Genomic DNA, 47,902 nt, shown 5'->3' on the forward strand with positions numbered 1-47,902 from the left:
AAACCGTCGCGCTACCAGGCTGCGCTACGCCCCGACTGAGGCCGACTGATACCCTGCTCTTTCCGACGAGGAAAGCCCAAATTTCACCGCTGATGAGATTTCTTTGAGGGTTATTGGTCGACGGCCGTATCACAGGGCCAGGCGGCTACGCGCTGCTTCACAAAAGGCGAGCGAAGTTCGGACCCTGGGGTAATTCCGATCTGTCGCGCCAGCCCTCCGTTGATCTCCAGAACATAGCGAACAGTCTTGCCGCCGCTCCTTGGCGTCAGGTCCCCGGGCTGGGCATTTTCATGAATATGGGTCACGCGTCCATCCGTTGACAGAAAGATGATATCAAGCGGGATCAGGGTGTTCTTCATCCAGAACGCGGGCTGGTGGGCAAACGGATAGACAAACAACATCCCATGCCCCAACGGCAGATTTGTCCGGTGCATCAACCCCTTGGCCCGCTCCCGGTTGGTCACAGCAACCTCAACGGTGAACCCCGCCTGCCCCCAGGGACCACGCAGATCAACACGATCTTCCTGGCACTGAGCAAACAGATTGCCCGGGCCAGACACGGCCAGAGCAATCAACAGTCCTAGAAAAATCAATACCCGTGCACGGCGCATCTGTTCGATCCAAAGGCTGTTTTCCCGATTCCATACCGGCCCGATTCCATAACGGCCCAATTCCATAACGGACTGAGGAAAAGATCAATCGGTTCCGTGCACGGCCGCATCCCAGGCCGAAACAACAAGCGCCAGCTTGCCCCGCTTGCCCTGGACAGTGCGCAGACATATCGCCTCGCCAGGCTGCAGGTCGGCAAGGCCCGAGCGGCGCAGCACTTCGACATGAATGAAGACGTCTTCATCAGACCCAAAGATGTTGGCAAAGCCAAACCCTTTGCCCTTGTCAAACCACTTCACGCGCGCGGGCACAATTGGACCGGCGTTTTCAAGGTCGACATCACTGACCTGTTCCTCGGTCAGACCCGCGGCCAGCGGAGTATCTGGTGGTGTGATAGACCGCACTTCGACCGCCTGCCGGCCGCGCTGTGTGTCTTGCACCTCGATCTCGATCCCCGCCCCATCGGCAACCGAGCTCTGGCCAAAATTTCGAAGCACATTGGCATGCAGCAGAATGTCCGCGCCGCCTTCCTCGGAAATCACGAAACCAAATCCTTTGGCAGGATCAAACCATTTTACATGTCCGCGCAGCACAACAGTACCCTGCGCCTCAGACTCTTGCGTCATCTGGTCACCCTAAAAGTTCACATCCCCGTTTATAGTTGTGAAACATCTGGAATGCCCCCGCAAGCCAAAACTACCTGTCCTTTTAGACAGGTTTTGAACGGTAAACCCACGCAAACAAGGGTTAAATTCCATTAATCTTATGGATTGAGTCGCGTGACTTCCCAGCCATTTTTACCCGCTTTGCGAATCCAGCGAAACCGGTCGTGCAACCGGAAGGGTCCATCGGCCCAGAACTCGATTTCCGTAGGGGTTATTCTGTACCCCCCCCAAAACGGCGGGCGTTTGGGCATGGGACCGTGACTGGCGGTCACTTTTGCCACTTCGGCCATCAGGGCCGCACGCGAGGCCAGGGGTTGGCTTTGATGAGAGGCCCAGGCGCCGAGGCGGCTTTTTAAAGAGCGGGAATTGTAATAGGCATCGGCCTGCGGCCCCTCTTCGCGGGTCACCGTGCCGCGCACCCGGATCTGCCGGCGAAGGGATTTCCAGTGCATCACGAAAGACGCCTTGCCGGTGGCGTCGATTTCCTGCGCTTTGACGGATCCGTAATTGGTGTAAAAGACGAACCCGTCTTCTTCGATCTCTTTAAGCAAAACCATGCGCGTGTTGGGCATGCCATCGGCATCCACCGTCGAGAGGGCAATGGCATTGGGATCGTTGGGTTCTGCGGCTTCTGCTTCGGCCAACCAGGTCCGCGCCAGGTCAAAAGGGTTTTCACCGGCAAAAATCCCGCTGCGTTCGGACATATGCTGTACCTTCCCTGTCTCATCTCCCGGATCCACCGGATATAAAGTGCATTTGCTTGCCTATTGCATCTGGCATTTCAGCTCAGGCTTGCAGTAATATGGGCAATCGCCTAAACGGGCTTAAACCAGAATTGTGGGACGGGGAACAGAGAATGTCGACCGGTTTGATGAATGGCAAACGCGGCCTGATTATGGGGCTTGCAAATGACAAATCCATTGCATGGGGGATTGCCAAAGCCTGTGCCGACCAAGGGGCAGAACTCGCCTTTTCCTATCAGGGGGATGCGCTGAAGAAACGCGTGGCACCCTTGGCAGAACAGTTGGGGTCCGACATTGTTGAACCCTGTGACGTGTCTGACCAGGCGTCGATTGACGCATTGTTTTCAACCCTTGAAGCGAAATGGGGCAAGCTTGATTTCATCGTGCATGCCATTGGTTTTTCAGACAAAACCGAGCTGCGCGGCCGCTATATCGACACCAGCCCGGAAAACTTCCGCCTGACCATGGACATCTCGGTCTACAGCTTTACCGCCGTGGCCAAGCGCGCCGCTGCGATGATGCCCGACGGGGGATCGATGCTGACGCTGACTTATTATGGCGCCGAACAGGTGATGCCGCATTATAATGTGATGGGCGTGGCCAAGGCAGCGCTGGAAGCATCGGTGCGCTACATGGCCGAAGACCTGGGCAAGGACAATATCCGCGTGAACTCCATCTCCGCCGGTCCGATCAAAACCCTGGCTGCATCCGGCATCGGCGATTTCCGTTACATCCTGAAATGGAATGAACTGAACTCGCCCCTGCGCCGCAATGTGACCATTCAGGACGTGGGCAATTCCGCGCTTTACCTGCTGTCGGATCTTGGCAGCGGTGTCACCGGCGAAACCCACCATGTGGATGCCGGCTATCACGTTGTTGGTATGAAAGCCGTGGATGCGCCGGATATCGACGTCTCCACCGGTCGCAAGTAAGCGAGGTCGGGAACATGAGCGATCATCGTCTGCCCCACGAAAAAGGCTTTCACATCAGCTGGGATCAGATCCACCGCGACAGCCGGGCCCTGGCCTGGCGTCTTGACGGGCAAGGCCCGGATGATGGGGCCTGGCGCGCTGTTGTCGCCATCACCCGTGGTGGCATGGCCCCTGCGATGATTGTCAGCCGCGAGCTGGATATTCGCACCGTGGATACGATCAGCGTGAAATCGTATCATTCCGGGGGCGGCAAGGCCGACCAACGACGCGAGGCCGAGGTGCTCAAATCGCCCAACCAGGACCTGATGGGCGATGGGACCGGTGTCCTGATCATCGACGATCTGGTGGACAGCGGAAAAACCCTGGAACTGGTGCGCGAACTGTATCCGAATGCGCATTTTGCCACGGTTTATGCCAAGCCGAAAGGCCGCCCGCAGGTGGACACGTTTATCACCGAAGTCAGCCAGGACACCTGGATTTTCTTCCCTTGGGATATGGCGCTGCAATATGTTCAGCCCTATCGCGGCACCGACTGAGCCCTTCCCATAAATGCACACCCGACAACCCGGCCCCCGCGCCGGGTTTTCTTTTGCATTATGCAATGGCAATGGCTTGCCGTTCATCCGGGCACGGAATGAAGCGCATACAAAAAACGCCCAACCATGCGGTGGGCGTTTTCAATCAATTCACGATGGCAAACAGGAACAGCCGGTTGATCACTCGGCCGCTTCGGGCGCATCCGGTGCCTCGGGGGGGGGCTGGTCTTCTGCCCCATCCTGTTTGGCATCCGCTTTCGGTTTGGCCGGTTTGCGCGGGCGGCGCGGTTTGGCTGGCGCTTTCTTCGGCTTGCTTTCCGGCGTTTCCACCAGTCCGCTATCCGCCGAACTATCGATCAGATCGGGCTGCTCAGCCCCTTCCATCGCCACATCCGCAGGCACATCCGCCTCGGTGGCTTCGGCCTTGCGCTCGCGCACTTCCTTTTCACGCTGCTGGCGATCCCGGTTTTGCTGATCCGCCTGCTGGCGACGGTTTTCCACTTCGCGCTGTGCCTCGGCCAACAGGCGCGTGTAATGCTCGGCATGCTGCTGAAAATTTTCCCCCGCCACCCGGTCATTGGACAGGAAAGCATCGCGCGCCAGCTGGCTGTATTTGTCGATGATCTGTTGCGGCGTTCCACGCACTTTGCCCTCAGGCCCCGAGCTGTCAAAGACACGGTTAATAATATTGCCCGGATTGTTCCGGTTGCGGTTCGACTTATTGCGCGAACGGGACTTAGAAGATCTCATAAGCTTTTATTTCCAGCCTTGGCATATGCTATCGGCCAATCTGGCCTGATGTGTGCCCTGATGTTTGTTCGGTCGATACGCTGGCGCGCCACTCGGATCCGATTTTGGGGCTTAGGTGCGGCGGCGTCCCAACGGACTGCGCTACCGACCTCTCTTTCGTAACCATCGCGAGCAGGGTAAACAAGCCTAAACTGCCCGTTTGGCATGGAATTTCGCGATTTTTTGCCGCTTTTCATCTGCCTTGGCAGCTTTCAGCGTGCCAAATTTTTCGCAAGCCGACCGCTCCGGTCAAGGCAGACTTGCACAGACCACCCGGTCCCGCCCATCAAAATCGCGGCGGATTTCGATCTGCTGCAGCCCGGCTTGTGCAAATATCTCGGAAACGGTCTGCCCTTGTGTGGGTCCGATTTCCACCATCACACGCCCGCCCGGGGTCAGATGTGCAGGGGATCTGGCCGCAATCTCTCGGTACGCAGCAAGCCCATCCCCCCCGGGTGTGAGCGCCATGTGCGGCTCCCAGTCCAACACGTCTGGCGACAGCCCCGGCATTTCATCCGCCGTAATATAGGGCGGGTTGGACACGATCAGATCAAACCGTCCCGCAATCGGTTCAAACCAACTGCCCTCATGAAACGTGGCGCGGTCTGCCACATTCAGGGCCTGAGCGTTCTGATTCGCAATCCCCAATGCGCCTTGGGAAAGGTCCACCCCCTGCCCCGTCGCGCGGGTGCGTTCGGCAAGCAGCGTCAACAGGATGCAGCCCGATCCCGTGCCCAGATCCAACACGGTTTCAAACGGGGCCGAAAGCGCCGCGGCCACTAGGTCTTCCGTTTCCGGGCGCGGATCCAGCACGTCGCCGGTCACAATGAAGTCCCGCCCGTAAAACAGGCGCTTGCCGATGATTTGCGCGACGGGCTGGCGGGTGATCCGGGCCTCGATGGCCCGGTCAAACGCCCTGTTCTGGTCAGGCGTCACCGGGTCAGGCAGGATCAGCGTCAGCCGCCCACGGTCCACCCCCAGCACATGGGCCAGCAAGGCGCGCGCATCCTTTCCGGCGCCTTCAATCCCCGCCTCGCTCAAACGCCGCGTGGCCTGACCCAACAGGATCTGCGCCGTAACAATTGGCGGGATCATGTGTCCATCTCGGCCAGCTGCGCGGCCTGTGCCTCGGCAATCAACGCATCAATCACCTCGTCCAGATCGCCGTTCACGATCTGATCCAGCTTGTAAAGCGTCAGGTTGATCCGGTGATCCGTCATGCGCCCTTGCGGGAAATTATAGGTGCGGATGCGTTCCGACCGGTCCCCCGACCCGACCTGCGATTTCCGATCGGCAGAGCGTTCACTGTCGATCCGCTGCCGTTCCAGATCATACAATCGCGTTTTCAGCACCTGCATCGCGATCTCGCGGTTGCGGTGTTGGGATTTCTCGGAACTGGTCACCACGATGCCCGAAGGGATGTGCGTGATCCGCACGGCGGAATCGGTGGTGTTCACGTGCTGCCCCCCCGCGCCCGAGGATCGCATCGTGTCGATCCGCAGGTCGTTGGCGTCAATCTGGATGTCCACGTCTTCCGCTTCGGGCAGCACGGCCACAGTGGCCGCCGAGGTGTGAATGCGCCCACCGCTTTCGGTTTCCGGCACGCGTTGCACCCGATGCACGCCGCTTTCATATTTCAGCCGCGCAAACACCCCGTCCCCCTTCACATGGGCGGTCACCTCTTTGACGCCCCCCAGTTCCGACAGGGTCTGCTCCATAATCTCGAATTTCCAGCCCTTCGCCTCGGCGTATCGCTGATACATCCGTAACAGATCCCCAGCAAACAGCGCGGCCTCGTCCCCACCGGTGCCGGGGCGGATTTCGATCATCGCGGGGCGGCTGTCGGCGGCATCCTTGGGCAAAAGCGCCAGCCGCATACCCTGTTCCGCCTCGGGCAGACGGGCCTTCAGCGTCGGAAGCTCCTCTTCCGCCAATGCCCGCATATCCGGGTCATCCATCATCAGCTCAGCCTCTTCGATATCGGCCAGAAGCTGTTGATAGGCTGCGATTTCGTCCACCACCGGTTTCAGCTCGGCATATTCCCTGCCCACCGCGGCGATTTCATCACCCGACAGGCCTTGGGACATCCGTGCTTCGAGATACTCGAACCGCTCGGTGATCGCGATAAGTTTTTCCATAGGAACCATGCGCTTCGGTCTGTCCTATTGCGCGGATTTGGTCAAGAGGTGGATCCGTGTTAGTCTTTTTCCATGCACAAGACTTCAGCAATTCTGGCATTGGTTGCGGCGCTTGTGACCGCTCCGGTGGCCCCGGCGGATGTGATATCGCCGGGTGGCAAGGTGATTGACTGCTATTGCACGGATACGCAGGGCAGCCGGGTGGATCTGGGGCAAGAGATCTGTCTGTTCGTCAACGGGCGCGCCTTCATGGCCCTATGCGACATGAGCCTGAATGTCCCGATCTGGCGCGACACGGGCCGCGCCTGCGTGACCTCCGGTCTCGTCGAACAGTTGTTTGATCCAGCCTTCGATCCGGGCGCCGTTGACCCCAAGATCTGATCGCCCAATCACCAGATGGGAATGGATATGCAGGTGGCCATCCGCCTGCCAGATGCGGATGATATCAGGAAAGCCGAAGAGCTTTGACCGCGTGACGAACGTGTATCCCGACGACGTCGGAATTTCGGTGGTCCGGGGGGTGCTGCGCGCGATCTCCAGCAATCGCTCCACGCCATTTTCCGGCAATTGTCCAAGCGGGAGCACGTATTTCACCCCACCTTCCATCATGTGCGTGCCACGCTCTTGCGGGCCGGGGTGATCGTGCAAACGATCCGTGGGCAGGGGCTTCACCCGCGCATAGACCGCAAGCGTGCTTGCCAGCACAAGCACCAATGCCAAAAGGGCGCCAACCGCCCAAATCAGAGTGTTCATACCGAAAGATCCTTGCCTAGGCCTGCTTGCGCCTCATTTCTGTCGCGCAGCCCCTAACATGATGTTTCATCAAAGACGAGGCTTCCCGGACGGCAAGCACCAGAACGTGAAGACCACCCCATAGAATGGCCCTCAGGCTATATGATCATATTCTCTTATCGGCGCGTGTAAGCCCACAGGTTCAGGATCTCCATCGCCACATGGGCACCGGCAATGGCGGTGGCGCCGGTGGTGTCAAACGGGGGCGAGACTTCGACGATATCGCCGCCGACCAGATTGACACCAGCAATGTCACGCAGAATGATCGCCGCCTGCGCCGAGGTCAGCCCGCCCCAGACCGGCGTACCGGTGCCCGGCGCAAAGGCCGGGTCCAGCGCGTCAATGTCGAAGGTCAGATAGGTCTGGTGGTCGCCAAGGATCGTTTTGATCTTCTGCGCCACCGCCTGCGGCCCACTTTCATGCACCTCACGCGCATCAATGATATTGACGCCCAGCGTGTCGTCATTGGTGGTGCGAATGCCCACCTGAACCGAGCGCGCCGGGTCGACAATCCCCTCCTTCACCGCCTTGTAGAACATGGTGCCATGATCCACGCGGGTCAGGTCATCATCGGGCCAGGTGTCGGTGTGGGCGTCAAACTGCAACAGGCTGAGCGGCCCGTATTTCTTGGCATAAGCGCGCAGGATCGGGAAGGTGATATAGTGGTCGCCCCCCAGGGTCAGGCTGGCACAATCCTGATCGAGAATGCCCGCGATATGCGCCTCTAACGTGGCGGGGAACTGATCAATATGGGCGTAGTCAAACGCCAGATCGCCGTAATCCGCCACAGCAAACTCGCTGAGCACATCAAAGCCCCAGCCATAGGCGGGATCAGGCGATTGCAGCGCCGATGCCTCGCGGATCGCACGGGGGCCAAGGCGGGTGCCGGGGCGGTTGGTGACCGCCTGATCAAAGGGCACACCGGTCACGGCGATATCCACATTGCGCAGGTCTTTGCTATAGGTGCGGCGCAGAAACGACGTCACCCCGCCGAAGGTGTTTTCAAAGGACAACCCCTTGAACCCGTCACGCGTGATCGCGGTATCGACCTGTTTGCTGGCGTCTTCCAATGCCATGACATTCTCCCATCACGTCCTGTGTGTGAACGTGGCTATCACGTTCTGTGGACCCACGCCAGTAATTTGATCATATTTAGGCGCAGACGCGTCAGACCGCCGGGTTCAGCCGCTCCACCAGCTTGGCAAAGAAGCTCGCCCCATATGGCGCGGCCTCGTCGTTGAAATCATATTCCGGGTGATGCACATAGGGGCCCTTCCCCTGCCCCAGAAACAAATACGCCCCGGGCCGTTCTTCGAGCATATAGGCGAAATCCTCGGCCCCCATCGACACGCCACCCTTGCCATTTACCCGCGCCTCACCGGACAGGTCGCGCGCAACCTCAAGCGCGATTTCGGTCTGGTCCGGATGGTTCACCGTGGCCGGGTAACCGCGATCATAAATCACCTCGGCCGAGACATCGAAAGCCGCAGCCAGCCCCGCGACCACCTCGCGCACGCGCTTTTCGGCCATGTCGCGCACCTCTGGTGTGAAGGACCGGATGGTGGCCTCCAGCCAAGCGGTTTCCGGGATCACATTGTCGACCGTGCCGCCATGCACCTGCGTGACCGAAATCACCAGCTGTTCCATTGGCGGCAGGTTGCGGCTGACAATGCTTTGCAGCGCCTGCGCCATGGAAACCAGCGCCATGATCGGATCCTTGCATTCATCGGGATGCGCGCCGTGCCCGCCAACGCCGGTGACATTGACCCGAAGCGTATCGACGGCGGCCATCAACGGCCCGGGCGAGGTGATGAAACTGCCCAGCTCTTCCCCCGGCAGATTGTGCAACCCGTAAACTTCGCGGATCTCAAACCGGTCCATCATGCCGTCGTCGCACATATACTTGGCCCCGCCGAAATTCTCTTCGGCGGGCTGAAAGATCAACGCCACGCGACCGGTGAAGTTGCGAGTTTCGGCGAGGTAGCGTGCGGCACCCAGCAGCATCGTGGTGTGCCCGTCATGCCCGCAGGCATGCATCAGCCCCGGATGTTCCGACGCATAGTCCAGCCCGGTCATTTCCTGCATCGGCAGCGCATCCATATCGGCGCGCAACCCGATGGTTGGCCCCGGCCCCTGCCCGTTGATGACCGCCACCACACCGGACACCCCGATTTGCTCGTGAATCTCGTCCACGCCAAATTCCCGCAACCGCTCCACCACAAAGGCGGCGGTCCCATGACACTCCAACCCGAACTCCGGGCGCTGGTGGATCCAGCGCCGCCAGGTCTTCATATCTTCGGCAAAATCGGCGATACGGTTGAGAACGGGCATGGAAACCTCCTGATTGCTGCAGGCAGGCTTTCCCGAAATGAAGGGCAATTGCAATGACGAAAACATCCGACCAGATTGTGCATGATCCGCATGGTGGCATGGATCGGTTGCGCGAGATCATGCGACGGCTGCGCGATCCGCAATCAGGTTGCCCTTGGGACATCGAGCAGGATTTCAGCACCATTGCCCCCTACACGATCGAAGAAGCTTATGAGGTGGCCGACGCGATCGAGCGGGAAGCCTGGGACGAGCTGAAGGGCGAATTGGGGGATTTGCTGTTTCAATCTGTCTTTCACGCCCAGATGGCCGAAGAAAAAGGCCTGTTCAGTTTTGATGACGTGGCCGATGGCATGTCGGACAAGATGGTGGCGCGTCATCCGCATGTGTTTGGCGACGAAAACCGTGACAAATCGGCCGAACAACAGACCCGCGATTGGGAAACCATCAAAGCCGCCGAACGCGCCGCCAAGGCGGAACATGGCGTGTTGGATGGCGTGGCCATCGGCTTGCCCGCTCTGTTGCGCGCCGTAAAGCTGCAGAAACGCGCCGCGCGGGTTGGGTTTGACTGGCCGGAAACAACACAGGTTCTGGACAAGATCCAAGAAGAAGCGCGGGAACTGGTCGAGGCAAAAGACACGCTCTCCCAAGACGAAATCCGCGATGAAATGGGCGACCTTCTGTTTGTCATCGCCAACCTGGCACGTCACCTGGATGTGGAACCGGAAGAGGCCCTGCGCAAAGCCAACGCCAAATTTGAACGCCGCTTTTCCTATATCGAACAACGCCTTGCAGAACAGGACCGCAAACCGGAAGACGCGTCGCTTGAGGAAATGGACGGGTACTGGAATGAAATCCGGGCGCAGGACAAGCTGAACAAGTAAAGGAAATAGTTACCCGATTTTTTTAATCGAGTATTGACCTTATTATTTTAGTCGGGTTTAAGGCGAGCAACGAAATTGATGCTCCAAGGAGTCGCCACATGAAACTCACCCGCACCCTGACCGCAGCCCTTGCGCTGACCACCGCCCTGCCCGTGATGGCGTCGGCCGATGAGGTGAATGTCTATTCCTACCGTCAACCCGAGCTGATCCAGCCGCTGATGGATGCCTTCACCAAGGAAACCGGCGTTGATGTCAACGTGGCCTTCCTGAAAAAGGGCATGATCGAACGCCTGGAAGCCGAAGGCGCGCGCAGCCCGGCCGACCTGGTGTTCACCGTGGACATTTCGCGCCTGAACGGTGTGGTGGAAGCTGGCCTGACACAACCGGTGCAATCCGACACACTGGAAGCCAACATCCCCGCCGAATATCGTGATCCGGACGATCAGTGGTTTGGCCTGACCTCGCGGGCGCGTATTATTTACGCCTCGAAAGATCGCGTGGCAGAAGGCGAAGTGACCACCTATGAAGATCTGGCGGATCCGAAATGGAAGGGCCGCATCTGTACCCGTTCGGGCACCCACGCCTATACACTGGCGCTGGTCGCCGCCCACCTGAAACACCACGGCCCCGAGGCCACCAAAACCTGGCTGGAAGGCGTGAAAGCGAACCTTGCCCGCAAACCGCAAGGCAACGACCGAGCGCAGGTCAAGGCGATCTGGGCCGGCGAATGCGATATCTCGATTGGCAACACCTATTACATGGGCAAGATGTTGTCAGATGAAGAGCAAAAAGCCTGGGCAAACAGCGTGAACGTCGTGTTCCCGGTCTTTGAAGGCCACGGCACCCATGTGAATCTGTCGGGCATGGCGCTGACCAAACACGCGCCAAACAAGGACAACGCGGTCAAGCTGATGGAATTCCTGTCCTCGCCGAAAGCGCAGGAAATCTATGCAGCCCAAAACTTTGAATACCCGATTGCACCGGGCACCGAAGCGGATGATCTGGTGAAAAGCTGGGGCAGCTTTGAGGCCGACAGCCTGAACCTGATGGAAGTGGCCAAAGAACGTCCCGCCGCGCTGAAACTGGTCGAAGAGGTGGATTTCGACGGCTAACTCGCCACCCGAAATCTGATCATACAGGCGGAACCCGCCCAGAGATATCTGGGCGGGTTTCCTTTTATTTCAAAGCCTTGCAAAGCAACTCTCCCACGCGGTCGCACAGGGGAAGGTCTGCGTCAAATACGGTATCAAAGGGCACAAAACGCGCGTCCAGCGCATCATCATCGGCCACCGGCTCCCCTGCTTCATAGATGCATTGGATCCCTGCGAGCACATAGTGAAACGCAGGCTGGTCCTGTCCCGGCAAAGGCGGCTTGATCACCTCTTGCAGGTCAAGAAACCGATGGGCCTTGGCGGAAACCCCGGTCTCTTCCAACAGCTCGCGGCAAGCGCCTTCCTGTAGCGTTTCGCCATATTCCAGCCGCCCGCCGGGAAAGCCCCACAGCCCCGCATCCGGTTCATTCTTGCGCCGAACCAACAGCACCTCACCGCCGCGGATCACAATCGCCAGGACAGCCAGAACCGGTTGTGCCATCACAACATGTCCTTCAGGTAACGTCCGGTATGGCTCTCGGCCACTTTGGCCACCTGTTCCGGGGTGCCCTTGGCGACAATCATCCCACCGCCATCGCCGCCTTCTGGGCCAATATCAATGATGTGGTCGGCCGTTTTCACCACGTCCAGATTGTGTTCAATCACCACAACCGAATTGCCCTGATCGACCAATTCATGCAGCACTTCCAACAACTTACGCACATCCTCGAAATGCAGCCCAGTGGTGGGTTCATCCAGAATATAAAGCGTGCGACCGGTGGAGCGTTTGCTGAGTTCCTTCGACAGTTTCACCCGCTGCGCCTCGCCGCCCGACAGGGTCGTCGCCTGCTGACCGACCTTGATATAGCCAAGACCAACCCGCATCAGAGCATCCATTTTCTCGCGAATGCTCGGCACCGCCTGGAAAAATTCCTGCGCGTCCTCGACCGTCATATCCAGCACATCCGCGATGGATTTGCCCTTGAAGGTTACTTCCAGCGTTTCGCGATTATACCGCGCGCCTTTACAGGTTTCGCATTGCACATAGACATCCGGCAGGAAGTGCATTTCGATCTTGATCACCCCGTCGCCCTGACAGGCCTCGCACCGCCCGCCCTTGACGTTAAAGCTGAACCGCCCGGGCTTGTAGCCGCGGGTTTTGGATTCCGGCAGGCCCGCGAACCACTCACGGATCGGCGTGAACGCGCCGGTATAGGTGGCGGGGTTTGACCGTGGTGTGCGCCCAATTGGGCGTTGGTCGATATCGATCACCTTGTCCAGATGCTCCAGCCCCTTGATGGTCTCACAAGGCGCCGGTGTCTGGCGCGCGCCGTTCAGGCGCATCGAGGCGGTTTTGAACAGGGTCTCGATGGTCAGGGTGGATTTCCCCCCGCCCGACACGCCGGTCACACAGACAAACTGGCCCAGCGGGAAGTCCGCCGTCACTTTTTTCAGATTGTTCCCCGTGGCCTTTTTCACGGTGATTTTCTTGCCATTCCCCTTGCGTCGCTCGCTGGGCACCGAAATCTCCCGCACACCGGTAAGATATTGACCGGTAATGGAGTTTTCATTTTCGGCAATGTCCTTGGGCGTGCCACGCGCAATAATCTCGCCGCCATGCACCCCGGCCCCCGGCCCGATATCCAGCACGTAATCCGCCTCGCGGATCGCCTCTTCATCATGTTCGACCACGATCACGGTGTTGCCCTGATCGCGCAGATTTTTGAGCGTCTCCAAAAGCCGCCCATTGTCGCGCTGATGCAGCCCAATCGACGGTTCATCCAGCACGTAAAGCACCCCGGTCAGGCCCGATCCGATCTGGCTGGCCAGCCGGATCCGCTGGCTTTCGCCCCCCGACAGCGTGCCGGAATTGCGCGACAAGGACAGGTATTCCAGGCCCACATTGTTGAGGAACCCCAGCCGCTCGCGGATCTCTTTCACAATCGCGCGGGCGATCTCGTTCTTTTGCGCACTCAGATGGTTGGGCACATCTTCGATCCAGGCCAGCGCCTCGCGGATCGATTTTTCGACCACCTGCCCCACGTGATGCAGATCCTCCTGCGGGCCGATCTTTACCGCCAGTGCTTCGTCGCGCAAACGATAGCCGCCACACGCCCCGCAGGGACGGTTGTTTTGGTAGCGTTCAAATTCTTCACGCACCCAGTTCGAATCCGTCTCGCGATAGCGACGCTCCATATTGGGGATCACGCCCTCGAACGGCCGCGTCACCTCATAGACCCGCCCGCCTTCATCAAACCGGAATTTGATCTCGTCCTCGCCTGAACCATAAAGGAACACCTGCTGCACATGTTTGGGCAGATCTTTCCACGGGGTGCTTTTGTCAAATTCGTAATGTTTGGCAATGCTCTCAATGGTTTGCAGGAAGTAGGGAGATTTCCCTTTGCGCCAGGGGGCCAGAGCGCCGTCATAGACCTGCAGCGTCACATCCGGCACCACAAGGCGTTCGTCAAAGAATAGCTCTTTGCCCAGCCCGTCACATACCGGACAGGCGCCAAAGGGCGCGTTGAATGAAAACAGCCGCGGTTCGATTTCCGGAATGGTGAAGCCGCTTTCCGGGCAGGCAAAGTTTTCCGAAAACGTAAAGCTCTCGGGCTCCCCCTCGCGCGGCGCGGTTTCCAGAACAGCAATCCCGTCAGCCAGATCGAGCGCGGTGCGGAAACTGTCGGCGAGCCGCTGCTCCATCCCCTCGCGCACCACAACCCGGTCCACCACCACATCGATATTGTGGCGAAACTTCTTGTCGAGCGTGGGCGGGGCGTCCAGCTCGTACATCTCGCCATTCACTTTGACGCGCTGGAACCCCTTCTTCTGAAGCTCTTGAAATTCCTTGCGATATTCGCCTTTCCGGTCGCGCACAATTGGGGCCAGAAGATAGGCGCGCGTGCCCTCCTCCATCGCCATCACCCGATCCACCATATCCTGCACCTGCTGCGCCTCAATCGGCAGGCCGGTGGCGGGGGAATAAGGCGTGCCCGCGCGGGCAAAAAGCAGGCGTAGATAGTCGTAAATCTCGGTCACGGTGCCCACGGTCGAGCGCGGGTTCTTCGAGGTGGTCTTTTGCTCAATCGAAATCGCGGGACTAAGCCCCGCAATGTGATCCACGTCAGGTTTTTCCATCATATCAAGGAATTGGCGCGCATAGGCCGACAGGCTTTCGACATAGCGCCGCTGCCCTTCCGCATAGATCGTATCAAAGGCCAGAGACGATTTCCCCGACCCGGACAGGCCGGTGATCACCACCAGTTCATCACGCGGAATATCGACGTCAATCGACTTGAGGTTATGCTCGCGCGCCCCGCGCACCTGGATTTCCTTGAGCTCGGCCATATTGCCCCCTAATGCGGCGGCCCTTACCACACGGGCGCGCCGACCTGTTCACCTTGCCTTAACCGATAGGGCAAACATCGCAGCGGGACAATCGAAAAATGAGAACATAGTCGGAACATCCTGACAGTCAGCAAGAAATCCCCACAACATATTCCATTTATCGAATATTTATTGAGGGAAGATATTGACCCTCCCCCGGCCCGCTCTATATGCCACACACAGACATCGAAAGAGGCAAGACATGTTCGGGTTCATGATGGGCGGTGCAAAGATGGCACCACAAGAGGCGGTCAGCAAAGCCAAAGCGGGCGAGATCACGGTGATTGACGTGCGCGATCACGGCGAAGTGCAGATGACCGGCAAGGCCAAAGGGGCCGTGGTAGTGCCGCTGTCGGTGATGCCGTTTCAATGCGACCCGAAGGGGCCGGATTTCAATAAGGAAATCGACCCATCTAAACCCGTGGCGCTTTATTGTGCCTCCGGTGCGCGGTCTGCGATGGGGATCCGGATCCTGAAAAAACTGGGTTATGGCGAGGTTTATAACATCGGCGGCCTTGGGCATTGGCACCAGGCGGGCGGCGAAGTTATTCGCTAAACGCCCAGGACGCGCCCTAGAGATACAAAAAACCCGCGCCGGATCAGCGCGGGTTTTTCTTTCTCATCAGGAGCTTGTCTCAGATGTGGATCGCCCGGTCATAGGCGTCAAGCACGGCCTCGTGCATGGATTCACTGATCGTCGGGTGCGGGAAGACCGTGTGCATCAGCTCTTCTTCCGTGGTCTCAAGCGTCTTGCCCACCACATAGCCCTGGATCATTTCCGTCACTTCCGGACCAACCATATGAGCGCCCAGCAGCTCGCCGGTTTTGGCATCGAACACGGTTTTGATCATGCCCTCGGCGTCGCCCATGGCGATGGCTTTGCCGTTCCCGATGAAGGGGAAGCGACCCACTTTGATCTCATAGCCCTGCTCTTTGGCCTTGGCTTCCGACAGGCCAACTGACGCCACCTGCGGGTGGCAATAGGTGCAGCCCGGGATGCTTTCGGGTTTGACCGGATGGGCGTGCAGACCGTTGATTAGCTCGGCCACCATTACCCCTTCATGGCTGGCTTTGTGGGCAAGCCACGGCGCACCGGCGATGTCGCCAATGGCATAAAGCCCGTCCACACCGGTGCGGCAATGGGCGTCCGTCACCACATGGGTGCGGTCGATTTTCACGCCAAGCTCTTCCAGGCCCAGCCCTTCGACATTGCCGACAATGCCGACCGCCGAAATCACCGTGTCAAATTCCTGTTTCTCAACCTTGCCACCCACTTCGATATGCGCGGTGACCTTGCCTTTGGCGCGATCAAGCTGCTTGACCATGGCCTTTTCCATGATCTTCAGCCCCTGCTTGACGAACGACTTCTTGGCGAAAGCCGAGATTTCGGCGTCTTCCACTGGAAGCACGCGATCCATCACTTCAACCACCGTGGTGTCTGCACCCAAAGTGTTGAAGAAGCTGGCAAATTCGATCCCGATGGCGCCGGATCCGATGACCAGCAGTTTTTTCGGCATCCGCGGCGGGTTCAGCGCGTGCTTATAGGTCCAGACCAGATCCCCATCGGCCTCCAGCCCCGGCAATTCGCGGGCGCGGGCGCCTGTGGCGAGGATGATATTCGGCGCGCTCAGCTCTTCGACGCCCTTGTCGGTTTTCACCGACACCTTGCCCTTGGCGGGGATCGTCGCCTCGCCCATCACCACGGTGACCTTGTTCTTTTTCATCAGGTGGCCAATGCCCGAGGACAGCTGTTTCGCCACCCCACGCGAGCGTTTCACGATGGCCGGCAGATCGTAATCGACCTTGCCTGCGGACAGGCCAAATTCCTTGGCGCGGTGCATCAGGTGAAACACTTCGGCAGAGCGCAACAGCGCCTTGGTGGGAATGCAGCCCCAGTTCAGGCAGATCCCGCCCAGATGTTCTCGTTCGACGATCGCCACGTTCTGCCCCAACTGGGCAGCGCGAATGGCGGCCACATAGCCCCCGGGGCCGGCGCCGACAACGATGGTATCAAAGGCTTTTGCAGACATGGGATCCCTCCTGGAATTCTAAGATAGTTTGGCATTAAACTATTTTGTTCAATGGATCAATGATATTGAAGACCGCTCGTATTTCAGGCCGGTTTCCCACCAAAAGCGTCCCGAGATACAGTTGAGACACATGTGGTCCGAAACGCCCACCACATTGATATCTCTTACGACGTTTCGCCTGCCCCCCCCGTGTCAGGTTAAAATCGAGACGCATTATACCATTGATTTATGACCGGCCTTTTCAGGAAAGACTGGCGAAATTTCCCAAGATCGGCAAATAAAAAAGGCCGCGCAACCGGGCGCGGCCTTGATAAATCTGGTGTTTTTTGGTTCAGGGGGTCAGCTGGTCCAGAACGGCCCCATATCCCCCCGCAGCCACAAAGGCCATTTCCGGATCGGTTGAAGGGCGCTCCAGCGCGTCATTGCGATAAGGAAAACGACCAAAGCGGCGGATCACCTCGCGATGAACACGGGCATGAAGCAGGTTGCTGTCGCGGGCGTCTTTTTCCATCCGGGTCAGCATCAGGCGCACGCACCGGTCCTGATCGGGCAGGTTTTCGCTGTGCATCAGGGGCAGATAAAAGAACTGGCGCTGCGGTTCGGCAATGCGCTTGTCCCACCCCTTGTCGATGGCCCGCTTGGCGGCAGAGCGCGCCAGATGGTCCGTTGCAAAGGCTTTGGCGGTGCCACGAAACATATTGCGGGGGAACTGGTCCATCAGGATGATATAGGCCAGCGCACATTCCGCGTCCTTCATCCAGCTTTCATAGGCGCCCAGCTGTGCGGCTTCCCACTCTTTCTCGAACCGGTCACGAATGGTCTGATCAAGCTCTTCCGAACCCTGATACCACCCGGCTGGTCCCACCTCGTTCACCCAGAAGTCGACGATCTCACTCGGCGTACACATAGCGTCCTCCTCCACGCGTGTTCCCGTAAGAAAATCGTTACAAAATCTTTACCTTAGCGCAATATCTTTTCGCCGACCGGTAACATCATGAAACGTTATTGCGGTGAGACTGCAACAAACCGTCCGATTACGTGATCAAGCCGCCTGTCAAACCTTGTGATCAGGGGGCACCCGCACAACTCCCCCGGATGATTAGAGCGATATGCAGAACATCCGGGCCAAAGGTATGGCGCGCCCGCTCCTGCCCCCCATACAGGTGATGAACAGTCCAAAACGGCCCCCTGGCTTGCGGTCTGATCGAAACGTCCGGGGAGTTTGGGGGGATGCCCGCGATCAGGTCTGAGACGCCTCCTCCTCGTTGGCTTCGTCTGCCCAGACCTCTTGCGCCATATCCATTGCCACCGGCGAACCGGTCGGGAACATGGTCATATAGGTGCTGGTCTCGTCGGTCATCGGCGCCGCGCGACGGGTGGATCGCCACAGACCATAGGCCAGCAAGGCCAAAAGCAGGATGCCCATATAGGCAAAGAAGCCCAGCGGACCCAGCACGTTCATAAGCCAACCTGTCACAACCGGGCCCATAATCGCGCCAATGCCGTTGATGAACATCAGGCCGGCCGAGGCCGCCGCCATGTCATCGACGTCAAGAAAGTCGTTCACATAGGCCAAGAGCAGCGCGTAAAGCGGGTTGGTCATGCCACCCACAATGAAGGCCGCAACCAGATAGGCCTGATAATTCGCCCCGGTGAAGATCGGCAAAAAGGCCGCACATCCGGCAAAGCCGGACACGATCAGGATCAGCACCCGTCGATCCAGACGGTCCGAAATCCAGCCGATCGGGAATTGCAGCACCAGCCCGCCGATATAGAACATGGAGACAAATACCGAGATTTCGCCCACCGACAATCCCGCCTCGCTGCCGAACACCGCTGCCATGCCGAACATGGCCGAGAACACGCCGCCCACCACCATGATGCCGACAAACCCAAGCGGCGACAGCACAAACAGTTCCCGCAGGCTCATCCCCTTGGTGTTTTCAAAGGCGGGGGTGGGGCTGATCGACAGAAGGATCGGCGCAAAGGCAATCGACACGAGGACCGAGGGCAGGATAAACAGCATGAACCCGCTGGGGTCGCCCAGCACCAGAAGATACTGCGCGGCGATAATGCCAAGCATCTGCACAATCAGGTAAAGCGACAGGGCCTTGCCGCGGTTTTCATTGTCAGCCGCATTGTTCAACCAGCTCTCCGCGGTGATATACACCCCCGAGAAACAAAACCCGATCACCACCCGCAGCACGGTCCAGGCCACCGGATGGGTCATTGCGGGATACAGGATCAGCACCGCAGACACAAAGGACCCAAGGGCGGCAAAGACCCGCACATGGCCGACCCGACGGATCATGGTGGGGGTCAGGCGCGACCCAAACAGGAACCCCGCAAAATAGCCCGACATGACAATCGACATGTGAAAGGTGGAAAACCCTTCGATCCCGCCCCGGATCCCCAACAACGTGCCCTGCACGCCATTGCCCACCATCAACAGCATCATCCCCAGAAGCAGGGCCCACGAGCTTGACAGAACCTGAAGCATGGCCGACTCCTATGTCACGGCTTTTCAAACAAAGACCCTGCACATAGCACAGCCCCTTGGTGTGTATCCCACAATTGCGACGCGTCCGTGTCGCGTTTCGTCACTTGACCCGGTTTGGCAACAAAAGCGAGCTGTCCCCGTAGGAAAAGAACCGATAGCGGGTTTCGATGGCGTGGTCATAGACCGCGCGCATCCGGTCCTGTCCCATCAGGGCAGAGACCAGCATCATCAAGGTGGATTTCGGCAGGTGGAAGTTGGTCATCAACCCATCGGTCAGGTTGAAGGTGAACCCGGGCGTGATGAAAATGTCGGTTTCCCCCACCCAGGGGGCGATCTGCCCCGGACCGCGTGCCGCACTCTCAATCAGGCGCAGCGCGGTGGTGCCGACGGGAATGATCCGCCCGCCAGAAGCCTTGGTGGCATTGATCTCGGCCGCGGCCGCGGCGCTGACCTGCCCCCATTCCGCGTGCATCTTGTGATCGCGCACATCATCGACCTTGACCGGCAGAAAGGTGCCCGCCCCCACATGCAGGGTCACCTCGGTCAGGCCCACCCCCATCGCGGTGATGTCAGCCAGCAGCGCCTCGTCAAAATGCAACGATGCTGTGGGTGCGGCCACGGCCCCGGTTTCCTTGGCAAACACCGTCTGGTAATCTTCAGCGTCTTGCGCATCGGCGGCCCGTTTGGCGGCAATATAGGGGGGCAGCGGCATTTGCCCGGCCTCTTGCAAGGCGGCATCAAACGCCTCTCCGGTCATGTTAAAGGCCAGCTCCGCCTGCCCGTCTTCTTTTCCCAAAAGCGTGGCGGTCAACCCGGCGGCAAAGGCGATCACCTCGCCTTCGTGCACCTTGCGCAGGGGTTTTACCATCGCGCGCCAATGCCCGCCCGCAGTCGGGGACAACAGCGTGACCTCGATTTTCGCCTGCCCTTCGCCGGGGGCCTGACCAGAGCGCGTGCGGGTGCCGAACAGACGCCCAGGGATGACCTTGGTGTTGTTCAGGACCAGGCGGTCACCGGGCCGCAGCCAGTTGCAAAGATCATGCACATGGGCATCCACCATCTGATCCGGCGTGGCCACCAACAGGCGGCTGGCCGGACGCGGGCGCACGGGCCGTGTGGCAATCAACTCTTCCGGCAGATCAAAATCGAAATCACTGAGTTTCATCCGGGTTCAGTTCCCTTGAGATGGCGATGGGGCTGGTTTGGGCGGCGGGGCGCGCCGGAAAATGTCTCTAAAGAAGCCCGGCGTAAAAAGCGAGAGCGGATTGACCCGCACATCCGGGTTTTCCGCAGTCCCACCGAGCGTGTAGTTGAAGCCCACTAACCCTTCTCCTTTGCGTGCCAGCGCACGGCCCGCAGAATTCACGATATAGAAAGGAGAAATCACCCCCTGCATTTCCATGACGCCGCTCCCGAGGTGATAGTAGCCATCCATGGAGATCCCCATGGAATGCCCGACGGCAGAACTGCGATAGACGGTGACCTTCTTTGGATCCAGCCGGAACCGGGCTTCGACCTCGCCAAAACGGATCCCCTGCCCGCCCAGCTGCTGCAAAAGCCCAACCACCGACACAGCGGACAAAAGTTCCGCCATGGCCGGGGCGTTCTGGATCGACACATCTTCTACATTCAACTCGCCCTCATAGGTGCCCGCCCCGCCGCCCGGCGCCAAAACCAGCTCCAACTTTCCGCCATAGGCCGTTTTGAACACACCCGCCGCCCGCATAACCCCACCGGCATCGGTTGAGTTGATGCGAAAGGCGGTGCCTTTGGCCTGAGGTGCAGCCGCCCCGGTGATTTGCGGCCCCCCGCCCACACGGGCGCGAAACGTGCCCGTGGTGCCATTGTTTTGCTCAAACTTGCCTTCAAACTGGGTCAATGTGATGCCGCTGGAGATCACCAGTCGATCCAGAATCAGATCAATTGGCACAGCCCCCGTCACGCTGCCCCCTTTGCCTGATCCCAAGGTCGCCCTGCGCATATCAACCGAGCCCCCCGTAACCGACACCGCAACCGGCAGCCCCGGGCCACGCCCGGTCAGCGTCACCGGCGCATCCAGCCAACCGCCCAGCTTGACCCGATCAAACTGAGCCGCCTCCAACCCGCCATCTGGCTTCAGGCGGATCTTGCCCTGCGCCGACAGGCCGGGGGCCGTAAGATTGAGCCGGGTCACCTGTGCGGGTTTGCTCAGCACCGCCTCGATCTGCAAGCCCCCCTTGGCGGATTTGGGTTTTGACCAGCCAAGCGCACCAATTCCCAAGCCAACACCAACCAGATCCGATTGCGCGCTCAGTCGCGCCGGTTGATCTTTTTCCAATGCGAGGTCGAACGTGACCCGGCCCCGTCCGGTGACGCTTCCTTTTGGCAAGGCGATTTTCAGCTCGTCCAGAAGCCGCTGATCCAAGGTCATCTGCCCGCTGAGCGACGACCGGCCCTTGCGCGCAGGATCTCGCAATGGAAGGTCCCATTTGGCGGTCAGGGGCACCTGCCCCAATTGCGCCTTCCCGGTCAGCGTCACACCATCATGACGCGCCAGCAGTTGCCCTGTTTTCACAACAAGGTCATGGCCCGGCACCAAGGTGCTGCTGGACGCATTGCGCAGCGTTGCCGCCAGATCAAACTGAATTTCTTCTTTGCTCGGTTTGCGTTTCAACACCACGTCCACTGTGCCAGCAAGCCTGAAACTGCCCCGGTCGATGATCTCGGGGCCCAGCTTCTCATTGTCACGGAAGATGCGATATGGCGGGGCGGCCAACAGGGTCAGGGCCGAGGGCACATCCCCGCGGACCGCCAGTCGCACCTGCGCCGGGGCCGGTTTGATCCGCAGATCGGGCACAATGAAACTGGTGCCCGACAGATCCAGCGCAGCTTTCCCTTCTGGGCGGGCGAACCCGATATCGGCCGTGACCACCAAACGGTTTTCTGCAATGGAAAACCGGCCCGAGACGTTTTCAACCGGAACCATATCGCGCACGACCTGGGCTGTGACGTCCTGCATTTCGGCGGTCAGCGCCAATTGTGGCTTGCCCCCCGGGACCATGCGCAGCGTGGCATTGACATTGGCAAATGTCCCGCTGCGAATTTTCGTGGCCGCCCATTTGCGGGTTTTGGCCCCCTTGTCCAGCGGCCAGAACGCCAAGATCTGTTTCGGGGTCAGACGATCCGCTGCCAATTCCATGGCCAGATCCCAGCCCTCATTTCGGGCACTCGCGCGGCCTCGTCCGGTGACACGCCCCTCGTCCTGTTCGATCGACAAGGCCCCCAATTCCAGGGTGAAAGGATCAAGCCTCAGGCGAAAATCCGCACCGCCCCCGGTCAGGGTCAACGGGGCGTCAAACGTGTCGGGCGGGGTGATCAGGGCGCGCTCCAGATTGAGCTGACCAATCATCTCGGCAGGCCAGCCGCGCTCCCACCCGCGCAGATAGGCATGGCCATCAACCCTCGCTTCGCCCCAATCGGTGGTCACGGACATTTCAGCAAAATCAATGCGTTCGCGTTCGGGATCATAGTCCATATAGACCTTGCCACCATCAAAGCGGATCGGTTCAACCCCACGGCCCGGCTGCACGGCCCCGGCGCCAAACTCCAAGGTTCCGGCCAGGTCTTCGATCGCGCCCGCATCGCTGATCACGGTATGAAGCGCACCGGAAATGGGGGCGTCGATCACGTCAAGAAACGCCATGACCGGCGATTGCGCGGCGATGTCACGCGCCAGGGCATTTTTGAACGTGGCGGTCATGGTTGCGCCGGAGCGCCCTTTGAAGGCGCGAAATCCCAGCACGGTTTCGGCCAGTTCTTCGGTCTGGTTAAACACGTCGAAGGCCACCGTGATGTCCACAGCTTCGCTGTTTTGCGTCACCTTTAATCGCCCATCGGTCACCTGCCACAGCCGCCCTGATCGCGCATCTTCCAGCGTGATGGTCAACCCCTCGGTCGAGATTTCCTGCAGCTCTGCCAGCTTTCCATCCGTAAATTCGGTATCAATCACATCAAGAATGGTGGCCAGATCGCCAGAGGCCCCGCTGCCCTGTCCGAGGCTGAGGTCAAAATCGCCATTTGCGCGCCGCCGCAAGGTTACCTGCGCGCCCTGAAGCTTCAGCCAGGCCGGTTTGAGCTGTCCACGGACGGCATCGCGCAGACGCAACCCGCCTTCAACGGTGTTCAGACGCGCCACTTCGAGCCCCGTCTGATCCTTCACCCCCACATCCACCAGTCGCAGGCGCGGGATGCCCGCTTTGCTAAAGCCAAATTCGACCTTGTGCAGCGAAAGATCTACCCGATCCGTCTGAGCATTGATCCCGGCCTCGACCCGCGTGGTGATCCAGTTCGGCAAGTCCACCACCCGCCCCGTCAACGACATGGACAGCATGATGGCAAATAGCACGCCGAGCAGGATCAGCAGGACCGACCAGATGCTGAGATGCCATTTCAGCCGCCGCCTGCGCCGCGCCTTGCGGGCCGCAATTGGGCAAAACGGGCCGTCGGGGCCATCCACCACAGGGGGGGGCGCGGCCGGTTTTCCAGCGGGGTCTGCGGCCCCTTTTTCGTCAGGAGCGGCTTGAGGATTGGCTTGGGAACCGGTCACAGCATCGCCCACGTCGCCCGAATCTGAGCGCGCGTCCGCCTGCTGCTCATGCTGCCGGTTCTCGGTCATGTTGCGCGCAACGCCTTTCCTTGCCCAATGCCCTCACCCGCCGATGTCTTGATTTTTTGAACAAGTCTTTTCCTTGCACCGGTCGGGTGCTTTCATCTTGCGCTTTTTGGCCGTAAAACGAAAGCCTGAGTTTTCTAAACCCCACCGGTAAGGATGCCAAGAGATGCAGATAACCCCCTTGGAAACAGGCACAAAAGCGCCAGACTTCACCTTGCCTCAGGATGGAGGCGACCCGGTGTCGCTGTCCAAACTGAAAGGCGGCCCCGTCGTTTTGTATTTTTATCCAAAAGACAGCACCCCTGGCTGCACCACCGAGGCACATGATTTTTCGGCCCTGCTGCCGGAATTTCAAACCCTCAGCGCACAGGTTTTCGGCCTGTCGAAGGACAGCTTGAAGCGCCATGAAAACTTTCGCGCCAAGCAGGGTTTTACCGTGCCTCTATTGTCGGATGCAGACACGCAGATCTGCGAAGCCTATGGCGTCTGGGGCGAGAAGAAGAATTATGGCCGCACCTATCTGGGCATCCAACGCAGCACCTTTCTGATTGATGCGGATGGGGTCATTGCCCAGGTCTGGAGCCCGGTGAAGGTCAAGGGCCATGCCGAAGCGGTGCTGGAAGCAACCCGCGCCCTGGTGGCAAAATGAGCGCAGCCGACAACGAGCTTTCGAAGCCATTGGCACAGATGGCCGAAGAGGTGTTGCGCACCGCAGATGGGCGCGAAAAATGCGCGCTTTCAAGACGTTACGCGGCGAATTGGTTTGCCGCCCGCGATGCTGGCACGTTTGATAATCTGCCCGCGGCCATTGGCACAGCCTCGCCCCCTGACTTTCCGGCCCGCCCGGATAAGCCCGAATTGAAAGACCCGCGAGATGTGCCCAAACGCCGCCCCGGCAGCCCCGAAGGGCGCATTGCCCTTTTGCACGCCGTGGCGCATATCGAGCTCAATGCCGTGGATCTGCACTGGGATATCATTGCGCGCTTCTGCCATGTGAAAATGCCGGTTGGGTTCTATGATGACTGGGTCAGGGCGGCGGATGAAGAATCAAACCATTTCAACCTTGTATGCGATCGGCTTGAAGCGCTTGGCAGCCATTATGGCGCGCTTGCGGCCCATGCCGGTATGTGGCGCGCTGCTGAAGACACGAAAGATGACATCATGGGACGGCTCGCCGTGGTGCCGATGGTGCTGGAGGCGCGCGGTCTGGATGTGACGCCCGGCATGATCAATATTTTCCGGTCCGCCAAAGACCGCGACACCGTGGCGGCGCTGGACGTGATCTATGCCGAAGAGGTGGGTCATGTGGCCTATGGATCGAAGTGGTTTCACTTCCTTTGTGGGCGCCATGAGCTTGATCCGAAAGACGAATTTCACCGTCTGGTCCGCACCTATTTTCACGGTGCCCTGAAACCACCCTTCAACGAGGAAAAGCGCGCCGAGGCCGGATTGCCGCCCGATTTCTATTGGCCCCTGGCCGAAGAGACACCGGAACGCAACCGGGGCACGCCGCGCTAGATCACGGGTGTCCCCCTTCCGATCACGCGCAACCTTCGCCCGTCTGGCGCGCGCCCTTTAGCGCCAGATCGGCAGCATCCCGCGTGTTTTGCGACATAAACACCCGAAACACCAAATTTTCTTGCGCCAAGCCGGGTCTCACGCTAATCACTTCGCGTGCGCCAGAGAGGGTGGATCAACAGCCCCGCCCGGCATGTGGGACATGACACGGGACTGGACGCCGGGGAACGGGAAAGCCCTGAAGGGTGGCAAACGAGGTCTGGATTGAAAACACGTCTGATAGACAAGCTGAACCACGCGATGGAACGGTTCTTTCCGGAACAGCGCCTGTTCTTGCGATCGGAAGATGGCACGCGGTTCATCCGCCTGTCCCCGGTCACGCAGGCCGTGGGCTGGACCGTATCGGCCGCCTTTATCGCCTGGTCGATCATTGCCACGGCCGTTTTGCTGATGGACAGCATCGGGTCGGGCAACCTGCGCGAACAGGCGCAGCGCGACAAGATCCTTTATGAACAACGCCTGCAATCCCTGTCACATGAACGCGATACCCGCGCCAAGGAAGCAGCGTCAGCCCAGGAACGCTTTGCACTTGCACTGGATGAAATTTCCGACATGCAGAGCACATTGCTTGCCTCGGAAGAACGGCTGCGTGAATTGGAAAAAGGCATTGGTGTCATTCAGGGCACCCTGCGCCGCACGCTGAGCGAACGCGACGAGGCCCGCACCAGCCTGGAGGCCATGATTGCCGAGCAAAGCGGCTCTGAACGGCAGGCCGCGCCCCTGCCCGCCGAGGCGCGTGACACGGTTGGCTTCCTGACCGCTGCGTTGGAAAACACCGCAGCCGAACGCGATATGCTGGCAGAGAAGTCGGCCGAGGCCGAGCAATACGTCCAGGAAATGTTCTATGAACGCCGCCTGCGCGATGAGCGCAATGACCAGATCTTCCGTCAGTTGGAAGACGCTGTGTCGGTGTCGATGGAACCGATGGACAAGATGTTCCGCAAATCAGGCATGTCGGTCGATCACATCCTTGGTCAGATCAAACGTGGCTATTCCGGGCAAGGTGGCCCGATGACGCCGCTGATCCTATCGACCCGTGGGGGCGAACCGGATGCGGATGCGGCCCGCGCCAATGAGATCCTGAACAAGCTGGATCGCATGAACCTGTATCGCATCGCCGCCCAGAAGATGCCGTTTGATATGCCGGTGAAGTCGGGCTTCCGCTTCACATCAGGATTTGGCAGCCGCTGGGGCCGCATGCACAACGGCACTGATTTCGCCGCCCCGATTGGCACGCCGATCTATGCCCCCGCCGATGGGGTGGTCACATTTGCGGGCTGGAGTTCGGGATATGGGCGTTTGGTCAAGATCCAGCACGAGTTTGGGATCGAGACCCGCTATGCGCACCAATCTGCCATTCGTGTTAAAAAGGGGCAAAGGGTATCGCGCGGCGACAGAATCGGTGATATTGGAAATTCCGGGCGTTCGACCGGTCCGCATTTGCACTATGAGGTGCGTGTGGGCGGCAAGCCCATCAACCCGATGATTTACATCAAGGCAGGACGAGATGTTTTCTAAATCCAGGATCAATGAACCGGGCCCGAAAGCCGGTGAAACCGAAGTGAAACCGGCCGCTGCCGAAAAACCCGCGATCCCGACCCCGTCGGCACCGCCGGCCTCGGCCCCCAAGGCGAAACCGCCCGCATCGACCCTGTCGTCCGACCTGGTGATCAAGGGCGACGTTCGGTCGACCGGTGACATCATCGTGGAAGGCACCGTCGAAGGTGACATTCGCGCCCACCAGCTGACCGTTGGCGAAGGTGCCACGGTAAAAGGCGAAGTGGTTGGCGATGACGTTGTGATCAACGGCCGCATCATTGGCCGTCTGCGTGGGCTGAAAGTGCGCCTGACCTCCACCGCCCGTGTCGAAGGCGACATCATCCACAAGACCATTGCGATCGAAAGCGGTGCGCATTTCGAAGGCTCGGTACAACGTCAGGACGACCCGCTGTCCAAAGGTAGCAGAGCCCCGGCACAGGCCGCGCCTGCAACCCCGGCAGCCCCGGCCCAGAAGGCTGCCCCCAAGGAATAAGGTTTTCCAAACCGGAAAGCAGAAAGGCCGCCCCGATGGGCGGCCTTTTTTTTGACGGTGAGGGCCTCACACCCGACCAGGGTCTTAATCGTCAAACCGCATCGTCCGGCGATACAGATGCCATGTGGCATGGCCCAGCACGGGCAAAGCGATAAACAGCCCAAGGAACAAGGGTAGCATCCCCAGCACCAACAGGATGGACACAATCACGCCCCAGATCACCATCGGCACAAGGTTCTGCACCACCGCCTGAAACGAATGGATCATCGCCGAGATGAAATCCATTTCGCGATCCAGAAGCATCGGCAGGCTGCACACGGTGATTGAAAAGGCCACAAACGCCATCGCCCCGCCCACCAACGACCCGACGGCCAGCATGGAAATCCCATTGCGATTGATCAGCGCGTCCTGCCAATTCGAGGTGATATTGGTCATCGGTTGCAGCCCCATGAACAGCATGAACACGATATGGGCAACAAAAATCCAAAACAGGAACCCCATGATCAGCACCACGGCAATGGATGGGAACTGACGGTCTTTTTGATTGAACACCGACCCAAGGATCGCGGCCCAATCAAGCTCTTGCCCGCGTTCCAACCGGCGGCTGACCTCGTAAAGCCCGACCGCAAGGAAGGGGGCGAGAAAGGGAAAGCCGAAGGCGACAGGGATGATCCAGTAGCTCTGCCCCATCACCTCAAATTCCAGATAAAGCACAATCCCGCCCAGCACGTAAAAGAGTGCAAAAAACAGGCCAAAGGCAGGGGCCTTCCGAAAATCCGCCCAACCGGCTTTCAGCGCTGCGGTTACATCTGAAATATCAATCTGTTGAATACTAGGCGGCGCAGAGGCCTCCAACTGCACTACATCGGTCATTCTCTCTCCCTGCACGTGTTCTTTTTATGTCGCGCGTAAAAAGAGTGTTGCGGGGGAAATGCCTCCCGTCAAGTTTCTGAACATGTGAATTTAAACTTCTGACGAGAAAGCAATAAAAAAGGGGACCAGAAGGCCCCCTGTGCATTTGTTCAAATCAGACGGTTCAGTCTTCGGCATTGGCCTCGGCGCGCGATTTCCCGGCCACATCCTGTGCCAGAACCGCCGCCATGAAGGCATCGAGATCGCCGTCCAGAACCCCTTTGGTGTCCGAGGTTTCATGGCCCGTCCGCAGGTCTTTTACCATCTGATAAGGCTGCAGCACGTAAGAGCGGATCTGGTTGCCCCAGCCCGCATCCCCCTTGTTTTCATGCGCCTCGTTGATGGCAGCGTTGCGGCGATCCAGCTCCATTTGATAGAGCCGCGATTTCAGCGCCTTCATGGCGATGTCACGGTTCTGGTGCTGGGATTTTTCCGAACTGGTGGTGACGATCCCGGTGGGCAAGTGGGTGATCCGCACGGCGGAATCGGTGGTGTTCACGTGCTGGCCACCCGCGCCCGACGACCGGTAGGTGTCGATGCGGATATCCGACGGGTTCACCTCGATTTCAATATTGTCATCGACCACGGGATAAACCCAGACCGAGCTGAAGGACGTATGGCGCTTGGCGGCGCTGTCATAGGGCGAAATGCGCACCAGTCGATGCACGCCGCTTTCCGATTTCAGCCAGCCATAAGCGTTGTGCCCGGAGATCTTGTAGGCGGCGGATTTGATCCCCGCCTCTTCGCCCGCGCTTTCCGATTGCAATTCGACCTTATATCCATGCGCCTCGGCCCACCGCACATACATGCGCGCCAGCATCGACGCCCAGTCGCAGCTCTCAGTTCCGCCAGCGCCCGCGTTGATTTCAAGGAAGGTATCATTGCTGTCCGCTTCACCGTCCAGAAGCGCCTCAAGCTCGGCTGCGGCGGCTTTTTCGACCAATGCTTTCAGACCGTCTTCGGCATCCGCGACAACCTCGTTATCCTCTTCCATTTCGCCCAGTTCGATCAGGTCGATATTGTCCTGCATCTCCTGCGCCATGGATTTGTAGCTGTTGACCGAATCCATCAGCGACTGGCGCTCGCGCATCAGTTTCTGTGCGCGCTCCGGATCATTCCACAGATCCGGATCCTCGGTCATGGCATTGAACTCTTCGAGCCGGTGTTCAGCGGTCTCCCACCCGATCCGCTCGCGCAGAAGCGCCAGGGATTTTTCGATGGCATCCACGTTTTTCTGAGCTTCGGCCCGCATGGGAAAGTCCTCTCGTTCAAAAGTCGTCCCCCGCAATATCAATCACCGTGGAAATGGGCAAGTTGTGATGAGCTTGGCGCGCGCGGGTTTCTCGCAATAAATTGCTCGGCGTCTGCGGCGGGCGGGGTCAGGGGCTCTGCCCCTCGGCCATCCGGCCTCACCCCGGGATATTTGCAACAAGGAAAAGAGATCAGCGGCGCAGAGAATTGCCGTTGTGGAAGATTTGCACTTTTTCCGGCGCGATGCCCAGACGGACGTCCTGGCCTTTTAGCCCATCGTGAATGCCGGGCAGTTTGGCGATCAGATGTTCACCGTTTTTGCCGGGAAGATACAGCAAGGTAACCTCCCCCAACGCTTCGACCAGCTCGACCTTGCCGATCAGTGCAGGCGCCTGATCCGTCAGGGTCAGATCTTCCGGGCGCAGCCCCACCTTCACCTCTTTGCCCAGATCGGCATCCGTGGTGGCAAGATCCGCCCGCGCGCTGCCCCCGCCGTCCAGCGCAACTTCGGTGGACGGGCCAACCCCGGTGATTTTACCCGGTATCAGGTTCATCGATGGGCTGCCGATGAACTGTGCGACAAATTCCGATTGGGGGCGTTCGTAAAGTTCCAGCGGCGTGCCGACCTGTGCGATGCCCTTGTCGGCCAAAACCACAATCCGGTCGGCCAACGTCATCGCCTCGACCTGATCATGGGTCACATAGATCATCGTGCTGTCTGGCATGGCCTCTTTCAATTGCGCAATCTCGATCCGCGTCGCCACCCGCAGGGCCGCATCGAGATTTGAGAGCGGTTCATCAAACAGGTAGACCTTGGGGTCGCGTACAATCGCCCGGCCAATGGCCACCCTCTGCCGCTGCCCGCCCGACAGCGCCTTGGGCAGACGATCAAGATATTCGGTGAGCTGCAATTTGGCGGCGGCACCGTGCACGGCCGCATCGATGTCGTCCTTCGGGCGCTTTGCGATTTTCAGCGCGTAGGCCATGTTGTCATAGACGCTCATATGCGGATAAAGCGCGTAGCTTTGGAACACCATGGCGATGCCACGCTGGCTGGGTGGCACATCGTTCATCTTCTGCCCGTCGATTTCAAGGGTGCCGCCCGTGATGGTTTCCAACCCCGCAATCATGCGCAGAAGGGTGGATTTTCCGCAGCCGGACGGGCCAACAAAAACGATCAGCTCGCCGGTTTTGATGTCGAGGTTGATATTGTTCAACACATCCACCGGCCCATAGGATTTCGCCACATCGGTCAGGTTCAAATCCGCCATCACACGCTCCGCTTCAAGATCATCACACCCCAGCCGGGCAGTTCACCAAGACCTTCCCCCAGCACGTCCACCGGGGTCCAGACCCCATCGGGCATTGCGATCCCTGCCGGGGCATCGGACAGGTTGAACGCACAAAACAGCTCTTCCCCATCGTGGCTGCGATGGAAACTGACCACCGTGCCGGAAACCAGTAGCCCAGTCATTTCCCCCTTGCTCAGGGCCGGATGGGCGTGGCGCAGGGCAATGACATGGCGATAATGATGCAGCAAGCTGCCTTGATCCTCCTCTGCCACGTCGGGTGCCAAGGCCAGATGTTCAGACGAAACCGGAAGCCATGTGCGATCAGCGGTTGAAAATCCACCCTGCGGTGCGTCCGCGTCCCAGACCATCGGGGTGCGGCATCCATCGCGGCCTTTGAATTCGGGCCAAAACTCGATCCCATAGGGGTCTTGTAGGTCCTCATAGGCGACCTCTGCCTCGGGCAGGCCCAGCTCTTCGCCTTGATAAAGGCAGGCCGATCCGCGCAGGCACATCAGAAGCGTTGCAAAGGCACGTTGCGCGGCCGGGCCGAGGGACCAGCGCGAGCCATGGCGCTGAACGTCATGATTGGAAAACGCCCAGCAGGGCCAGCCGTCCCCGGCCAGACGCATCACATCCTGCATCACCTTGGCGATATATTCTGCATCGGGGCGTGTACCTGCGAGCAGCTCAAACGCGTAGCACATCTGCATCAAATCATCCCCGGCAGTATACTGCCCCATGATCTCAAGCCCGCGTTCTTCATCGCCAACTTCGCCCACGGCTGCGGCATTGTAGGGTTTCATCACCGCGCGGAGTTTGCGCAGAAAATCAAGGGTTTCCGGGCGGGACTTGTCATAGATATGGCTTTGATAGCCGTAAGGGTTCACCGCGGGCGCCGTATTGGCCGAACGTTTATTCGGGGCCAGCGGCGGGTTGTCGCGCAGCTGATCGTCATGGGTGTAGAAGTTGATGGTATCGAGCCGAAACCCGTCGACGCCTCGTTCCAGCCAAAAGCGTGCCACGTCCAGAAGCGCGTCTTGGACGTCGGGTTCGTGAAAGTTCAGATCCGGTTGCGAGGTCAGGAAATTATGCATGTAATATTGTAGCCGCCGCGCATCCCATTGCCAGGCCGACCCACCAAAGATCGACAACCAATTGGTCGGCGGGGTGCCATCGGGTTTGGCGTCCGCCCAGACATACCAGTTTGCCCTGGCGTTTTTGCGGTTGGCCCGGCTCTCCACAAACCACGGGTGCTGGTCCGACGTGTGGCTGAGCACCAAATCAATCATCACCTTCAGCCCCAGCCCATGCGCTGCCGAGATCAGCGCATCAAAATCAGCGAGCTCTCCAAACATCGGGTCCACGTCGCAGTAATCCGACACGTCGTAACCGAAATCCTTCATGGGCGATGTGAAGAAAGGCGAGATCCAGATCGCATCAACCCCAAGCGAGGCTACATATGACAGGCGTCGGGTGATCCCGGCCAGATCCCCCACTCCGTCACCATTGTCATCCTGAAAACTGCGCGGATAGATCTGATAGATCACCGCGCCACGCCACCAGTCGGCCTCCTTGGCAAGATGGGTGAGTTCCGTGCTTGTCTGCGCGTTCATAAGACGCTTATCCCCCTTTGACCGAGCCGGCCAACAGGCCGCGCACGAGATATCGTTGCAATGAGAAGAAGACGGCGATGGGCACCGCGATCGAGATGAAAGCCGAGGCCGAGAGCAGCCCCCAATCGCCGCCCAGGGACCCCATCATCTCTACAATCCGGCCCGTCATCACCAGCTGTTCTTCGCTGGTGCCAAGGAACACTTTGGCCACTAGGAGGTCATTCCAGACCCAAAGGAACTGAAAGATCGAGAAGCTGGCCAGCGCCGGGAAAGACAGCGGCAGGATGATGGTGCGGAAGATCTCGAAATCCGTGGCCCCATCGACCCGTGCGCTTTCGATGATCTCTCCGGGCAGGCCGACCATGTAGTTGCGCAAAAGGTATATGGCGAGCGGCATGCCGAACCCCGTATGGGCCAGCCAGATGCCGAGGTAATCCTTGCCCAGCCCAATCCCGTTATGGAGCTTCAAAAGCGGAATGAAGGCCACCTGCAGCGGCACCACCAGAAGCCCGACAATACCCGCAATCAGAAGGGCGCGACCGGGCAATTCCATCCACGCCAAAGCATAGGCTGCAAAGGCTGCAATCAGCACCGGGATCACGGTGGCCGGGATGGTCACGGTGAAAGTGTTGAGAAAGCTCTTTCCCATGCCCTCGGCGAACAGGACCTGAGTGTAGTTGTCGAATGTGCCTGAGGGTGGCGAGGAGGCCAGGGCAAAGATCCGTTGCCCACGCTTGCCATCGGGTTTCTCCGGGTAAACCACTGAGAAGTCGCCGTTTTCCTGAACGGTGATTTGGTGCCCCCGTTTATGGGTTGCGCTGTCGCCGACCTTGAAAGCGGCTGGCTCCTTCGAGGTGATCCCGAAGGCCGTCAGCGTGCCACCCTGCCCGCCGAACACATTGCCCGAGACGGTCCAAACCCCGTCTTTCTCGACCGCCTGATCAGGCGCCGGTGCGCGGACCATCACCACCTGTTCAGAGGCAGACAGGGCGCTCCACCAGCCGGACACGGAAATGGCATCGCGGTCCCGGAACGAGCTGACCAACAGGCCCACAGTCGGGATGATCCACAACAGCACCAACAGCGCCGCCGCCCCGTTCACAACAAGGCTCAAACGAGATTTCTGCCCAGCCATCGCCATCAACGCATCTCCTTGCGCGCATTGCGGATATTCCAGATCATTATCGGCGTGACCAACAGCATGATCACCATCACAATCGCCGATCCACGCCCCGGATCATTGGCGCGAAACATCCAGTCATACATGAGATTGGCCAGAACCTGTGTGCCCCATTGGCCGTTGGTCATGGCGAAAACGATGTCGAAGACTTTCAGAACAGTGACGGTGATGGTGGTCCAGACCACGGCAATGGTGCCCCATATCTGCGGGATCTTGATCTGGAAAAAGATCTGCAGCGGGCTGGCCCCATCCAGATAGGCGGCCTCGATCGTTTCTTCGCTGATCCCCTTCAGGGCGGCGGAGAGGATCACCATGGCAAACCCGGTCTGGATCCAGATCAGGATCACCATCAGGAAAAACGAGTTCCAGAAGGGCAACGTGATCCAGGCCTGCGGGTCACCGCCAAACAGCGCGACCACCGCGTTTAGAAGGCCGATCTGCTCCCCCTGCCCTTCGCCGCGAAAATCATAGATAAACTTCCAGATCACGGAAGCCCCGACAAAGCTGATCGCCATCGGCATGAAAATCAGGCTCTGCGCGGTGGATCCCCATTTGATCCGGTCGGTCAGCCCCGCAGCAACAAGGCCGAAAAAGGTCGACCCAGCCGGTACAACAATGAGCCAAAGCACATTATTCACAAGGCTTTCGTGAAACTTTGCATCCCCCGCCAGCCAGGTGTAATTGCCAAGCCCCACCCAATCGCCCCGCGCATCATGCAAAGACAGCCAAAAGGTCTGGAACACCGGATAGACAAGGTAAAGCGACAGCACCGCCAGAGCCGGAAGCAAAAACAGCCAGGGCCGGATCAGTGAGGACCGGCGCAGGTTGCGCCCCGCATTGGGGCCTTTGCCCGGAAAAATACGGTCCAGAGCAAGGTTGGAGAGGTAGAAATACGCCACACAGCCAAACACCCCGATCAGGATCGTGCTGGCGGCTGTGATAATTTGCGACATACACCCCTCCCTGGGAAACAATCGGGGCACCCGGTTTTCCAGATGCCCCGCCGATGTGGTTTACTTGATCGAGTCCCAGGTTTGCTGGATCTCGCTGGCGACCGACGCGGCATCTTTGCCCCCGGCGTAGTCCACCATAGCCGTCCAGAACACACCTGCCCCCACGGCGCCCGGCATCAGGTCAGAGCCATCAAACCGGAACGTATCGGCGTTCAGCAGGATGTCATTCATCTTTGCCACGGTGGGATCGGTATAGACCCCGGTGTTCACGCCTTTATGCGGGGTGAGGAACCCGGTCTGGGCCATCCAGACCTCATGGGCAATCGGCGATTGCAGGAATGTCATAAAGGCCTGTGCGCCTTTGCTGTCCTTGGTGATCGACCAGACGGTGCCGGCCCCCAGAACGGGCTTGCCCAGATCCTTGCCCTCATAGGCCGGGAAATAGAAGAAATCTGTATCCACCCCCACTTCGGTGCCCTCTGGGAAGAATGTGGGAATGAAGCTTGCCTGACGGTGCATGTAGCATTGCGGCGGCGAGGCAAAAAGCCCCTGCGGGCTGTCACGGAAATCGGTGGTGGCCACGGCGCCGGCGCCCCCGGCCACATAGGCGTCATTGCGGGCAAAGGCACCGAATTCTTCGATCGCGGCAATGACTTTCGGGTCATCAAATTTCAGATCATTGACCACCCATGCGTCATACTCCTCCGGCGTCTGCGTGCGCAGCATCATGTCTTCGACCCAGTCGGTCGCGGGCCAGCCGGTGGCCCCCCCCGACCCCAGACCGATACACCAGGGCGTTTCCCCATCGGCCACGATCTGATTGGTCAGCGCCTTCAGCTCTTCCATCGTTTGCGGCACATCATACCCGGCATCTTCGAAGTTTTCCGGCACATACCAGACCAGCGATTTCACATCGACCTTGTAGAAGAACCCGTAAAGCGCGTCCTGCCCATCTGCCCCTTTATAGGTCCCCAGATCCACCCAGCTTTGCCCCGCAGCATAGTTTTCACGGGTCCAGTCCGCCGTCGCGGACGGCAAGGGAGTCAGGTGACCTTTTGAGGCCATATCAGCCGCGAGGCCCGGCTGGGGGAAAATCGCGATGTTGGGAGGGCTGCCAGCTTCGGCATCAATCACGATCTGCTGCTCGAAACTGTCCGAGCCGTTATATTGTATTTCAGCCCCCGTGGCCTCTTCGAAATAGGCAATCACACTTTCCACCAGCTCCTTGTCCGGGCCAAGCCACGGCCCGGCAACGGTAATCACCTCGCCGGACAGGTCCATGGATTTCAACGCCTCGTAGCTGTCCCAGGTAAAGGCGCCTTCACCCGGGGTGAATTTCAGATGCCCATCGGCAAATGCGCCATTGGCAACCAGTGCGATCCCGGCAACGCCAGCATAAAGAAACTGTTTCATGATGATCTCCAACATCCTCCCAAATGCGTCATTTTAGGTCTGACGCATGATGCCGCCATGGGCAACATATCCTGTATCCCAAAGCGGTTTGACGACTTTAGCCTGTCTGCTTTTTTGATTCCTGTCAACGATTCCACATGGCGTCACATTTCTTGCAATCATACTATTGATTTAACGATATTTTCTTTGCGTTTGACGAAATCTTGTCTCCTTCATAATATCAAGGCAGTCTTTCCAAAACGGTTTGAATACCCTCATGAACCTGAAACAGCTCTCCGACCTTCTGGGCCTCTCCCCCACCACCGTCAGCCGTGCGTTGAACGGCTATCCGGAAGTGTCAGATGCCACGCGAAAAAAGGTTCAGGCCGCCGCTCAGGCCCATGGATACGCCCCGAACATGCGGGCGCGCTCGCTTGCCACCGGGCGGGCGCACGCGATTGGGCACGTCATCCCTGTGCGGTCCCGGCACGAGATGGTGAACCCGGTCTTTGCCGACTTCATCTCGGGCGCAGGCGAGGTCTATTCCCGGAACGGATATGACATGCTCTTGTCCGTTGTGTCAGACGAGGATGAAGAAGCCGCTTACCGCAGCTTTCGCACCAAGGGAAACGTGGACGGGATCATTCTGCATGGTCCGCGCGCAAATGACCCGCGCATTCCGCTTCTCAAATCGCTGGAGCTGCCCTTTGTTGTGCATGGGCGCAGTTCGAACTGCCCCACCCCTTACCCTTGGGTGGATGTGAACAACAAACGCGCCTTTCATCGCGCCACGGATTTCCTGCTGGATCTCGGGCACCGCCGCATCGCACTTGTGAACGGGCTGGAGCATATGGATTTCGCCATCCGGCGACGCGCGGGGTATGAGGCCGCGCTGCGGGCGCGTGGGATCGACCCCGATCCGGAGCTTCATTTCACCGGCGAGATGACCGAAGCCCAGGGCCATGATGTGACCCGCAGCCTGTTGTCGCGTAATGAACCGCCGACGGCGATCTTGGTCAGTTCGATCATCACCGCCATCGGGGTGCGCCGGGGGATCGAAGAGCTTGGGTTGACTATGGGGCGGGATGTTTCGCTGATCACCCATGACGACGAGCTGAGCTATTTCCGCAATGGGGCTGAGATCCCTGTTTACACCGCCACACGCTCCTCGGTGCGCGAGGCCGGTCGCAGGTCTGCCGAAATGCTCTTGGCAATGATCGAAGGCCGGGACACCCCACACGACGTGATGCTGGAGGCCGAATTGACCCTGGGCACCTCGACTGGCCCTCTGCCTCGAAAGGGTCAGTAAGAACATGAGAATCGCCCTGCATCGCTCTGATTTCCCACCTGACTTTTTGTTCGGCGCAGCGACATCCGCGTATCAGATTGAAGGTCATGGGCGGGGAAATGCCGGGTCCACCCATTGGGATGATTTCGCCCATACCCCCGGCAATGTGACCCGCGCAGAGACCGGAGCGGTGGCCTGTGATCACCTGTCCCGTTGGCAGGAAGATCTGGATCTGGTGCGTGATGGAAATTTCGACGTGTACCGCTTTTCCCTGTCTTGGGCGCGCATCCTTCCGCAGGGGTTTGGTTCGCCAAACGCCTTGGGGCTGGATCATTATGACCGGCTGATCGACGGCATGCTGGAACGTGGGATCAAGCCCGCGGCCACGCTGTATCACTGGGAATTGCCCAGCGAACTGGCCGATCGCGGGGGATGGCGCAACCGCGATATTGCCAGCTGGTTTGCAGATTACACCGCCCTGGTGATGGACCGGTTTGGCGACCGGCTCTGGTCCGTTGCGCCCATCAACGAACCCTGGTGCGTCAGTTGGCTGAGCCATTTCGAAGGGCAACATGCCCCCGGCCTGCGCGACATCCGGGCCACCGCGCGCGCCATGCATCACGTGCTGTTGGCCCATGGGCAATCCATTCAGGTGATGCGCGATCTGGGGCAACGCAATCTGGGGGCGATCTGCAATCTGGAAATCGCCCAACCCGCAGATGACAGCCCCGCCTCGCGCAGGGCCGCGGACAGGCACCATGCCATCTATAATCGGTTTTTCCTGTCCGGCATGTTTCTGGGTCGGTATCCGGATCTGGTTCTGGACGGATTAGGCCGCTACCTGCCAACGGGGTGGGAGCAGGATTTCGACGTGATCACTGCCCCGCTCGACTGGATCGGCATCAACTACTACACGCGCAAACTTTATATCGCGGCAGACGGCCCCTGGCCCGGAGCCCAAGAGGTCCCCGGCCCCTTACCCAAGACGGCCCTTGGGTGGGAGGTTTATCCCGAAGGGCTGCGGATTGCCCTCGACATGGTGGCACGGGAGTTCACCGGTGATCTGCCGATCTATATCACCGAAAATGGCATGGCTGGCGCGGTGGAGCTGGGCGGGGATCCTCTGTTCGATCCCGACCGGATTGCCTATTTGTCCGCCCATCTGGAACAGGTCAAGCACGCGGTGGCCGACGGGCTGCCAATCAAGGGCTATTACAGCTGGTCCCTTCTCGACAACTTTGAATGGGCACATGGCTATGCCCCGCGCTTTGGCCTTGTTCATGTGGATTATGACAGCATGGAGCGACATCCAAAGTCCTCTTATCATTGGCTGAAAACCGCATTGGAGCGCCGATGACCCACCCCTTTCTGGTTGCAGATGTGGGCGGCACCAACACCCGGCTGGCCCTGGTCAGGAAAGGGAAGATTGACGCCTCAAGCGTGGTCAAACTGTCCAACGCCGGGCATGACCGTCTGCAAGATGTGCTGATCACCTATCAGGACAGACTGAATGTCACCCGATGTGCCGGGGCCGCTGTGGCCATTGCTGGCCCGGTCTCTGGCGGTGCCGGGCAGCTGACAAATCTTGGCTGGGCGATCTCGCAAGAGGAGCTTGCCAATTGCTGCCACCTTGAAGATCCGGGGCAAAGCCATGTCCTCAATGACCTGCAGGCGCAGGGGCTGGCGCTGGATTTGCTGGATCCGCAGGATCTTTGCCCCTTGGTCACCTCGGGCGCCAATCCCGATCCCCCCCTGAAAACCGCCACGCAGCTGGTGATCGGCATCGGAACCGGGTTCAACTGTGCCGCCGTGTTCCGCCGCTCTGGCCTGCCATTGGTCCCCCCTGCGGAATGTGGACATGCAGGCCTGCCGGTGCAGGGTGAAACCGGGTTTCGCTTCGCCACTTATCTGACCGACCAACTGGGTTTTGCGGCAATCGAAGATGCGCTCTCGGGGCGCGGGTTGGAAAACTGTGATCGGTTTATCCGCAGCCAAAGGGGCATACCGGGCAACCGATCTTCTGCAGATATTCTACACGCGTTGCAGCAAGGAGAACCGCACGCCCGCGATTGTTTTCTTCTTTTCTCTAAGGTTTTGGCCCAGGTCGTTGGGGACTTGGCGCTGACCCATCTTCCCTTTGGCGGCATCGTCCTGGCAGGTGGCCTGGCCCGGGCAAGCGCCCCCTTTTTGAAACAGGCTGGTTTTGTCGAAGATTTTTACGACAAGGGCCGGTTTTCGACTTACCTTCAACGGTTTCCAATTTCCGTTCTGGACAATGATTTTGCCGCGCTGATCGGGGCATCCCGCCTTTTGACACAGCGTTGAGGGCACAAATTTGCCCCCCAATCCAGAGCCCGGCAAAAACGCAATTTCCGTAAGCCAATCTTAACCCTCCCTGCTCTACACATTCCCTATCCGGTTTAGTGAAAGGGCATCTTGTGACACAGATTTGCATCCGCACCATGGGAGGGCTGACATGAGTAACGTGACAATATCATTAGACGCCAAGCTTGATATGCGCGCTGCAGGTCCGCTGAAAGAAACATTGCTGTCGCACCGTGGGCAGGATCTGGCGCTGGACGCATCAAATGTCATGCAGCTCGGCGCTTTATCAGCGCAGGTCTTGCGCGCCGCTGCGCGCACCTGGGCAGAAGACGGCCATTCCCTGACCCTCATCAACCCCTCAAACGACTGCGACGATCAACTGACCTTGCTCGGCTTTTCAGCAGATAGCTTGACCAATTGGGAGGCCGCTTAACATGCAGGTATTGGCCGTAGACGATAGCCGCACAATGCGCGACATGGTGCGCCTGACCCTATCCAGCGAAGGGATCGGAATTCAGTTGGCAGAGGACGGCGTGCACGGGCTTGAAGTGCTCGAAGACATGCCCCCGCCAGACGCAATCATCACAGATATCAATATGCCCAGAATGGATGGGTTTGGTTTCATTGATGCCGTGCGCGCCCAGGACAAGTTCAAAGGCATTCCCATTCTGGTTCTGACAACGGAAAGCGCGGATGAAATGAAAACCCGCGCCCGCGCCGCCGGGGCCACCGGTTGGATCGTGAAACCCTTTGATCCGACCAAGCTGATCAAAGCACTGAAAATGGTAGCGGGGTAAAGCACATGTCGGATCCCATGGCCGAAATCAAGGCATCATTCTTTATCGAATGCGAAGAACTGTTGGAAGGCCTGCAAGACGGGTTGCAATCGATGGACGACGGCGAGGCGGATAGCGAAACCGTCAATGTTGTCTTCCGTGCTGTGCATTCGATCAAAGGCGGCGCCGGGGCATTTGGCCTCGATGAGCTCGTAAAATTTGCCCATAAGTTTGAAAATGCCCTCGATGAGGTGCGGGCCGGCCGACTGGAGGCCCATCACGAAGCGCTGAAGCTGTTTTTCCAATGCAGTGACATTCTTGCGGATCTGGTGCGCGAAGCACGCGATGATGAACCGCATGATCCCAGTCGCTCCACCCCGGTTCTGGCCGAACTGGAGGCCCTCCTGGGAGATACGCAAGAAGAGGAAGAGGAGGAGGAAGTTGATTTCCAACCGACCACCCTGTCCTTCGACCTTCCCGATCTGGATCTTCCTGCGCCACCCTCTGGTGATCCGCGGTACGAAATTGTTTTTGAACCAGAGGCCGCACTCTACTCACTGGGCAACGAACCCCTGTTTTTGCTCCGCGCCCTGCGCGACCTGGGAGAGATGGAAGTGCATTGCGACACATCTTCCCTGCCCGGGCTGGATACGCTTGACCATGATCAGGGTCACATGAAATGGACCATCACCCTCACCAGTTCGGAAGGCGAGGCCTCGATCAAGGAGGTTTTTGAATTTGTAGAGGGCATATGCTCGCTCACCATTTCGGAAATCTCGGAAGAAATGGCAGGCATCAACGCCCCTGCCCTGCCGGATCTCCCTCCGCTGGAAGACCTCGGTGACGTACCTGCTGCAAACGAGCTGCCGGACCCGCCGGAAGCGGCGGCACCGGCGACGCCCGCCCCCCCTTCGGGTCTCGCGCCTGATACTGCGCCCCAGGACCTATCTCCGTCCCCTGCCGCCCCAAAGGCAGAAGAAAACAATGCCCCGGCAAAATCCAAATCCTCCGCGCCGGCAAAACCGACCCCATCCCCAAAGGCCACCGGCTCCGCCACCACACCACGCGCCACCGTTCGTGTTGACCTGGATCGTATTGACCGACTGGTAAATCTGGTGGGCGAAATCGTGATCAATCAGGCCATGTTGACGCAAAGTGTCGAAGAGGCGGGGCTCCCCCCCAACTCTTCTGTGCGCACCGGATTGGAAGAGTTTTTGCAACTCACACGCGACATCCAGGAAAGCGTGATGATGATCCGTGCCCAACCGGTGAAATCCCTGTTCCAACGCATGAGCCGCATTGTCCGTGAAGCCTCAGCCGCAATCGGTAAAGATGTGCGTCTGAAAACAGAAGGTGAAAACACCGAGGTCGACAAAACCGTCATCGAGCGATTGGCCGACCCGCTGACTCATATGATCCGAAATGCCGTTGACCATGGGCTGGAAAGCAACGCAGATCGCGAAGAGATGGGCAAATCTCCGGAAGGGCATGTTTATCTAACCGCGATGCATCGTTCAGGTCGTGTCGTAATTGAGGTCGCAGATGATGGGGCAGGCATCAATCGCCCGAAAGTCCACCAGATCGCCATCGACAAGGGGCTGGTCCCCGCAGATCTGCAACTGACGGATAGTGAGATTGACAACCTTCTGTTCTTGCCCGGTTTTTCTACGGCCACCGAAGTGTCAAACCTATCCGGTCGCGGTGTGGGTATGGATGTTGTGCGCAGTGCTATCCAGGCCTTGGGCGGTCGTATTTCCATCTCGTCAGAACGTGGAAAAGGGACCACTTTCTCAATTTCACTGCCGCTTACCCTCGCAGTTCTGGATGGGATGATCGTCAGCGTCGCAAAAGAAACCCTTGTGGTGCCGCTGAACGCCATCCTGGAAACGCTCACATTGACCCAATCTGATTTGCAGGAATTTGGGCCGGAAACACATGTGGTCAATATCAGGGACACGTTTGTTCCGCTTCTCGATCTGGGCGCAGAGCTGGGTTATCGAAAGCCTCTCGCAGATTACACCGGCTTCGTGGTGCTTCTGATTACCCAGGAAGATGGATCACGTGCTGCCCTGGTTGTGGATGCGATCGAGGATCAGAGGCAGGTCGTGATAAAAGGGTTGCAAGACAGCTATGGGCGCGTTCCCGGCATCGCCGCGGCGACCATTCTAGGCGACGGCAAAATCGCCCTCATCCTGGATCCGGTTGATCTGATTTCCCAAGCCAGCGGTCGTACGCGACCAGCCGCATCTTCGAAACAACTTGCAGGGTAACATCATGACAGAAAGCATCAAACCAAACGAACCCCAGAACGAAGGCAATGAAATCGAACTCCTTTCCTTCCTTGTAGGCGGGCAGGATTATTCGGTTGACATCATGAGCGTACGCGAAATCCGCGGAGGGGCGCAGGCAACCTCCCTGCCTCATTCGCCAAGTTATGTGCGCGGTGTGATAAATCTCAGGGGCACCGTACTTCCCATCATGGACCTGGCCAAACGTCTGGGAATGCAACACAATCAGAACGACGATCGGAACGTGATTATTGTCGTGGCTGTTGGGGAGCGCACCGTGGGCCTCATGGTGGATGCCGTTTCTGATATCTTGTCCATTTCCGAAGATGAAATGCAACCACCACCCGAAATGCAGGCGGACCAGGATCGCAACTTTGTTTCCGCCCTGACTATTGTTGATGAACGCATGATCCGTATCCTGGATCTAAATGCGGTTCTTCCGGAATCCAACGAGGAAGCCGCGTGACACTACAAAAGCAAGAGAGCTTTGGCCACCTGTCCGGGCCAGATCTGGACGAACGCTCGTTTCAGCGGATCGCAGAATTTGCCTATGAAACGGCGGGGCTTTCCATTGCGCCGACCAAATCGGCTATGGTTCGGACGCGTCTGGCAAGGCGCCTTCGCGCATTGAAAATCACAAGTTTCGGCGCTTATTGTGACTACTTTCAAAGTGTGGATGGCACTCATGAACGTACCGAACTGATCTCGGCGCTGACCACCAATGTGTCACATTTCTTCCGTGAAAATCACCATTTCGAACTTGTCCGCGAGAACCTTTTGCCAGAACTGGCCAAGCGGGATCAGACAACCGAACCCGTCAGGTTTTGGTCAGCAGGTTGTTCCAACGGACAAGAGCCCCTGTCAATCGCTATGACCATCAATGAATGCGGCGTGGCAAACCGGTTGAAAAATATCAAAATCCTGGCAACAGACATCGACCCTAAGGTCATCGATTACGCGCGCCGCTTCGAGTATCCGCAAAGAATGCTCGAAGGGTTGTCGGTTGACAAAAGAAGCGAGTATTTTGATCGACTGGCGTCAAATACTTCTGATCCCATCTGGTCTGCAAAAGAACGACTAAGAAATCTCATCACCTATCGGCAACTTAATCTACTTGGCGCCTGGCCAATGAAAGGTAAGTTCGATGCCGTTTTTTGTCGGAACGTCGTGATTTACTTCGATCAATCAACACAAGATCAGTTGTGGGAGAAGTTTATCGATATTTTGAGGCCCGGAGGTTGGTTGTTCCTCGGACATTCAGAACGCATATCCGAGAAATATCTTCCTCATTTTGAGACCCAGGGCAGCACCGCTTATCGGTTAATCCGATAGCATCCTACAAAACGGCAAAGGAAAAAAAATGGCACTCAGAGACCAACTTAGAACAATGGTCGTCGACGATATGTCCACCAGCCGCGGATTGATTACGCAGGCGTTGGAGGGGTTTGGTGTTCGCCAAATTGAAAGTGCGGCCGATGGTCGAGAAGCGTTGCAAAAAATATCGAGTTGGCCGGTTCACCTGGTCATTTCAGACATGAACATGCCCGGAATGAATGGCTTGCAACTGCTGCACGCGCTCCGGTCAACCCCGCAGACCAAAGGTGTGGGATTTCTTTTGATTACAGGGAAAGCTGACCGTGAAATCATCGAGTATGGCAAAAAACTTGGAATGAACAACTTTGTCAAAAAGCCGTTTCAGCCTGATCAGCTTCGCGGCGCGATCGAAGCGATCGTGGGCAGACTGTGAACGACAATGCATAGAAAACTTCCGGCAAACAGCAATCCGCCTTCCCACAACGTCGCAAAACACGTCCTCGGTCGCTCCGCGAACGAGTTAAGAGATCTGGCCCAACTCAGCTTGGAAATCCAGTGGGCCATTTCTTCGCTACTGGATCGTGCCCATCATCCTGACCTGAGCGCTGAAATTCACGTTCTACAAGACATCGACCGGTTGCAGCAAACACTGCTGGATTTGTCGAAGCTCATTGATGGTGTCAATACTTCTTCGGCTGAAGCATTGAAGGCCGCACCTGAATTGGCCAATACGTTGACGCTTCAAAGCTTGCGAAAACGGGTTTTTGGTGATGTGAGCGATGACGCCGATGACAACCAATCGGACGAAGTGACTTGGTTCTAGCGAACCTTCGGCCAGATCTCTGAAACGAAACTTCACCGTGATTTGGGCGATACCTGGATCAAAAGAGTTCCACCTCGTTGCTTTGCCGGCGTACTGGCTTAACCAGCGGAACATCTTTCGCAATCAGTTTTTGCCGGGCGCGCCCATTGCCAGGCCAGAATTCCAAGCGGCGTGCCTTGTCCCCACCAAGATCCCCCCCAACATACTCGATGCCCTCCCGGTTCAAGAAATCAATCACAAATTCACCATTCCGCAGCCCCGCATCCGACAATCCTTCAATCATTCGCGCGCCTCCAAACACTTTTGATCTCAGATTTTTCCGGGAAGCCCCTCTTTGCAGAAGGCCATTGATCAGGAGTTCCATACCATTCACCCCATGCCCAAACACCGCTTGTGCATTTTCAGTATCGTCGCTGAATAAAACGTGATTCATCCCACCTATCTTTCGCGTTTCATCCCAGATACAGGCCGAAACACATGAACCGAGCAACGTCGCGATAATAGCGTCATGGCCGGTCTCAATCGCAAATTCACCTTGTGAAATGTATACACGCGACTGCGATGTAGATGCTGGAATCGAGTGTTTCATCAAATTCTACCCTTCTGCCCGCGTGCAAGCTTTCAAAATCGCCGAGGGAATTTTCTGTAGTGGCAAAAGCCGGTCCACACCACCTTTTTCATAAGCGGCTTTGGGCATTCCAAAGACAACTGAGCTCTCTCGGTCCTGGGCAAGACAAACCGCCCCGGCCCCGCGAAGAGCAGCCATTCCTTCCGCACCGTCATACCCCATTCCGGTTAACATCACGGCTACAGTTCGCGGCGCATGTTCAATTGCGGATAGGAGCATTTTGTCGACTGATGGTCGATGTCCAGATTTCCTGGGCCCTTCCATGATTTGGGTTTTGAAGGCACTCCCGGATCCAAGCGTCAGATGCGTCTTTCCACCAGGAGCAATCAAAACCTGGCCCACCGATGGCTCATCCCCGTCCCGCGCCAGCCTCACGGCTGGTTTACATCTTCTGTTCAATCGCTCTGAAAACTTTGCAAGAAATTGCTCTGGCATATGCTGCGTTATGAAGATGGGTGGGCAGTTGTGTGGCATCTGGGACAGGACATGTTCAAGCGCTTCCACCCCGCCTGTTGATGCCCCGATCAGGACCATTTTCCCGTTCCAGCGGGACAGACCCAATTCATTTTTGTGGGCGTGTAAGTTACTTGTGGTTGCTACACGCGCCTTGGATGCTGCCCAAACCGTCTCCGGCAAAGTGCGCAGGGTGCTCTTGCTCCCTCCGACACCAGGTTTGAGCACGCATTCGATCGCACCAAGGGACAAAGCTTCGACAGCGGCTGCACTGCCAGCAGATGTAATGGAAGAGAACATCACCACAGGCATCGGACGTGCCCGCATCAATCTACGCAAAAACTCCAGCCCATTGATACCTGGCATTTCAACGTCGAGTGTCATCACGTCCGGCGCTTTTCGTTTGACCAAGTCTCTTGCTTCTTGTGCTGAAGATGCCTCACCGATCACTTCGATGCGATGATCTTGCTCCAACACCATGCGGATCAATCCACGCATTGTACCGCTGTCATCGACAATCAGCACACGCGCCTTTTTGATATTGTTATTCAGCATATGGCCCCGGCCCTGTTAGAAGTCATCCCATCCATCGTCCTCGTCGATGCTCGGTTCTGCGTTATGAGCCAAAGCGCTCCTGGTTGCGGGGACCGGGCCAGGCGACGTCGCCTGGGCGGGTGCGGCCGGTTCTTTTGTGGCAAAGGCATCGCTTTCAATGATCTCGGCCTGAGAAGCGTCTGCATGCCCGGTATTGAACCGCCCCATGGTCTTGTTCAAGGTTTGGGCCTCGCGGGTCAGCGCATGGCTTGCCGCAGTGGTTTCTTCGAACATGGCGGCGTTTTGCTGCGTCACCTGATCCAGCTGGTTCACCGCTTCATTGATCTCGGCAAGCCCGGCACTCTGTTCGCGGGATGACACCGCAATTTCACCGACATTGCGACTGATTTCACTGACACTTTCGACAATGCCTGCCAGGGCCGCCCCAGCCTGGTCCACCAGTTGCACACCGCGTTTCACCTGCGTGCCCGACGCCGAGATCAATTCGTTGATCTCGCGTGCCGCATCAGAGGAGCGTTGCGCCAGCGCACGCACTTCTGAGGCAACAACCGCAAATCCGCGCCCCGCTTCGCCCGCCCGGGCCGCCTCAACCCCGGCGTTCAGCGCAAGCAAATTGGTCTGGAAGGCAATGTCGTCATCACCCCGGTGATCTTGGAAATCTGCTGCGACGAATTTTCAATCTCGCCCATCGCGTCCACGGCTTCACGCACCACCTCGCCCGAGGCTTCTGCGTTTTGGCGCGCAGTATCCACCACCTCATTGGCATGGCTCGCCCCTTCCGCGGCGGATCGCACCGACGAGGTCAGCTCATCCAGCGCCGAAGCGGTTTCCTCAAGCGTGGCCGCCTGTTTCTCGGTCCGTTGCGACAGATCATCTGCCGCATTGGAAATCTCGGACGCCTCGCCCTGGATCAGGTCGGCATTTTCCACCACGCCGCGCATCGCGGACAAGAGGTTCTCAGCCGCCCGGTTGAAATCATGGCGCAGCTGTTCGTAATTCTCGGCAAAGGGATCGGAAATGCTGATGGTCAGATCACCGTCCGACAGCTGGCTCAGACCATCGCGCAACGCATCAACAACCTGGCTTTGCGCCGCTTCCATCTCAGCCCGCTCGGCTTCCGCAGCCTCAACCTCCCGTCGCGCATCCGTCACGTCATTCGCGATCAGGACAATGC

Annotated in this window: 45 protein-coding genes, 1 tRNA gene and 1 pseudogene (1 of these 47 running past the window's edge); 19 read left to right on the forward strand and 28 right to left on the reverse strand. The window is 58.4% G+C overall.

Translation table 11 applies throughout. The features are described from left to right. The 4 genes from ACP15V_RS09015 to pdxH form a co-directional block, all read right to left on the reverse strand. Positions 1-34, reverse strand: a tRNA-Pro gene (locus tag ACP15V_RS09015) (it extends 43 nt beyond the left edge of the window). 76 nt (positions 35-110) lie between these two features. Next, positions 111-677: a DUF192 domain-containing protein gene (locus ACP15V_RS09020; protein WP_424943336.1), complete on the reverse strand. Its 567-nt coding sequence runs from the start codon at positions 675-677 to the stop codon at positions 111-113. Positions 678-695: 18 nt separating this feature from the next. Further along, positions 696-1,235 (reverse strand): cold-shock protein, encoded by a 540-nt coding sequence (locus ACP15V_RS09025; protein WP_424943337.1) that lies wholly within the window; start codon positions 1,233-1,235, stop codon positions 696-698. Between the two features lie 137 nt (positions 1,236-1,372). Then, positions 1,373-1,978 (reverse strand): pyridoxamine 5'-phosphate oxidase, encoded by a 606-nt coding sequence (gene pdxH / locus ACP15V_RS09030; RefSeq protein WP_424943338.1) that lies wholly within the window; start codon positions 1,976-1,978, stop codon positions 1,373-1,375. A 152-nt stretch (positions 1,979-2,130) separates the two neighbouring features. Here pdxH and fabI point away from each other — a divergent pair, with 152 nt between their 5' ends. Then, the gene (gene fabI, locus ACP15V_RS09035) at positions 2,131-2,949 is read left to right on the forward strand and encodes an enoyl-ACP reductase FabI (RefSeq protein WP_424943339.1); all 819 of its coding nucleotides are present in this window, start codon (positions 2,131-2,133) and stop codon (positions 2,947-2,949) included. Between the two features lie 14 nt (positions 2,950-2,963). Further along, positions 2,964-3,485: a xanthine phosphoribosyltransferase gene (gpt, locus tag ACP15V_RS09040; protein ID WP_424943340.1), complete on the forward strand. Its 522-nt coding sequence runs from the start codon at positions 2,964-2,966 to the stop codon at positions 3,483-3,485. A gap of 180 nt (positions 3,486-3,665) precedes the next feature. Here the strand turns inward: gpt and ACP15V_RS09045 are convergent, their stop codons facing one another. The 6 genes from ACP15V_RS09045 to ACP15V_RS09070 form a co-directional block, all read right to left on the reverse strand. Next, positions 3,666-4,235: a DUF4167 domain-containing protein gene (locus ACP15V_RS09045; protein WP_424943341.1), complete on the reverse strand. Its 570-nt coding sequence runs from the start codon at positions 4,233-4,235 to the stop codon at positions 3,666-3,668. A 288-nt stretch (positions 4,236-4,523) separates the two neighbouring features. Continuing rightward, positions 4,524-5,369, reverse strand: a complete 846-nt coding sequence (gene prmC, locus ACP15V_RS09050; RefSeq protein WP_424943342.1) for a peptide chain release factor N(5)-glutamine methyltransferase — start codon at positions 5,367-5,369, stop codon at positions 4,524-4,526. Continuing rightward, positions 5,366-6,421 (reverse strand): peptide chain release factor 1, encoded by a 1,056-nt coding sequence (gene prfA / locus ACP15V_RS09055; RefSeq protein ID WP_424943343.1) that lies wholly within the window; start codon positions 6,419-6,421, stop codon positions 5,366-5,368. Before prfA ends, prmC begins: the two co-directional genes overlap by 4 nt. A 246-nt stretch (positions 6,422-6,667) precedes the next feature. Beyond that, positions 6,668-7,165, reverse strand: a complete 498-nt coding sequence (locus ACP15V_RS09060) for a DUF1499 domain-containing protein (protein WP_424943344.1) — start codon at positions 7,163-7,165, stop codon at positions 6,668-6,670. 155 nt (positions 7,166-7,320) lie between these two features. Beyond that, positions 7,321-8,280 carry an agmatinase gene (gene speB, locus ACP15V_RS09065; protein WP_424943345.1) on the reverse strand — a complete coding sequence of 320 codons (960 nt, stop codon included), beginning with the start codon at positions 8,278-8,280 and terminating at the stop codon, positions 7,321-7,323. A gap of 91 nt (positions 8,281-8,371) precedes the next feature. After that, the gene (locus ACP15V_RS09070) at positions 8,372-9,535 is read right to left on the reverse strand and encodes a M20 aminoacylase family protein (protein ID WP_424943346.1); all 1,164 of its coding nucleotides are present in this window, start codon (positions 9,533-9,535) and stop codon (positions 8,372-8,374) included. Positions 9,536-9,588: 53 nt separating this feature from the next. Here ACP15V_RS09070 and mazG point away from each other — a divergent pair, with 53 nt between their 5' ends. Together mazG and ACP15V_RS09080 are read left to right on the forward strand one after the other, a co-directional pair. Further along, positions 9,589-10,416, forward strand: coding sequence for a nucleoside triphosphate pyrophosphohydrolase (mazG, locus tag ACP15V_RS09075; protein WP_424943347.1), 828 nt, complete (start codon positions 9,589-9,591; stop codon positions 10,414-10,416). 98 nt (positions 10,417-10,514) lie between these two features. Continuing rightward, a complete protein-coding gene (locus tag ACP15V_RS09080; protein ID WP_424943348.1) occupies positions 10,515-11,528 on the forward strand; it encodes a Fe(3+) ABC transporter substrate-binding protein in 1,014 nt (337 codons plus the stop codon). Positions 11,529-11,592: 64 nt separating this feature from the next. Here ACP15V_RS09080 and ACP15V_RS09085 read toward each other — a convergent pair whose 3' ends face one another. Both ACP15V_RS09085 and uvrA read right to left on the reverse strand, forming a co-directional pair. After that, entirely contained in the window at positions 11,593-12,009 is a 417-nt protein-coding gene (locus tag ACP15V_RS09085) for an NUDIX hydrolase (protein ID WP_424943349.1), read from the reverse strand. Beyond that, positions 12,009-14,855 carry an excinuclease ABC subunit UvrA gene (gene uvrA, locus ACP15V_RS09090; protein WP_424943350.1) on the reverse strand — a complete coding sequence of 949 codons (2,847 nt, stop codon included), beginning with the start codon at positions 14,853-14,855 and terminating at the stop codon, positions 12,009-12,011. The genes ACP15V_RS09085 and uvrA overlap by 1 nt, the downstream gene beginning before the upstream one ends. Before the next feature lie 241 nt (positions 14,856-15,096). On the opposite strand from uvrA, the gene ACP15V_RS09095 reads away from it, so the two are divergent. Beyond that, on the forward strand, positions 15,097-15,450 hold the full coding sequence (locus ACP15V_RS09095) for a rhodanese-like domain-containing protein (protein WP_424943351.1): 354 nt from the start codon (positions 15,097-15,099) through the stop codon (positions 15,448-15,450). Between the two features lie 79 nt (positions 15,451-15,529). Here ACP15V_RS09095 and lpdA read toward each other — a convergent pair whose 3' ends face one another. From lpdA to ACP15V_RS09120, 5 genes are all read right to left on the reverse strand, one after another. Continuing rightward, positions 15,530-16,924 carry a dihydrolipoyl dehydrogenase gene (gene lpdA / locus ACP15V_RS09100; protein WP_424943352.1) on the reverse strand — a complete coding sequence of 465 codons (1,395 nt, stop codon included), beginning with the start codon at positions 16,922-16,924 and terminating at the stop codon, positions 15,530-15,532. A gap of 331 nt (positions 16,925-17,255) precedes the next feature. Beyond that, a complete protein-coding gene (locus tag ACP15V_RS09105; protein ID WP_424943353.1) occupies positions 17,256-17,831 on the reverse strand; it encodes a DUF924 family protein in 576 nt (191 codons plus the stop codon). Between the two features lie 333 nt (positions 17,832-18,164). Further along, a complete protein-coding gene (locus ACP15V_RS09110; RefSeq protein WP_424943354.1) occupies positions 18,165-19,424 on the reverse strand; it encodes an MFS transporter in 1,260 nt (419 codons plus the stop codon). A 100-nt stretch (positions 19,425-19,524) separates the two neighbouring features. After that, positions 19,525-20,589: a tRNA preQ1(34) S-adenosylmethionine ribosyltransferase-isomerase QueA gene (gene queA / locus ACP15V_RS09115; RefSeq protein WP_424943355.1), complete on the reverse strand. Its 1,065-nt coding sequence runs from the start codon at positions 20,587-20,589 to the stop codon at positions 19,525-19,527. Positions 20,590-20,595: 6 nt separating this feature from the next. After that, positions 20,596-24,078, reverse strand: a complete 3,483-nt coding sequence (locus ACP15V_RS09120; protein WP_424943356.1) for a hypothetical protein — start codon at positions 24,076-24,078, stop codon at positions 20,596-20,598. Positions 24,079-24,241: 163 nt separating this feature from the next. Between ACP15V_RS09120 and bcp the strand changes: the two genes are divergently transcribed. The 4 genes from bcp (at position 24,242) to ACP15V_RS09140 (ending at position 27,685) form a co-directional block, all read left to right on the forward strand. Continuing rightward, the gene (bcp, locus tag ACP15V_RS09125) at positions 24,242-24,724 is read left to right on the forward strand and encodes a thioredoxin-dependent thiol peroxidase (protein WP_424943357.1); all 483 of its coding nucleotides are present in this window, start codon (positions 24,242-24,244) and stop codon (positions 24,722-24,724) included. Next, positions 24,721-25,593 carry a ferritin-like domain-containing protein gene (locus tag ACP15V_RS09130; protein ID WP_424943358.1) on the forward strand — a complete coding sequence of 291 codons (873 nt, stop codon included), beginning with the start codon at positions 24,721-24,723 and terminating at the stop codon, positions 25,591-25,593. Before bcp ends, ACP15V_RS09130 begins: the two co-directional genes overlap by 4 nt. Positions 25,594-25,857: 264 nt before the next feature. Beyond that, positions 25,858-27,171, forward strand: a complete 1,314-nt coding sequence (locus ACP15V_RS09135; RefSeq protein ID WP_424943359.1) for a DUF5930 domain-containing protein — start codon at positions 25,858-25,860, stop codon at positions 27,169-27,171. After that, the gene (locus ACP15V_RS09140; RefSeq protein WP_424943360.1) at positions 27,161-27,685 is read left to right on the forward strand and encodes a polymer-forming cytoskeletal protein; all 525 of its coding nucleotides are present in this window, start codon (positions 27,161-27,163) and stop codon (positions 27,683-27,685) included. The genes ACP15V_RS09135 and ACP15V_RS09140 overlap by 11 nt, the downstream gene beginning before the upstream one ends. Positions 27,686-27,769: 84 nt before the next feature. On the opposite strand, the gene ACP15V_RS09145 is transcribed toward ACP15V_RS09140, so the two are convergent. The 7 genes from ACP15V_RS09145 to ACP15V_RS09175 all read right to left on the reverse strand — a co-directional run bounded on the left by ACP15V_RS09145 (position 27,770) and on the right by ACP15V_RS09175 (position 36,299). Next, the gene (locus ACP15V_RS09145; protein ID WP_424943361.1) at positions 27,770-28,558 is read right to left on the reverse strand and encodes a DUF2189 domain-containing protein; all 789 of its coding nucleotides are present in this window, start codon (positions 28,556-28,558) and stop codon (positions 27,770-27,772) included. 163 nt (positions 28,559-28,721) lie between these two features. Beyond that, a complete protein-coding gene (gene prfB / locus ACP15V_RS09150; protein ID WP_424943362.1) occupies positions 28,722-29,849 on the reverse strand; it encodes a peptide chain release factor 2 in 1,128 nt (375 codons plus the stop codon). A gap of 190 nt (positions 29,850-30,039) precedes the next feature. Next, entirely contained in the window at positions 30,040-31,119 is a 1,080-nt protein-coding gene (locus ACP15V_RS09155; protein ID WP_424943363.1) for an ABC transporter ATP-binding protein, read from the reverse strand. After that, on the reverse strand, positions 31,119-32,753 hold the full coding sequence (locus ACP15V_RS09160) for an alpha-amylase family glycosyl hydrolase (RefSeq protein WP_424943364.1): 1,635 nt from the start codon (positions 32,751-32,753) through the stop codon (positions 31,119-31,121). The genes ACP15V_RS09155 and ACP15V_RS09160 overlap by 1 nt, the downstream gene beginning before the upstream one ends. A 7-nt stretch (positions 32,754-32,760) precedes the next feature. Continuing rightward, positions 32,761-33,894 (reverse strand): carbohydrate ABC transporter permease, encoded by a 1,134-nt coding sequence (locus ACP15V_RS09165; RefSeq protein WP_424943365.1) that lies wholly within the window; start codon positions 33,892-33,894, stop codon positions 32,761-32,763. After that, positions 33,894-34,886, reverse strand: a complete 993-nt coding sequence (locus ACP15V_RS09170) for a carbohydrate ABC transporter permease (RefSeq protein WP_424943366.1) — start codon at positions 34,884-34,886, stop codon at positions 33,894-33,896. Before ACP15V_RS09170 ends, ACP15V_RS09165 begins: the two co-directional genes overlap by 1 nt. A 60-nt stretch (positions 34,887-34,946) precedes the next feature. Continuing rightward, positions 34,947-36,299 (reverse strand): ABC transporter substrate-binding protein, encoded by a 1,353-nt coding sequence (locus ACP15V_RS09175; RefSeq protein WP_424943367.1) that lies wholly within the window; start codon positions 36,297-36,299, stop codon positions 34,947-34,949. A 256-nt stretch (positions 36,300-36,555) separates the two neighbouring features. On the opposite strand from ACP15V_RS09175, the gene ACP15V_RS09180 reads away from it, so the two are divergent. From ACP15V_RS09180 to ACP15V_RS09225, 10 genes are all read left to right on the forward strand, one after another. Continuing rightward, the gene (locus tag ACP15V_RS09180; RefSeq protein ID WP_424943368.1) at positions 36,556-37,587 is read left to right on the forward strand and encodes a LacI family DNA-binding transcriptional regulator; all 1,032 of its coding nucleotides are present in this window, start codon (positions 36,556-36,558) and stop codon (positions 37,585-37,587) included. A 10-nt stretch (positions 37,588-37,597) separates the two neighbouring features. Next, complete coding sequence (locus ACP15V_RS09185) at positions 37,598-38,923, forward strand: GH1 family beta-glucosidase (protein WP_424943404.1); 1,326 nt, start codon at positions 37,598-37,600, stop codon at positions 38,921-38,923. Continuing rightward, on the forward strand, positions 38,920-39,891 hold the full coding sequence (locus ACP15V_RS09190; protein ID WP_424943369.1) for a glucokinase: 972 nt from the start codon (positions 38,920-38,922) through the stop codon (positions 39,889-39,891). The genes ACP15V_RS09185 and ACP15V_RS09190 overlap by 4 nt, the downstream gene beginning before the upstream one ends. Positions 39,892-40,042: 151 nt before the next feature. Next, on the forward strand, positions 40,043-40,324 hold the full coding sequence (locus ACP15V_RS09195; protein WP_424943370.1) for an STAS domain-containing protein: 282 nt from the start codon (positions 40,043-40,045) through the stop codon (positions 40,322-40,324). 1 nt (position 40,325) lies between these two features. Continuing rightward, a complete protein-coding gene (locus tag ACP15V_RS09200) occupies positions 40,326-40,688 on the forward strand; it encodes a response regulator (RefSeq protein WP_424943371.1) in 363 nt (120 codons plus the stop codon). 5 nt (positions 40,689-40,693) lie between these two features. Then, positions 40,694-42,937: a chemotaxis protein CheA gene (locus tag ACP15V_RS09205; protein WP_424943372.1), complete on the forward strand. Its 2,244-nt coding sequence runs from the start codon at positions 40,694-40,696 to the stop codon at positions 42,935-42,937. Between the two features lie 4 nt (positions 42,938-42,941). Next, positions 42,942-43,421 carry a chemotaxis protein CheW gene (locus tag ACP15V_RS09210; protein WP_424943373.1) on the forward strand — a complete coding sequence of 160 codons (480 nt, stop codon included), beginning with the start codon at positions 42,942-42,944 and terminating at the stop codon, positions 43,419-43,421. Then, complete coding sequence (locus ACP15V_RS09215) at positions 43,418-44,287, forward strand: CheR family methyltransferase (RefSeq protein WP_424943374.1); 870 nt, start codon at positions 43,418-43,420, stop codon at positions 44,285-44,287. Before ACP15V_RS09210 ends, ACP15V_RS09215 begins: the two co-directional genes overlap by 4 nt. A gap of 28 nt (positions 44,288-44,315) precedes the next feature. Then, positions 44,316-44,702 (forward strand): response regulator, encoded by a 387-nt coding sequence (locus ACP15V_RS09220; protein ID WP_424943375.1) that lies wholly within the window; start codon positions 44,316-44,318, stop codon positions 44,700-44,702. A gap of 6 nt (positions 44,703-44,708) precedes the next feature. Then, the gene (locus tag ACP15V_RS09225; protein WP_424943376.1) at positions 44,709-45,092 is read left to right on the forward strand and encodes a hypothetical protein; all 384 of its coding nucleotides are present in this window, start codon (positions 44,709-44,711) and stop codon (positions 45,090-45,092) included. Positions 45,093-45,150: 58 nt separating this feature from the next. Here the strand turns inward: ACP15V_RS09225 and ACP15V_RS09230 are convergent, their stop codons facing one another. The 4 genes and pseudogenes from ACP15V_RS09230 to ACP15V_RS09245 all read right to left on the reverse strand — a co-directional run. Beyond that, positions 45,151-45,681 (reverse strand): chemotaxis protein CheD, encoded by a 531-nt coding sequence (locus ACP15V_RS09230; RefSeq protein ID WP_424943377.1) that lies wholly within the window; start codon positions 45,679-45,681, stop codon positions 45,151-45,153. 6 nt (positions 45,682-45,687) lie between these two features. Next, on the reverse strand, positions 45,688-46,728 hold the full coding sequence (locus ACP15V_RS09235) for a protein-glutamate methylesterase/protein-glutamine glutaminase (RefSeq protein WP_424943378.1): 1,041 nt from the start codon (positions 46,726-46,728) through the stop codon (positions 45,688-45,690). 15 nt (positions 46,729-46,743) lie between these two features. Then, entirely contained in the window at positions 46,744-47,340 is a 597-nt protein-coding gene (locus ACP15V_RS09240; RefSeq protein ID WP_424943379.1) for a methyl-accepting chemotaxis protein, read from the reverse strand. Further along, positions 47,328-47,902, reverse strand: a pseudogene (locus ACP15V_RS09245) (chemotaxis protein); the annotation flags it as partial. The pseudogene ACP15V_RS09245 and the gene ACP15V_RS09240, both read right to left, overlap by 13 nt.

Origin of the sequence: Aliiroseovarius crassostreae, assembly GCF_049803815.1 — a bacterium.
Lineage (GTDB): Bacteria > Pseudomonadota > Alphaproteobacteria > Rhodobacterales > Rhodobacteraceae > Aliiroseovarius > Aliiroseovarius crassostreae_A.

Bases quoted from the DNA above. Each gene is read 5' to 3' on its own strand.
- ACP15V_RS09225 (WP_424943376.1), top strand. From the start codon at position 44,709: ATGCATAGAAAACTTCCGGCAAACAGCAATCCGCCTTCCCACAACGTC.
- ACP15V_RS09060 (WP_424943344.1), bottom strand. From the start codon at position 7,165: ATGAACACTCTGATTTGGGCGGTTGGCGCCCTTTTGGCATTGGTGCTT.
- ACP15V_RS09045 (WP_424943341.1), bottom strand. From the start codon at position 4,235: ATGAGATCTTCTAAGTCCCGTTCGCGCAATAAGTCGAACCGCAACCGG.
- ACP15V_RS09025 (WP_424943337.1), bottom strand. From the start codon at position 1,235: ATGACGCAAGAGTCTGAGGCGCAGGGTACTGTTGTGCTGCGCGGACAT.
- gpt (WP_424943340.1), top strand. From the start codon at position 2,964: ATGAGCGATCATCGTCTGCCCCACGAAAAAGGCTTTCACATCAGCTGG.
- ACP15V_RS09080 (WP_424943348.1), top strand. From the start codon at position 10,515: ATGAAACTCACCCGCACCCTGACCGCAGCCCTTGCGCTGACCACCGCC.
- ACP15V_RS09145 (WP_424943361.1), bottom strand. From the start codon at position 28,558: ATGACCGATGTAGTGCAGTTGGAGGCCTCTGCGCCGCCTAGTATTCAA.
- lpdA (WP_424943352.1), bottom strand. From the start codon at position 16,924: ATGTCTGCAAAAGCCTTTGATACCATCGTTGTCGGCGCCGGCCCCGGG.
- ACP15V_RS09155 (WP_424943363.1), bottom strand. From the start codon at position 31,119: ATGGCGGATTTGAACCTGACCGATGTGGCGAAATCCTATGGGCCGGTG.
- ACP15V_RS09120 (WP_424943356.1), bottom strand. From the start codon at position 24,078: ATGACCGAGAACCGGCAGCATGAGCAGCAGGCGGACGCGCGCTCAGAT.
- queA (WP_424943355.1), bottom strand. From the start codon at position 20,589: ATGAAACTCAGTGATTTCGATTTTGATCTGCCGGAAGAGTTGATTGCC.
- ACP15V_RS09205 (WP_424943372.1), top strand. From the start codon at position 40,694: ATGTCGGATCCCATGGCCGAAATCAAGGCATCATTCTTTATCGAATGC.
- pdxH (WP_424943338.1), bottom strand. From the start codon at position 1,978: ATGTCCGAACGCAGCGGGATTTTTGCCGGTGAAAACCCTTTTGACCTG.
- ACP15V_RS09230 (WP_424943377.1), bottom strand. From the start codon at position 45,681: ATGAAACACTCGATTCCAGCATCTACATCGCAGTCGCGTGTATACATT.
- prfB (WP_424943362.1), bottom strand. From the start codon at position 29,849: ATGCGGGCCGAAGCTCAGAAAAACGTGGATGCCATCGAAAAATCCCTG.
- speB (WP_424943345.1), bottom strand. From the start codon at position 8,280: ATGGCATTGGAAGACGCCAGCAAACAGGTCGATACCGCGATCACGCGT.
- uvrA (WP_424943350.1), bottom strand. From the start codon at position 14,855: ATGGCCGAGCTCAAGGAAATCCAGGTGCGCGGGGCGCGCGAGCATAAC.
- ACP15V_RS09200 (WP_424943371.1), top strand. From the start codon at position 40,326: ATGCAGGTATTGGCCGTAGACGATAGCCGCACAATGCGCGACATGGTG.
- ACP15V_RS09110 (WP_424943354.1), bottom strand. From the start codon at position 19,424: ATGCTTCAGGTTCTGTCAAGCTCGTGGGCCCTGCTTCTGGGGATGATG.
- ACP15V_RS09195 (WP_424943370.1), top strand. From the start codon at position 40,043: ATGAGTAACGTGACAATATCATTAGACGCCAAGCTTGATATGCGCGCT.
- ACP15V_RS09095 (WP_424943351.1), top strand. From the start codon at position 15,097: ATGTTCGGGTTCATGATGGGCGGTGCAAAGATGGCACCACAAGAGGCG.
- ACP15V_RS09190 (WP_424943369.1), top strand. From the start codon at position 38,920: ATGACCCACCCCTTTCTGGTTGCAGATGTGGGCGGCACCAACACCCGG.
- ACP15V_RS09020 (WP_424943336.1), bottom strand. From the start codon at position 677: ATGGAATTGGGCCGTTATGGAATCGGGCCGGTATGGAATCGGGAAAAC.
- ACP15V_RS09220 (WP_424943375.1), top strand. From the start codon at position 44,316: ATGGCACTCAGAGACCAACTTAGAACAATGGTCGTCGACGATATGTCC.
- ACP15V_RS09070 (WP_424943346.1), bottom strand. From the start codon at position 9,535: ATGCCCGTTCTCAACCGTATCGCCGATTTTGCCGAAGATATGAAGACC.
- prfA (WP_424943343.1), bottom strand. From the start codon at position 6,421: ATGGTTCCTATGGAAAAACTTATCGCGATCACCGAGCGGTTCGAGTAT.
- ACP15V_RS09210 (WP_424943373.1), top strand. From the start codon at position 42,942: ATGACAGAAAGCATCAAACCAAACGAACCCCAGAACGAAGGCAATGAA.
- prmC (WP_424943342.1), bottom strand. From the start codon at position 5,369: ATGATCCCGCCAATTGTTACGGCGCAGATCCTGTTGGGTCAGGCCACG.
- ACP15V_RS09170 (WP_424943366.1), bottom strand. From the start codon at position 34,886: ATGTCGCAAATTATCACAGCCGCCAGCACGATCCTGATCGGGGTGTTT.
- ACP15V_RS09165 (WP_424943365.1), bottom strand. From the start codon at position 33,894: ATGGCGATGGCTGGGCAGAAATCTCGTTTGAGCCTTGTTGTGAACGGG.
- fabI (WP_424943339.1), top strand. From the start codon at position 2,131: ATGTCGACCGGTTTGATGAATGGCAAACGCGGCCTGATTATGGGGCTT.
- ACP15V_RS09105 (WP_424943353.1), bottom strand. From the start codon at position 17,831: ATGTGTACGCCGAGTGAGATCGTCGACTTCTGGGTGAACGAGGTGGGA.
- ACP15V_RS09160 (WP_424943364.1), bottom strand. From the start codon at position 32,753: ATGAACGCGCAGACAAGCACGGAACTCACCCATCTTGCCAAGGAGGCC.
- ACP15V_RS09130 (WP_424943358.1), top strand. From the start codon at position 24,721: ATGAGCGCAGCCGACAACGAGCTTTCGAAGCCATTGGCACAGATGGCC.
- ACP15V_RS09180 (WP_424943368.1), top strand. From the start codon at position 36,556: ATGAACCTGAAACAGCTCTCCGACCTTCTGGGCCTCTCCCCCACCACC.
- ACP15V_RS09175 (WP_424943367.1), bottom strand. From the start codon at position 36,299: ATGAAACAGTTTCTTTATGCTGGCGTTGCCGGGATCGCACTGGTTGCC.
- ACP15V_RS09140 (WP_424943360.1), top strand. From the start codon at position 27,161: ATGTTTTCTAAATCCAGGATCAATGAACCGGGCCCGAAAGCCGGTGAA.
- bcp (WP_424943357.1), top strand. From the start codon at position 24,242: ATGCAGATAACCCCCTTGGAAACAGGCACAAAAGCGCCAGACTTCACC.
- ACP15V_RS09085 (WP_424943349.1), bottom strand. From the start codon at position 12,009: ATGGCACAACCGGTTCTGGCTGTCCTGGCGATTGTGATCCGCGGCGGT.
- mazG (WP_424943347.1), top strand. From the start codon at position 9,589: ATGACGAAAACATCCGACCAGATTGTGCATGATCCGCATGGTGGCATG.
- ACP15V_RS09235 (WP_424943378.1), bottom strand. From the start codon at position 46,728: ATGCTGAATAACAATATCAAAAAGGCGCGTGTGCTGATTGTCGATGAC.